The organism is Vibrio splendidus (assembly GCF_001557875.1).
Taxonomy (GTDB): Bacteria; Pseudomonadota; Gammaproteobacteria; order Enterobacterales; family Vibrionaceae; genus Vibrio; species Vibrio splendidus_F.
Genome location: NZ_LNRF01000012.1, coordinates 1 through 57,671, shown reverse-complemented (window position 1 = coordinate 57,671; position 57,671 = coordinate 1). Strand labels below are relative to the sequence as shown.

Here is a 57,671-nt window from a genome sequence, read left to right as displayed (position 1 = left end):
GAAGTGGGAAACATCGGCGGCGCCATGCCTGTTGCAAACTCTGCCGTTAGGTAGCCCACTAGAGGTAAATGAGAAACAAATAAAATGGTCTCTAGTTTTTCTACTTCAGCCATTGCTAAGGTCAAATCAAACACATCGTCGGACATTCCATAAGGCGTAATATCATCACAGGTTTCTACTTTCTTTCCAGAAAATGCCTGAGAGATCTCTAACCACGTTTCTTGTGCCCTTAAATATGGGCTCACCAGCACTTTATCGAATTGACTAATCCCCTGCTCATTTGCAGCTTGTGCCACTGTAAGAGAAGCCATTTTCCCGCGCTTGGTCAACGCTCGTTCTGCATCCGAGTTCGCAAAATGTTCTGCTTCACCGTGGCGCATAATGAATATTTTCATGTTCAATCCTGTCTTCGTAACATGTCGAAAGTCGATATATCCCATATATCAGCGAAACGCTACTTAGGTTTGGCTCTCAATCCAGAGAAACCGCAGTCAATATAAATAATTATATCAAGTCACTTGCCAAAGAGTTCGACTTTCTTAACAACCTTGTTAAAAGAAAATAAATTACTGATAAAAATCGATAAAAGTGATTTAGAAATCGCCAAAAAGCACTTCATATCCCAAAATATGATCACAAGGTTTGCACGCCGAATCATCGGGTACATAATTTAAAAACCACCTTCTTTGGAGATGCTCCTGTGCACTTAAGCCCAAATGATGAACATCAATATCGCTACATAACCTTAAATAACGGGTTACGTGTACTGTTAGTTCAGGACCAAAATGCTCAAAAAGCAGCAGCCGCATTAGCCGTCAATGTGGGGCATTTTGATGACCCTACAGACCGAGAGGGTTTAGCTCACTACTTAGAGCATATGCTATTTTTAGGAACTGAAAAGTATCCAAAGGTCGGAGAGTTCCAAAGTTTTATCAGCCAGCATGGCGGCAGCAACAATGCTTGGACAGGAACGGAGCACACCTGCTTCTTTTTTGATGTTGAATTGAATGCGTTTGAAACCGCACTCGATCGCTTCAGCCAATTTTTTACCGCTCCGCTGTTCAACGAAGAGGCATTAGATAAAGAACGTCAAGCCGTTGATTCCGAATACAAGATGAAACTCAACGACGATTCGCGACGCTTGTACCAAGTTACCAAAGAACTGGTGAATCACAATCACCCATTTTCGAAGTTTTCTGTCGGTAATATCGATACGTTGGGCGACAGAAGCGGCGAGACGATTCGACAAGAGATTTTAGCTTTCCACCAGCAACAATACTCTGCTGACTTAATGACGCTGACATTGTCTGGCAATCAGTCATTAGATGAAATGCAAAGCTGGGTTGAGGATCGCTTTAGTTTTATTACCAATCACAACCTACAAGGCAAGAAGGTTGAAGTACCGATTGTCGGCGAGTTAAGCACGGGCGTTCAAGTCCATGTTGAGCCGATTAAAGAAGTGCGAAAACTTATCTTAACCTTCCCAATGCCAAGCATGGACGAACACTACGGTGTTAAACCACTGTCATTCTTCGCACACCTATTGGGTTACGAAGGAGAAGGTAGCTTGATGATGCAACTCAAAGAGAAAGGCTGGATAACGTCACTCTCTGCAGGGGGCGGCGCAAACGGCAGTAACTACCGCGATTTCACAGTCAGTTGCTCATTAACCATTGAAGGCTTAACCAAAACCGATAACATCGTCCAAGCGGTATTTCAGTACATCAAACTCATTGAACAACAAGGTATCGAAGAGTGGCGCTACCTTGAAAAACGTGCCGTTTTAGAGTCCGCTTTCCGCTTTCAAGAACCAGCAAGGCCACTTGATGTCGTCAGCCACCTTGTGATCAACATGCAGCACTATCAAGAGCAAGATGTAGTGTATGGCGATTATAAAATGTCACATTTTGATGACGAATTACAGCGTTCTTTGCTACCTTACTTAACCGTCGACAACATGCGTGCGACCATTGTTGCTCAGGGGTTCGAGTATGACAGAGAAGCGAAGTGGTATTTTACGCCTTACTCGGTCACACCTTTTAGCGCTGAACAAATTCAATGCTTTACATGCATCAACCCCGGCTGGCAGTTTGAACTCCCAAGCAAAAACCCATTTATTTGCTATGATCTAGACCCGACTGAACTCGAAGGTGACGCTAAGTTCCCACAACTGTTAGAAGAGCTCGATGGCTTTAAGCTGTGGCACCTGCAAGACCATCAATTTAGAGTGCCAAAAGGTGTAGTGTATGTTGCGATTGACAGCCCGCACTCAGTCGCTAGCCCAAGAAATATCGTTAAAACACGCTTGTGTGTAGAGATGTTCTTAGATTCGCTGGAAAAAGATACCTATCAGGCTGAAATCGCCGGTATGGGCTACAACATGTACACCCATCAGGGCGGTGTAACGCTTACTCTGTCTGGATTTAGTGAGAAGCAACCACAACTGCTCAATATGATTCTTGAACGTTTCCAAGCACGCGACTTTAGTCCAACACGCTTCGAGACAATTAAGCACCAATTACTCAGAAACTGGAACAATGCGTCGCAAGATCGTCCTATTTCGCAGCTGTTTAATGCAATGACCGGGATACTTCAGCCAAATAACCCTCCCTATTCCGTGTTAATTGAAGCGCTGGAAACGATAGAGGTCGATGAGCTCTCTTCTTTTGTTCAAGCAATCTTGGCGGAACTTCATGTTGAGATGTTTGTGTATGGCGACTGGAAAAAAGCCGATGCACACAAGATGGCTGAAACGCTAAAAGACGCACTGCGTGTCCAAGATCAGGCTTACGAAGAGTCGCTACGGCCACTGATCATGTTGGGTGAAAACGGCAGCTTCCAGCGTGAAGTAGTCTGCAATCAAGATGATTCGGCGATCGTGGTTTATTATCAATGCCCTGATATTTCACCTAAGAATATTGCGCTGTATTCCTTAGCCAACCATTTGATGTCGGCTACGTTCTTCCATGAAATACGCACCAAACAACAGCTAGGTTACATGGTCGGCACAGGCAACATGCCGCTCAACCGACACCCAGGTATTGTGTTGTATGTACAATCACCTAATGCTGCTCCAGCAGACTTATTAACCTCGATAGACGAGTTCCTCAACGCCTTTTATATGGTGTTGTTAGAGCTTAACAACTACCAATGGCACAGCAGTAAACGTGGCCTCTGGAATCAGATTTCGACACCCGATACGACTTTGCGAGGACGTGCTCAACGCTTATGGGTTGCGATAGGCAATAAGGACCTGGAATTCAATCAGAGAGAGCGTGTGTTGGAAGATCTTAAAGGTCTAACCCGCTCTGACATGATGCGCTTTGTGGTGAGTCAATTAAAACCACGCACCGCAAATCGTCTGATTATGCATGCGCACGGTAATGCCCATGATGAGGAAGAGAAGTTGTCGGCAGGTGTGGAAATTGGCTCTATTGATGAGTTTCAGTTACGCCCGAAAGATACCGAGCTTGGCTAATAAGCGTGTTAGAAAATTAAAAGGTTGGTGTGAAGGCATCAACCTTTTTTATTGGGCAAAGTCAAAAGCAGATCTCCTATTACGCTCCTTCGTCGCTTTAGGAGATGACGTTAGTTTTGATTGAGATACGTTTGACTACCTGTCTTATCAACGCAATAGCTTACTTTCTATCTCTCTATCGTCATTCTCGAGAAAGAGAAACAACTGAATCGAGAATCTCCCACACCGACCAACACTACCTACAGAACACATCACTACCCCCGTCATTCCCGAGAGGGAGGAACGACCGAGCCGGGAATCTTCCACACCAAGCCAACGCTACCAAACAAAACGCATCACTCTCCCACGTCATTCCCGAAAAGGAAGAACGACTGAGTCGGGAATCTCATGCCTTTCACACTTGTTCATAAAGCAAAAAAGCCCGCATCAATTGCTTGATACGGGCTCAATAATTAGCGTACTAGGAGTTACTTGTAGAAAGACTCATCCAAACCAGCGCGTGTCAGTAGGCCATCACATGGCGCAAAACGATCGCCGTACTTCTTAGCGAAGTCGTTCATCATCTCAACCAATGACTTAATGCCGATTTGATCCATATAACGGAACGGACCTCCTAGGAATGGAGGGAAACCGATACCGAAAATCGCACCAATGTCGCCATCACGAGGGCTGCGGATAATGCCGTCATCTAGACAACGAACCGCTTCGTTCAACATAGGCAATACACAACGCATCGCAATGTCATTATCACTTAGCTTAGGCTCAGGTTGTAGCTTAAGCAGCTTATAAACTGACTTATCGACTTCTTTCTTCTTACCTTTGTATGTGTAGAAACCTTTACCGCTCTTACGGCCTTTACGGTTGTCATTCAACAGAATATCGAACACATCAGGACCTTGGAAACGATCGCCAAGCTCATTCACTAAAATCGGAATGATCTTCGCACCGATATCCACACCCACTTCATCTAGTAAGGTGATAGGACCAACCGGGAAACCGAAGTCCAGTAACGTGCTGTCGAGCTTTTCAATCGGCTCATTAGCTAGTAGCAGATGTGCCGCTTCATTCATGTACGGAGCAAGAATGCGGTTCACATAGAAACCTGCCGTGTCTTTAACAACAATCGGTGTTTTGCCTTGTTTCTTCGCTAATGCCACTACCGTCGAGATAGTTTCTTCTGAAGTCGTTTCATGAGGAATCACCTCAACCAGCGGCATTTTCTCTGCAGGGCTAAAGTAGTGTAGACCCACTACGTTTTCTGGTCGCTGCGCCTTCTCTGCAATCTTATGAATTGGTAATGAAGACGTGTTTGTCGCGAAGATAGTATCTGGCTTGGCATTGGCTTCGATGTCCGCAACCATTGATTGCTTAAGGTCGAGATCTTCAAATACCGCTTCAATCACCACATCGGTATGGTTGAAACTGGTAAAGTCGATGCCACCAGACAGTTGAAGCATCTTACTTTCAAGGCCCGCTCGGCTCAGAATGCGACGCTTACGCTGCTTATCGAACAACTTGTAGTTGTAGTTCAACGCGTTCAGCACACCTTCATTTGATACGTCTTTAATGCGCACCGGCACTTTCGCCTTAGCAACGCTGACATGACTGATACCTGCGCCCATAAGACCACCGCCTAGCACACCAACACGCTTAACCGCTTTTGGTTCTGCGTCTGCGCCGTGCTCTTTTTTCATTTCCGTAGTTGCAAAGAAAATCGAACGAAGGGCTTTAGATTCTGAAGTCATAACCAGTTCTGAGAACCGCTTCGCTTCATACTGAAGGCCTTTATCAAAGCCGTTCTCTAGGCCATAACGAATGACGTCTAGAATCGCATCTGCTGCTGGATAATTTCCGCGTGTTTTCTGATTCGTCTTCTTGGAAGCCTGCTCAAAAATCACCTTGCGACCAAGACCCGTGCGTGAAATAAGTTTCTCTTTGGTAGAAGCTTGGCTTTTAGACGCAAGACGCTTACCTTTTTTGCTACCCGTATTCTTTTCAACAAAGCTCTTAGCGACTTCAAGCAGGATAGTTTCCGGCACACAAGCATCGACAACGCCAAGCGATTTCGCTTTTTTAGCGCGCAGTTGTTTCCCCGTAAGAATAAGGTCGAGAGATGGCAATAAACCGATAAGGCGAGGTAGACGCTGCGTACCGCCAGAGCCTGGCAATAAGCCTAACTGTACTTCTGGCAGACCAAGGCGAGTCTTATCTGAATCGGTACATACGCGGTAATCACATGCCAGTGCGAGCTCTAATCCACCACCTAAACATGGGCCGTGAATCGCTGCGACCACTGGGCACGGTAATTCAGACAAAGTTTGGAACATCTCCTGCCCTTGGCGAGCCAGGGACTGTGCTTCGTCAGCCGTTTTACACGCATCAAGCATTCTTACATCAGCACCAGCGATAAAGTTATCTGGCTTAAGAGAATGAACGATTAGGCCCTTAACTCGGCTCTGCTTTTCTTTGAGTTGCTCGAAGATGGCTTTCATTTCTTCAGCAAAAGCCGCTTGCAGCGTGTTCATTTTTTCGTTTGGCACATCGATCGCTAACCAAGCAATATCTTGCTCGTCGATATTAAGAGAAAATGCTGTCGCTTTCTTTTTGGTTGATTCAGTCGCAGGCGTTGCATCTGGTTGAGCGACTGTTTCTTTTTCTGTTGTTGCATCAAGAGTCGTAGACATTATTCTACCTCCAAGATCATTGCTGCACCTAAACCACCAGCCGCACAAGCTGTGTTCAGTGCCAAGCCGCCACCGCGACGTTTCAGTTCACGTAATGTTTGAGTCATCATGCGCGCGCCAGTTGCTGCAAACGGGTGTCCGTATGCAATTGAGCTACCCAGCACGTTGAACTTCTCCATATCAATCTCACCAATCGCTTTATCACGGCCAAGATTCTTCTGAGCAAACTCATCGCTCGCAAACATTTTCACGTTAGCCAACACCTGGGCAGCGAACGCTTCGTGCATTTCGATCAGTGTTAGGTCTGACAACTCTAAACCGGTATTCTTCAATACTTGCGAGGTCGCGTAAGTCGGGCCCATCAGCATATCTGTTTCAACACCAATCGCTGAGAACGCGTAGCCACGAATATAGCCAAGCACTTCTAAGCCTAGCTCTTTCGCTTTACCTTCGCGCATCAACATAACCGCAGCACCGCCATCAGTAAGAGGTGTTGCATTGGCTGCCGTTACACTGCCGTACTTTCTGTCGAATGCAGGACGCAGCTTCGCGTAGCCTTCAACCGTTGAGTCGTGACGAATGTTGTTGTCTTCCGCTAGGTACTTTTTGTAAGGCGCCGGGAATGCCGTCATTACTTCGTCTTTAATCTTGCCTTCTTTCCATGCTTGAGAAGCCAAAGAGTGAGAACGGTGAGCAAGTGCGTCTTGAGCCTCGCGAGTAATCCCGTGTGTCTTCGCCATCTGTTCAGCAGTTTGTCCCATGGATAAACCGGTCGAGTATTCAGCAACAGCTGGCGGTACTGGCATAAGGTCTTTCACTGAAAGCGTTTTAAGAATCTTCAGCTTTTGGCCCATAGTTTTGGTTTTACTCAGCGCTAACAGATTTGCCGCTAACTTTTTCGAAACACCGATAGGCAATACAGAAGAAGAATCCGCACCACCCGCAATACCGACATCAATCGTGCCAGCCATAATACTTTCCGTCACGTTGACTGCGGCTTGAAAGCTGGTCGCACATGCTCGGGTGACACTGTAGGCATCGGTATTGATGTCCATACCGGTGCCTAACACGATTTCACGCGCAATGTTCGGCGCTTCTGGCATTTGCACTACTTGGCCGAACACGACTTGTTCGATAAGCGCAGGATCAACATCAGTTCTTGCAAGCATTTCGCTCACAACCATTTTGCCTAGGTCAACAGCAGGCACTTGACTAAATTCTGTGCTCTGACGAGCGAATGGGGTTCGTAACCCAGCGACAACGGCAACACGTTCTCCAGAACGCGTTTTGACTTCCTGTTTGCCCATGGTTTCTCCTTAAAGTTAAGAGGTCTGACCTGAAGCATTGTAAAGAAGTTGTTAATTAAATCAAACGAGCGTTTAAATAAACGTGATACGAGTATCTCGCCGTTTGAAAATATAACTGCAAATTCAGGCGAACCTTTTAGGGTGAAAGGTTGTCCTAAGAGACTAAACTATTGTCAGCAAAGACTGTTATCGCTTTGTAGGGAATGATTTTCTTTAGGTAAAAAAAAACCACACAAGACTGTGTGGTCGGAATGTATATAAAGCAATTAACTTAACGCCAATTGAAATAATCAGTTTCCTGATTAGGAGAAAGTAAAGTCAGCCTTCAAAAGGAAGTGTCGTCTTGCTCAACATGCTAGCCACGAATGACTAACTAGACGACAAGGTGTACTATAACTTGTTCGAAGTCTTAGATTTTGAAGTAGATCAATTTTAATGTGATTTTACGATTTCCAGCCGATCGTTAGCTCTAAAAGCGAAACAGAATATAAAAACAAAGCACAACGTATAGAGGACAGCTATACGCAGAGCAATTATGGAGGCTCGTGTGTCAATAATAAAAATGTTTGGAAAGAAAACAGCCAAGCGTCCGGTCAACTCTGATATGGACAAACAAAGAAAATACGAAGCACTCGTACGTGCCTATCATCGTGACCTCTTTCGCTACGCCTATTGGTTATGCAAAGACAAAAGCATTGCCGAAGACTTAGTTCAAGAAACTTGCCTTCGCGCATGGAAGTCACTCGATAGTCTACAAGATGAAAAAGCCGCGAAGTCTTGGCTGATTACCATCTTGCGCCGCGAGAATGCTCGACGTTTTGAACGCAAACAGTTTGATCTGGTTGATATCGACGACCATGGTAATGATGCTAGTGTCAGTGATGACCCACACCATCAACACCAGTGGTTGCAAACGCAGATCATGAAACTTGAAATCGATTACCGTGAGCCCCTCTTCTTGCAAGTGATAGGTGGTTTTAGTGGTGATGAGATTGCCGATATTCTCGATCTCAACAAAAACACGGTGATGACACGTTTATTCAGAGCTCGAAATCAGTTGAAAGAGCTATTGGATACAGAAGAGGCAGAGAGGGGGCAACATAATGGATGATTTGGAATTTCGTCGTCGTGTATTGTCGGAACCTAAACAACGTACACAAGATATTGTTGATGCGACCGCGAACAGCGAAGCCAATAGTAACTTTCTTGACGATGTACTAGCGCTTGATAAACAGATCCATTCAGCAATGAATGTGGATGTGCCAGACGATCTTGCAGATCGTATTCTGTTCAATCAGACCTCAAGCGCAGAAAGCAAAGTAGTAAGACCGACTTTTGCTAGACGTGCAATGGCAATGGCTGCTTCGGTAGCGTTTATTGCTGGTTTACTGGTTGGCCAAGTTAACTGGGGCAATGCATTTGTTTCACCCGCGCAAGCAAGCTTGGTTGATACGGCAATGAAACACGTTGTTGATGAAAAAAGCTTTGTTAGTACCATAGATGAACAAGTCACATCGCAGCAGATCAACGCAAAAATGAACCCATTTGCTTTTCAGTTTGATGATGCTTTCCCTTACCACGTCTATTACCTAAACCACTGTGGCTTTGGTAAATCCAACGCGGTACATATGGTCTTCCAGGGCGCAAAAGGCAAAGTAACACTGTTTTTAACCGGTATTCCGACAGACAAACCTATCGACTTTGATGAAAAAGGCATGTCCGGTTCGGTAACACCCGTAGATGGCAGCAGCTTAATCCTTGTTGGTGAAAATGGTGAGGATGTTTCTAAAATCGCCGAAAAGCTGACAAAAATGATCAAACCGATGAGCTAATTCGCCTCTTAAAGCCCCGTCATAAAAGGCCCAGCAAGTATATCACTGATATTGCTGGGCTTTATTTATAAATAACCTGCCAAACCATTCACAAAACCAATAACTCTAGAGTTAAAACTCTAAAAATCAGCATTTAGCACCATTTTCGTGCCAGATAGACGTCATTTCCATAATTTTCCACTCAAAATTTCCAATGGTCGGATTTGTATATCGTATACTTGCGAATAGGATCAGCCACCATTGAGCAATTGCTCAAATTAATCGCCCTGTAGAGGCGGAAATATAAAGGAATAAATGAATGACTACCAACAACACGCGTCTGTTTAAAAAGTCTCTTTTAGCAGTAACAATTACACTGGCGTCTTCGCAAGCGATGGCAGCAGGTTTCCAACTTAACGCACAATCAGCAACCGGCCTTGGCCGTGCTTTCGCTGGTGATGCAGTAATCGCAGATAACGCGTCAGTTATGGCACGTAACCCTGCAGCAATGGCACTGTTTGATAAAACTGAGCTATCTCTTGGTTTTGAAACAATTACTTCAATGATTGATGTCAAAGATGCTTCATACTTTGGCCAACCAGTTGCTGACACTGATGATGTAGGTGATACATCTGTCGCACCTAATATTCATCTAATCGTTCCAGTAAACGACAAATTTGCTTGGGGTGTGAACGCTTACACTAACTTTGGTACGAAAACAGAGTTTGCAGATGACTATGCAGCAGAAGTTTATGGCGGTCTAACCGATGTTAAGAGTATTAACTTTGGACTAGCAGGTTCATACCGCTTAAACGAGCAATGGAGCTTTGGTGCAGGTCTTGACCTGATTTACGGTGAAGGCACAATGAAGCGCTCAGCACCTCAGTCACAAGGCTCTGTATACTTATTAAACGTAGACAAAGCTGATGGCTGGGCAGTGGGCTTTAACGTAGGTACTGTATACGAATTAGATGAAAATAATCGCTTCGGCTTAGCATATACATACAGCCCAGAATTCACTGCAGAGGATAGTAAAGGTCAAGAGATTACGCTTCCTCTACCTGATATGCTTGAGTTCTCTGGATTTCATAAAATCGAAGACACCAAGTTCGCTGTTCACTATTCTGTACAGTGGATCGGTTGGGGTGACTTTGACCAAATTGAATTTAGAAACTTAGATCTAGCTACATCACCAATTGGTGGACTGAATGGCAGCTATGACAAAGAATATGCTTGGCAAGATGGTTGGCACTATGCAATTGGTGGTACATACTACCTAAACAATGCTTGGACACTGCGTGCTGGTTACATGTATGACACAAGCGCTCAAGATGATGTTACTTCAATCTCGGTTCCGGACTCTGATCGTCAGTGGTTCTCTGCTGGTTTCACATACCACATCGATACTGCATCGAACGTTGACTTTGGTTTCACCTACCTACTAGGTGATGACGTAAAAGTTGAAGAAAACTCAGCAGGTCCTTTGACTGCAACTACCCACGCAGATGCTATTCTGTTTGGTCTACAATACAGCCGTAGCTTCTAATATAATCGAAGTTATAAAACACCCAAAGGGTCGCATTATGCGACCCTTTTTTATTGCCTAAACCACTGACCCGCATCAATTTAAGCTTACAACTGTAGCCTGCAAGGCCAATATATGACTACAAGTGTACGCTCAAACTTCGCAACACAGCCGAAACATTTAGATTATTTCTCTAATAATTAAACACATTTACTCATTTAATCCCTAAAACACTGTTTTATTCGAATTTCGTTTTTAAAGTAATAACTCTAAAAGTAGAATCACGCCACTAACTACTTATGATTCAGCGAACATAATAATGAAAATGAATAAGACTCTTCTATCTGCTGCAGTGGCAGTTGGACTACTTTCGACTTCTACCGTAACTCATGCGGCAGGCTTCCAACTAGCAGAATACTCAGCAACAGGCCTTGGTCGTGCATACGCAGGTGAAGCTGCAATGGCAGACGGTGCAGACGCACAATGGCGTAACCCTGCCATGCTGACTTACCTAGAAGGCACTCAGGTTTCTGTTGGTGCTATCTATGTTGATCCAAATATTGATATCGATGGAACTTCGACTTCAGTTGGTGGTGCTTCAACGACTCCATCAAATTCAAGTGATTTCGCTCACAGCGCAGTGATCCCAAACTTCTATGTTTCTCATAAGTACAACGACAAGTTCGCATTAGGCTTTGCTGCGGGTACTAACTACGGTATGGAAACAGACCTAGGTAAAGACTTTGGTGGCGCTAACCATGGTAACGAAGCAAGTGTTACTACGATGGAGCTGAACCTAAACGCAGCTTACCAAGTACTTGATAGCGTATCTATTGGTGGTGGTGTTCGCTATATCATGGCTGAAGGTAGCTTTGGTGCTGTTGCTAGCCCTCAATCTCCATTAGCTGGTACCACTCTAAAGTACATGGAAGGTGACGATACTGCATGGGGATGGCAAGTCGGTACAGCTTGGCAGATCAATGAAAATAACCGCCTAGGCTTTACCTACAAATCGGAAGTAGACCTGACTTTAGAAGGCTATGCTAAAGGCATCGGTTTTAACTCGACAAATCCTACGGCTCACAAGAGCGGATCAATGGATCTTGCTCTTCCAGCAACAGCAGAACTTGCTAGTTTCCACCAACTTACTGATAAAGTTGCTGTGCATGCGAGCATTAACTGGACAAACTGGAGCAGCTTCAAAGAACTTGTTGCAGACTTTCCGGGAGAAAAAAGCGTAGGTATTAAGGAAGAAAACTGGGAAGATAACTACCGTTTTGCACTTGGTACCACTTACCAAATGACACCTAAACTGGCTCTACGTTCTGGTATCGCTTACGACACCTCAGCAGTAAGTGAAAAGCATCGCACGGCAACTATTCCTGAGACTGACCGCACTTGGTTAAGCATTGGTGCTGGTTACCAGTGGTCTGAGCAACTTACACTAGATGCAGGCTTCACCTACATTCTAGCAAAAGACGCGAGAATGCAAGAGTCAGACCTTGGTACACTACAGCCATTTGAGCCAGGTGCTGACTACTTTGGTGGCAGCTTCGAAGGTGAAGTAACAGGTAGCATCTGGCTAGTCGGTATCCAAGCTAATTACCGCTTCTAATCTACCGCCCTAAAAGTAGAAACCATTAAAAAGGCTCGATGTTGTATCAACATCGAGCCTTTCTTTTATCGGTTCTCTAAATCGTGTTTCTAGTAATCTTCTAGATAGCCATCGATGAAATCTTCCTCTTCAAGGTCGACCTCTTCTGGTTCAATCTCCGCTTTAAAATCACGACGTTGAATATAAACATCACGCGTTAATGCATATGGATCAGGGGAATTATCCAACAGCGCTTCTTGCGAAACCAACTGAGCACGTGTTTCCATACCTTCGAAAGCCCACTTGCCTAAGCTTGCCCAAAAGTTTAAGAACGATAGAGGCACATACAAACCATCGACGGTTTCAGTCACTTCACGCGTCGTTACCGGGCCGTAACCTGGCACCATAAAGTACGGTCCATTCCCTACTCCGTAATGACCAATCGCATCAGAGAACGACTTGTCGTCGTACTTGGTGATCCCTGCTTCGCTGGCAATATCGATTAAGCCTAACAGACCAAAAGTTGAGTTAATCCAAAAACGATTGAAATGATCGAGTGCTTTTTCACCATTGCCCATAAGGAGGTTGTTTACCATGCTTGATGGTTCGTCTAAGTTGGCTAGAAAATTGGAAATACCAGAGCGCACTGGTACAGGAGTGTAGTCAACATAAGCGAGAGAAACAGGGCGAACCAAATAAGGATCTAGATATTCGTAGTTAATATCCCACATCGCTCGGTTGAAGCCTTCAAAAGGATCATTCGGGTGGGACTCTTCGACGTATTCAGAGGTTTCGAGGTTATCATCGTTAACGCTTTCATCCGGCGCACTTGAACACCCAACCGTTAAGCTTGCGATAAAAAGTAAACTCGAGAGTCTTAAAACACTGGCAGACATATCACCTTTTCCATAAGGAATAATAAAAAAGGCCAGCAATCGCTGGCCTCAATTGGTTGCGTAAGTCTATACCGTTTATCGCAAGATCGGAATAGCTTACGCCTATGCAAAATGATGATTAATATTGCTTATTGATATCAATAGTGACTGGAGCACCCAGCTCAACCACTTCACTTTCACCGTACCAATCACCTTCGCGAGTTGAAACGTTGCCATCTGTATCAAGCCTAGCTCTAACCATCAGAGTTTCAAGACTCGACAGCTTCTGTCCTTCCATCATGCTGTTACCATCATCAAGCACAACTGTACGAGGAAAAGTCCCTAGTAGGTAACGAGCGGCTGCGATAGGCATTGGCGAACCATCAGCTCTGTGTACAGACACGATCAACACTGAGTTAGGATCAGCATTAACATCACCAGACAGCTCAAGTGTTACTGCAACACTCTTACCTTGGTCAACACCCATAACGTCGCCCATTTTTTTCTGAGCGCTTTCAATGCTGCGAGAAAGCATTTCGTAACGGCTATCTTGTGGACCAATCATCTGTTGCATGATGCTCCAGTACTTCACAGCACCTGGGTAGTCTTGACGCTCAAACGCATCGAACGCTAACAGTGAGAACACACGAAGGTCAACGTAATCGTTTTGAATCAAACGGCTCAAAATCAAGCGTGCTTGGTTCTGATCAGCTTCATCAGGTGAAAGCATCAATGCTTGTGCAAAGCCTAACTGGACATCTTCGTTTTTAGGTTCAAGCTTGTAAGCTCTTTCCATTGAATCTTTTGCTGTTTCAGCATCACGGTTAGCTAGCGCAATACGACCTAATAGCAACCAGCCTGTAGAGTCTTCTGGTTGGTAGTGCAGACGAGTACGAAGCGCCAGAGTCAAATCTTCTAGCTCATCATCAGTTAATGCACCGCCTTCCGATGACATTAGCTTTTTAGACAACTCAGGAAGGTTTGAACTCACCTCTTGCCAGTGCTGAACTTTTTCCAACGCACCAAACTTAAAGTACATACCGTATGTCACAACTACGACAAGGATAATCGATGGAACTACAACACCCAACGTTGAGATTTGAGTCTTCTTCATCTCTTGCTGCGCAGGTACATCATCAAGTAGAGACTGTTTCAAATCAGCGATCAGTTCTTGTTGGTTATCAACAAGGCCTTCTTCTGCTTCTACTTCTAGCTCAACTAGACGGTCCTTATAGAATGCTTTATTCAACTCGTCGCGAAGCATTTCGTCATTGTTCGCCTTCTTATTAATGAAGGGCAGAACAATTAAGAAAATTGCCGCTAGCGAAAGGATAATGGTAGAAATCCAAAATAGAGTCATTACTTCTTATCTCCGTCGTTCTCTTCATCGAGTAACGCTTTTAAGCGAGCTTCTTTGTCTGCATCCCAGTCTTTATCTGACTCTACTGCTTTCGACTTTGACTTTCTGCTTCGTAAAATGATCAAACCGAAACCAAACACGACTACCGCAAATGGACCAACCCAAAGGATCGACGTTGCTAGTGTTAGTGGTGGATTGTAAGTAACAAAGTTACCGTAACGAGCAATCATGTAATCAATAATGTCTTGCTTCGACTTACCGTCTTTTGTCATCTCGTACACTTTTTGACGTAAATCGACCGCCAGTTCTGCGTTCGAATCACCAATCGTGTTGTTCTGACATTTAGGACAGCGCAGCGTATTGCTCAGCTCTTTAAACTGCTGTTCTTGATCTACGGTATCAAATTCATGAAACTCAATAGGCGCAGCAGAAACAGTTGCCGAGATTGCGAAAGTGGCAAATAGAGTAATCAGTGCCTTTTTAATCATTTCGATTCCTCCAACAACTCTTGATACATCGGCTCAAGCGTCGATGCCCAGTTGGTTGGATTCACGTCACCAACATGGCGGTAACGAACCACACCGTTAGCATCAATTAAGAAAGTCTCAGGAGCGCCATACACGCCAAGATCTAGGCCTAGCATGCCATCACCGTCAAATAAGCTGATTAAGTACGGGTTACCTAGTTCTTTTAGCCAACCGACCGCTTTATTGCGATCATCTTTGTAGTTCATACCAATGATCTTAACGCCTTGAGCGGCCAATTTATTCAGGTAAGAGTGCTCGGCATAACAGGTAGGACACCAAGTAGCCCACACATTAAGCAGCAGAGGTTCGCCTTTGAAGATCGCTTGATCATGAAACTTACCTGGTTGTTCTAAGTCTTCTAGACCGAACTCAGGTACAGGCTTACCAATCAATACCGATTCAAGTTTAGTCGGGTCATCACCCGACTGATTACGAACCAATTGAGTTGCAAAGACTCCAGCTAGAATCATAAAAGCAATCAATGGAATGAATAAAATCTTCTTGTTCATTCGAATTAAGCCTCCTGCTCTTCAGCCGACTTTTTTGTTGGCTTACGGAAACGGTAACGACGGTCACTGATTGCAATTACGCCACCAATAGACATGATCAAAGAACCTGCCCAGATCCAACGTACAAATGGTTTGTAGTAGATACGTACAGCCCAAGACTTATTGTCGTCTAAACGTTCACCCATTGCGATGTAAAGGTCGCGCGTTACGCCACGGTCAATCGCTGCTTCTGTCATCATAGACTTAGCTGTGGTATAGAAACGTTTTTCAGCGTGAAGCGTGTTGATGTATTTGCCTTCTTTTGTGATTTCAAAGTCAGCAATGTAACCATCGTAATTAGGGCCATCCTTGTCACGAACACCTGTGAATAGGAAGTTATATTCTTCAAGTTGGTAATGCTCACCTGGAGCTAAACGTACATCACGCTCAATGCTGTAGTTTTGTACCATCGCAATACCAATCACAGTCACGGCTAAACCAATGTGACCACACACCATAGCCCAGTGACTACGAGGCAGTTTAGTTAAACCTGTCAAGAATGTGTGACGGTGAGTCGCACGCTCATGAAGCTCAAAGCCGTGCATGAAGATGATCCAGAACGCCATTACCCAACCAGTAAACGCAGTACCACTGAAGCGGTCAGCCAGTAGAGCAACCATAAGCACACTCAAACCAAGTGACAATGCACCCGAAATCAGCATAGGTTTAACTAGTTTAGATAGGTTGTCACGTTTCCAGCGGATCAGAGGACCGATACCCAATAGGAACGAGAACGGGATCATCAACCAGAAGAACAACATATCAAAGAATGGTGCACCGATTGACACAGAGCCCAGACCTAACTGCTTATGAACTAACGGTAACAATGTACCCACTAATACAACCACTAATGCAGCAATCAATAGGATATTATTGCCTAATAGCGCGTTTTCACGGGAAACTAAATCAAAGTTACCACGGACACGAACCGATGCGCCTTTAACAGCGAACAACAGCAGTGAACCACCGATAACGAAGACTAGGAAACCTAGAATAAACATACCACGAGCTGGATCTGACGCGAACGCGTGAACCGATACCAATATGCCCGAACGAACTAAGAACGTACCTAGTAAGCTTAGCGAGAATGCCGAGATAGCCAGCAATACTGTCCAAGCTTTAAATGTGCCACGCTTTTCTGTCACCGCAAGTGAATGCATCAATGCAGTACCTGCCAACCAAGGCATGAATGAAGCGTTTTCTACAGGATCCCAGAACCACCAGCCACCCCAGCCAAGTTCATAGTAAGCCCACCATGAACCTAGTGCGATACCTACGGTTAGGAATAGCCAAGCTGCGATTGTCCAAGGACGCGACCAACGAGCCCATGCCGTATCTAAACGACCACTCATTAGAGAAGCTATTGCGAAAGAGAACGCAACAGAGAAACCTACATAACCCATGTAAAGCATTGGCGGGTGAATAATCAAACCCGGGTCTTGCAGTAGTGGGTTCAAGTCACGGCCATCAACAGGGAAGAAAGGCAATGTACGTAAGAACGGGTTAGACGTTACGATTATGAACAGCAAGAAGCCGACAGTAATCAACCCCATGATAGCCAATACGCGAGCCACAGACTCTTGAGGCATACCACGGCTGAACGTCGCTACTGCAACCGTCCAACCTGCTTGGATAAGAACCCAAAGCAGTAATGAACCTTCGTGAGCGCCCCAAACCGCCGTAATTCGGTAGTACCAAGGCAGTTGGCTATTCGAATTGCTTGCTACGTATTGAATCGTAAAATCATTGGTGTAGAACGCGTAACACAGGATAAAAAATGAAATCGCTAGGAATCCGAACATGCCCCACGACAACGGTCGTGCACTGTTCATCAATAATGTGTTATTTCGAGCGGCTCCGTACAATGGGAGCACGCTTAGCAGCAATGCAAGTCCCAAAGACAGGATCATCGCAAAATGGCCGATCTCGGCTATCATTGAGCATTTCCTTCTTTTTGTTCAGTTGTGTATTGCAAAGGCTCATGAGTCTTCTTCATTGCTTCTGCAACTTCAGAAGGCATGTACTCTTCATCGTGCTTTGCCAACACCTCGAACGCTTCAATTGTCGTCGCATCTTTAAGGACACCCTGAGCAACAATACCTTGGCCTTCACGGAAAAGATCAGGAAGGATGCCATCGTATAAAATCGTTACTTTAGGGCCTACATCCGCCAAATCGAAGCTTACACGTAGTGATTCGCTGTCACGGCTTACAGAGCCGACTACAACCATGCCACCAATGCGTAGGCGTTGACCAACTTCAGGTTTTTTACCATCTTTGCCGTTGACCAGCTCAGTTGGTGTGTAGAACAGATCCATGTTCTGGTTAAGTGCATAAACCATCAATCCAATAGTCGCACTGATACCAAAAAAGATTGCTAAGACAATGCCCAGCCTCTTTTTACGTCTTGGGTTCATAGAGTGTTCTCCATATTTTTTGCTGCATCGATACGAGCTTGACGATCAACCTTAGCTTGTACTTCATTTAGTAATTGCTTACCACGACGAACACTTACCACCAGTAAAATGATCATCGCGAGGAATGTGATTCCAAATGCACTCCAAACATAAGAGGCGTAGCCTCCCATGGCAAAGAAATCACTCAAAGATTCAAAATACATAATTACCTACCCTACTACGCTTTTTCAGCCGCAAGCTTGCGAACCCATGGACGGTGACTCTCTTTACTGATGATTTCGTTTCTAAAGCGAACCATAGTCACAGCACCAAAGAAAAAGGCGAAGCCGAAAATGTTAAGAAGAAGCGGCCATAACATGTCACTTGAAATAGAAGGCTTATCGAACTTAGTGATCGTCGCGCCCTGGTGAAGTGTGTTCCACCACTCTACTGAAAAGTGAATGATAGGTAGGTTGATGACACCAACGATAGCCAAAATGCCTGCCGCTTTGGCTGCAGTTTTTTGATCGTCAAACGCGTGGTGTAGTGCAATCACACCTAAATATAGGAATAGAAGAATCAGCTCTGAGGTCAAACGCGCATCCCAAACCCACCAAGCGCCCCACATTGGTTTACCCCAAACAGCACCGGTTAGCAGCGCGATGAAGGTAAATACCGCACCGATAGGTGCCATAGCCAACGCGGCCATATCTGATAGTCTTACCTGCCATACCAAGCCGATAAACGCTGCAATCGCCATCGACATGTACACGCCCATAGACCAAATCGCAGAAGGTACGTGGATGTAAATGATTCGGAAGCTATCACCTTGTTGGTAATCAGAAGGTGCAAATGCTAACCCCCACACAGTACCGGCAGATAGACACAATAGCGCTAGGATAGAGAACCATGGCAGAAGTTTACCAGCAAGCTGATAGGAAGTTTCTGCTTTGGCATAGGGATGGAGCCATTTCCACATGTTGTAATCTCACTCTTACTTCATATTGCTTACAGCTATCACAGCTATAATTATTATAATTTATTTGGCTTACTGCCTCTTCCAGTGACTCTATGAGTTTGAAAGTTCCAATTAGTTCACTCTGAACAATCAAAGTGTTGGTGAGTGCTTAGTTAATACTCTAATAGCTAGTTAACACTCACTCTTAGTGCTGCACTGATAGCAAATGGGGTGAGCGTCATTGCGCCCATTAGCATTGCCCCTAACACGGCTAGTTGTCCGTTATACGCAACACCTAGTGCTGCCGCATCAATCGCTGATGTAGCAAATATAAGAATTGGGATATACAGCGGCAAAATAAGCAGACTCAACAGCACGCCACCTTTTTGTAATCCAACCGTCAAAGCCACACCAATAGCACCAATAAAACTTAATGCAGGCGTACCAACCAACAAGGTTAAGACCACCGATAACCAAGTATCGAAATTCAAGGACAGCAGCACCGCTAACAACGGACTGATCAATATTAATGGTAACCCTGTCAATAACCAGTGCGCTATGACCTTGGACAATACTACCAACTGCAACGGGATGGGCATCAGCATCATCTGCTCAAGGGCACCATCTTGAAAATCATCTCGGAATAGTCGTTCCAAAGAGAGCAATGCAGAAAGTAAAGCAGCAACCCAAACAATACCCGCAGCGATGCGCGCAAGCAGGTTCGGCTCAGGGCCAATACTCAGTGGAAAAAGGGTGATGACAATAATAAAAAACCACAGAGGGTTAAAGATATCGGCTTGGCGACGAAATGCGATCAGCAGCTCACGTCGAATGATCGTTGTCATTGAAGAGATCATATTACTCACCCAACTTTATTTTTCTTAGTTTCGGGCTATCAGCAAACATATCTTGGTGTGTGGTTAGTAACACAATGCCACCGTTATCTGCATGCTCAGAAAAAAGAGATTCTAAAACTTTAACGCCCTGCTTATCGATTGCAGTCAACGGTTCATCTAGAATCCACAATATTTGTTTACTCAACCAAAGACGAGCCAACGCCACACGGCGCTGTTGACCAGCTGAAAGTTGCCCCGCGGGCACGTCTTCCCTACCAGCAAGGCCAACCTGGGCCAACGCATGGTAAAGCTCTTCCTTGCTCGTTCCACCACTGTGAATCGATTGATAGAAACTCAAGTTCTCATAGGCACTGAGCTCGCGCTTCACGCCAGTTTGATGACCAAGAAAAAGTAAATTTTGATGATACACATCTCGACTCGTTTCAATGGACTCACCATCCCAACAAATAGTACCTTCATCACGATCGCCTAGGCCGGTGATAATCCTAAGGAGTGTCGTTTTCCCAGTACCGTTACGACCTTCAACTTGAACCAGCTCGCCAGGTTTCAATTGAAAAGACAACGATTCAAACAGAACCCTGTCGTCACGAATAGCAGTTAAATTTGAGACTTCTAGCATAGGTAAATTTAGTCGAGTAATGAGAGGGCTATAGTAGCACACCAACATGGTGACAAAACAGGACTAGGCGTTTTCGATAAGACAAAGTCCGTAAGAAACTGTTACCACCGCATCACAATTTACACATTTTCATCAACAAACTAGATATTGCCGTAGATACAAGTACTTATAAACATCGTTCTATATAGATATAGCAAGCATAAAAAAAGAAGCCGAAGCTTCTTTTAAGAGGTGTACGTGATAAACATCAATTGCTCAATACGCAGTAAGCGCTCAATTTAACGACGTCGAGGCGGGTCTCTGCGATCGCGAGAGGCATCGGGTTGATCATCGTACGATGAAGGGTTACTTCTCAACGAAGGGATTTTTTCCTTACCCGCGAGCTTATTCTGTAGAGACATCATTAGCTCAGCTTCCGCTTTAGGTAATTCACACTCTTCGATCAGTTCGTTTATCCCGGCACCAAGCTGAACCATTTTTGTTGCACGCGTATATAAGCGTCCATCGGTGTCAGCATGTTCCAACTCAACAATACGTTCATTCAAGTGCTTTATCAGATCTTGCTGTTCAGTCACTTTCTGGCCAAGGCCAACCACAACAGAGCGGACCTCAAGTAATTGCTTACTCGATTTTTGAAGCTCTTTGTCCAAGTTACGAACTTGCAGACGTGATTGATCGAGCTGCTTTTGAATCGCACGTTTTACTTTGCAAATCAAAATCACGATGAATAACGTAAAAACCCCAACACCTGATATCAGAGCGACAGGGCTTAAAGGTAGCGCTTCAAACATTACAGGTGAGCCATCTCATCCCATTCGTCTTCGCTTAGTAGTTTGTTTAAATCTACTAGAATAAGCAGCTTGCCATCACGGTTACTTACACCTTGAATGAACTTAGCACTTTCATCAGTACCAACACTTGGCGTTGTGTCGATTTCAGAAGAACGCAGGTAAACCACTTCAGCAACGCTATCGACTAGAATGCCAATTACTTGACGCTCAGATTCAATAACGATAATACGAGTGTTATCTGTGATTTCACCTTGCATCAAGCCAAAGCGAGAACGAGTGTCGATAACAGTAACAACGTTACCACGTAGGTTAATAATACCTAGAACGTAATCTGGAGCACCCGGTACTGGAGCAATTTCGCTGTAACGCAGTACTTCACGCACTTGCATTACGTTGATACCGTAAGTTTCTTCTTCTAGCTGGAATGTCACCCATTGAAGTACTTCATCATTGGTTTGCTCTTTTCTTACTTCAACTTCACTCATATGAGACATAGATAATCCTCTTGTCGTCGTTACCGACCACTATTATTAACTTGATGCTTTTGTTGTACCAATCTTGGTACTAGCTTAATGCTTTTACATCTAGCCCTGCGTTTAGCATGGCGATTAATGCTTCAACATGAATCAAAGCACACATTTTTTCTTTTACCATACCAGCGAGCCATGGGCGTTTACCTGCCATTTCTCGCCAACGTACTTTATCTGTATTAAGTAGCTCGGTGCCTTTTAGCTCTGTGCCCGCAAGACCCCACAAGCTCTCTCCAAGCATCACTATATATTGATAGTTTTCTTTGTATTCGTCACCTGATAGTTTCTCAGACATCACCCATTTTGCGGTGTCGACCACATCTAGCTGACTATCACGGTTGGTTTGTAAACCTAAATACCAAGTTGGCTTACCAATGATATGACTTAACTCTTCAAGGCGATGGATCCCGCCAAGCTCATCAAGTGGTACCGCAAAGGTCACGCCGTTTACATCAAAATACAAAACTTGAAAGTCTTCTGTGCGAACCGTATTTTCCCAAGAGGTAAACTGGTCAGCACCTCCGGCTTGAGTTTCAAGTTCAATAACTGTCTCGACCTCAGGAGCATCAAGTTCAGACTCAACAGCCTTAACTTCTACTTGTTCCGTCTCCAGCGGTTCAGCTTGTAACTCTTCAATTTGCTGCGTTTCAAAAGGTGGCTCTGCAGCAATTGATAAATCGGGTTCTGGAAGATTCCAATCTTGAATCTCTGGCTCTTCAAACACTTGAACAGACTCAACCGCAGCATCAAACATTTGCATGTCTGCTTGCTGGGCGATTTTCTGGGTGTTCTGATCCATCAATTCATCAAGATTCAGCTCATCAACAACATTGGTCGCCTCTAAACGACTTAGTAGCTTCTGAACATCCTCAAGGTTAGGAACCTCAAACTCAGCCGCGCGTATTTCTGCGTAGCTTGAGTGGTGACTCGAAAATTGGCGCTCTGGCTCTGGCTCTGGCTCTGGCTCTGGCTCTGGCTCTGGCTCTGGCTCTGGCTCTGGCTCTGGCTCTGGCTCTGGCTCTGGCTCTTCAGATTGTGATTCGTCGCTAGACTCGTCAACAAAAAAATCGTCAGATTCAAAGCTTTCATCGCCTAACAGCGCAGTAAAGTAGTCATCCAGTGCTTGTTCACTCGAGAGACTTGGCTGCGCCAATGTTGATTCTTTATTCACGCTCATTTATCGCCAACCTCTCGAGATAAATAAGCAACTGTTTATAAGCAAATACACCACGGCTACCCGATGCAAAATGAGATGCAGGCAAGCGTTTTAGACTTGCATCTCGAAACTTAGTATCTATCGGCACAGCAGATGTCCAAACTTGGTTCGGATAATCATCTTTGAGCTGCGTTAATGTTTGCAGTGAGGCTTTGGTTCGCTTGTCGTACATGGTCGGGACAATCGTCACCTTAAACGGTGTTTTGCGAGACTTCTGCATGATGGTCAAAGTGCGAATCATGCGCTCTAAGCCCTTCATCGCCAAAAATTCCGTCTGTACCGGAATCAAAATACGATCACTGGCAGCCAATGCATTCACCATCATCACACCCAGAATTGGCGGACAATCGATCAACACATAGTCGTAGTCGTCTTTCAAAGCGGCCAAAGCGCGCTTCAAGATCAACCCCATGCCGCTTCGATTTCCCATTACACGGTCTAATGTCGCCAAAGACATGTGCGCAGGAATAATATCGATACCTTCAACTTCCGTTTGTAAAAGCAAAGGTCTTACTGTCTGCGCGTTAAACTCACGCAACTGAAACAGATCAAACAGGCTCGATTCCACCGTATCTGAGTCGTAACCCAGATAGGTGGTCAGTGATGCATGTGGGTCAGTATCAACCAACAGAACACGGTGCCCCTTCAACGCAAGTAAACCTGCTAGAGTCACGGTCGTGGTCGTTTTACCAACACCACCTTTTTGGTTTGCAACACTCCAAACAATCATCTCGATTTACCTAAGCTAACCCAACTTCAACCAAGATCCGTTCCGCGATGCGGTCCAGAGGTAGGTCTTCAGTAGAAATGCCAGCTTTTGCTACAGCTTGAGGCATACCATATACAACACAACTATCTTCGTCTTGTGCCCAAATCGTCGAGCCCGCAGTTTTCAACATGCGCGAACCTTCTCGACCATCTGCGCCCATACCGGTCAGTACCATAGACAACACTTTGTCGCCGTAGATCTTCGCTGCAGAGCCAAATGTGACATCCACACAAGGCTTGTAGTTCATTCGGTCGCCGCCATCGATAATTCTTAGACGTGCAGACCCGGCTCGGCCATCAACCATCATCTGTTTACCACCTGGAGCAAGATACGCCACTCCAGGCTTTAACACATCACCGTCTTGCGCTTCACGAACTTCAATCTTACACAAGGTGTTCAATCGACTAGCAAAAGCAGCGGTGAATGTTGCAGGCATATGCTGAACTAACACAATTGGGTGTGGATAGTTGGCAGGGATACGAGTCAAAATCTTCTGTAGCGCAACAGGCCCCCCAGTCGAAGTACCAATTGCTGTTAATTGATACTTCTTACCTGACGCTCTGAATTTTGCCGTTGATGCAACTGCTGGCTTCGCTGTCGAAGTCGCAGCTGATGTTGAAATCGGTTGGCGCAATGGCGTAGATGTTGAAGTCGTTGCTGTCGCTCTCGGCGCAATAGGAGCACGACGCATAAATGCACGCTTTGCAGCAATCTGAATCACACGCTGTTGAAGCAATGCAACTGCATCATCACGGTTACGAGCGATGTCTTCAAACTTCTTAGGTAAGAAGTCGAGAGCACCTGCATCTAACGCATCTAACGTTGCTCTCGCTCCATCATGCGTTAACGATGAAAACATCAAAATAGGCGTTGGAGACGCGGCCATGATCTCACGAACGGCAGTGATACCGTCCATGACAGGCATTTCAATGTCCATCGTGATTACGTCAGGTCTTAGCTGTTTCGCTTTCTCAACGGCTTCTTTACCGTTTACTGCAACATCAATGACTTCTAGGCGAGCCTCTGAGTTGATGATCTCGCTAACGCGACGACGAAAAAAACTCGAATCATCAACGACTAATACTTTAATCGCCATATTTATCCTTAAATTAAATTCTTGACGCAGCTGCGTACTGCTTCAACAAGTCCGGCACATCTAGAATCAATGCAATATGTCCGTCACTTGTAATTGTCGCGCCTGCCATTCCTGGCGTGCCTTGCAGAAGCTTATCAAGTGGCTTGATCACGACTTCTTCTTGACCGATAAGCGTATCGACAACAAAACCAACACGTTGGCTACCAAGTTGTACGATAACAACATGGCCATGCCCTTTACGCAGTTCAACAATACCCGCTTTAGGTGCAAGCCAGTTTTGCAAGTAGAACAACGGAATAGACTTATCGCGAACGATGATCGTCAGCTGACCATCAACCACGTTTGTGCGGCTTAAATCTAGGTGGAAGATCTCGTTAACCGATGCCAATGGCAACGCAAATGGGTGACCCGCAACACCAACCATTAAGGTTGGTAGAATCGCTAGGGTTAGTGGAACCTTGATGGTGATCTTGGTGCCCTGTCCCATTTCTGAATCAATATCAATAGAACCGTTCAGTGTGTTGATCGCTGTTTTCACAACGTCCATACCGACACCGCGACCAGAGATATCCGAGATCTGCTCTTTGCTTGAGAAGCCAGGAGCAAAAATCAGGTTGAAACACTCTTTATTTGATAAGCGAGACGCTGCATCTTCATCCATCAGGCCACGTTTAACCGCGATAGCACGAAGCTTATCAGGATCCATACCGCCACCGTCATCAACGATAGCCAGTTCAATGTGGTCACCTTCTTGAGAGGCAGACAGAATCACTTTACCCGTTTGTGATTTACCCGCAGCAACACGGTCGTTTGGCATTTCGATACCATGGTCGACAGAGTTTCTCACCAAGTGAATCAGGGGATCAGCAAGTGCTTCTACTAAGTTTTTATCAAGGTCCGTTTCTTCGCCACGCATTTCAAGAACGATGTCTTTCTTCAAGCTACGAGCAAGGTCGCGGACAACTCGTGGGAAGCGACCAAATACTTTCTTGATCGGCTGCATACGAGTCTTCATTACCGCACCTTGTAGGTCTGCAGTAACAACATCTAAGTTAGAGACAGCTTTCGACATTTCTTCGTCGTTGCTGTTGAGGCCAAGGCTGACAAGTCGGTTACGCACCAATACCAGCTCACCCACCATGTTCATGATGGTATCCAGTGTTGATGTATCAACACGAACTGTCGCTTCAGCTTGCTGCTTCTTAGCCGGCGCTTTAACTTCAGCTTTTGCTGGAGCGCTCGGTTTCGGCTCGGCTTTAACGGCTACTGGTGCTGCTGGTTGCGGTTTAGGCGTTGCTTGCGGTGCAACTGCCTTAACTTCTGCAGGCTTAGTCGCTGCATCCAGTTCTTCAATCGAAGGTCCATTACCTGATCCGTGTAACTGGTCCAGTAACTTCTCGAACTCTTCGTCAGTCATCAGATCATCGCCTTCAGACATCGCCGAAACAGGTGCTGCAGGAGGCGCTGGCGGTGGAGGAGGCGTTGAACTCGCAGCCGTCGGGCTGTTACCCGCACCATGCAGTTCATCTAGTAACTTTTCAAATTCATCGTCAGTAATATCACCGCTGTCAGCAACTGGCTGAGGTGTAACAGGTGCTGGCGGCGGTGTTGGTACAGAAGATGCTGTTGGCGAACCACCTTTACCGTGAAGTTCATCAAGCAGGCGCTCAAACTCATCTTCAGAGATATCATCCACTGAAGAGGCACTGATACTTGAACTTTCGACAACCGGTTCAGGGGCTACAACGATAGGCTCTGGGATAACAGGTGCTGACGCTTCTACTGGTGCAACTTCATCAGCTGATTCTGGCTTACAGAGGCGGTGAAGTTCATCCAATAAAGCTTGGTCTGCTGGCACTAAAGGTTCCTGATCTTGCACGGCTTGAAACTGTGTATTAACAGTATCTAACGCCTGCAGCATAGTATCCATCAAACCTGATGTTACGCTGCGTTGGCCGTTTCGTAGAATGTCGAACACATTCTCGGCACCATGACAAGTATCCACCAGCTCAGTTAATGCTAGGAAACCAGCACCACCTTTTACTGTATGGAAACCACGGAAAATAGCATTTAATAGGTCTTTGTCGTCAGGATTATTCTCAAGCTCTACCAGTTGCTCTGATAGAAGTTCAAGGATCTCTCCTGCTTCGACTAAAAAGTCCTGAAGAATATCTTCGTCTAAATCGTAGCTCATACGTTACCTTTAAAATCCAAGACTGGATAACAAATCGTCGACTTCATCCTGAGATGCAACAGCGTCTTCGCGCTCTTCTGGGTTCATAATTGGACCCTCAGGCGCAATCGATGCTTTCTTCTCTGACTCTGGAGTTGGCTCTATTTGATTCGCACCGAATACCGTGAGAATCTCGACCAAACGTCCTTCTACCTCATTCACCAAGGTAATAACTTTGCTAATTATCTGCCCAGTTAAATCTTGGAAATCCTGAGCCATCAAGATTTCAGTCAATTGTCCGCGTAGTTCAGTGCTGTCGCCTTCTACTTGGACAAGCAATCCATCAATGCGGTGACATAAAGCTTTAAATTGTGCCAGCTCAATGCGGCCATGCATCAGTTCATTCCATTGAGGCCTTACTTGAAGTAAACACTCGTGTAGGTTGTCTGCAATTGGCATACAGCGATCGACAGCGTCCATCGTCTTATTTGCCGCAACTTCCGTTTTATCAATGACATACTGAAGGCGATCCCTTGCGTCAGGGATTTCGTCATTTGCGATAACGCTGATGCGCTCATCGAAATTAAATTGAGTCAAAGAGTCATGGAGGTCGCGAGTCAGACTTCCTATTTCTTGAAGCATTGGGTTGTCTTGAAGACTAAAATTATCTTCATAAATGCTTCTAACAAGAGAATCAGCATTCTGCTGCTCATCGTTCTCAAGCAGCTCTACTAATTTTTTTGCTTGTTCTAATGAAATCATCCTGAATTCGGCCTTACTCCGCATACTTTGTGCGCTTAGGCTATCGAGATAAACAGAGAACTTATCAGCCAATGTCTACCTAGAAATGCCTAAATTTATTGATGCTTATAAGCGATCAAAAATCTTATCAAGTTTCTCTTTCAGCGTTGCAGCAGTGAAAGGCTTCACAATGTAACCATTAACACCCGCTTGCGCTGCTTCGATGATCTGCTCACGCTTCGCTTCTGCCGTGATCATAAGCACGGGAAGGTGCTTAAGTTCTGCGTCTGCGCGAATGTGTTTAAGCAAGTCAATCCCTTGCATACCTGGCATGTTCCAGTCAGTTACCACGAAATCAAATTCGCCTTTTTTCAGCATAGGTAACGCGGTCAAGCCATCATCTGCTTCTTGAGTGTTGTTGAAACCTAAGTCGCGAAGTAGGTTTTTAACAATTCGGCGCATCGTTGAAAAATCATCAACAATGAGAATTTTCATGTTTTTGTTCAAATTAGCCTCCACTGAATAGGATCAGTGTTGTTAGTCGTTCTGTGTCCAAGCACTTAACTTAGTGCGTAAACGCTGCATAGATTGGCTCAGTATTTGGCTGACACGAGATTCGCTGACACCTAACACTTCCCCAATCTCTTTTAAATTGAGTTCTTCGTCGTAATAAAGCGAAAGCACAAGGCCTTCCCTTTCCGGAAGTTGTTTTATCGAATCGATCAAAGCTTGGCGGAATGACTCATCAGCAACCCCTTGAAAAGGCGTATTATCTTGAGAGTCTTCATTCGGAGATATTACATCATCTGAGACGCCTAAATCTTCAATTCCAACCAGTCTTGAACAATTAATGTCAGTTAAAGCACTGTGATACTGCTCTAAACTGAGTCCCATGTGTTTTGCCACTTCGGCATCACTCGGGTCACGGTTGAGGATACCCTCTAACTCCGCGATTGCACTGCTGATTTCTCGATTGTTTTTATGAACCGATCTCGGTACCCAGTCCCCACGGCGAATGTCATCCAACATTGCCCCGCGAATTCGAATACCGGCATACGTCTCAAAGCTTGCGCCTTTGGTACCATCATAGTTTTGTTGCGCTTCAATCAAGCCGATCATGCCAGCTTGAATTAAGTCATCAACCAATACATTAGGCGGTAATCGCCCCAACAAGTGATGAGCGATACGTTTAACCAACACAGAATACTTCTCAAAAAAAGCCTGTTGGCTATTGTGATTAGCATGTTGGTCGTAAGTAAGCGCTTTATTCACCAAATGGTTCCTCTATAAATTCAGTACGATTCAGCAGCCTTTCAACAAAGAACTCCAAGTGCCCACTTGGTGTTTTTGGTATTGGCCAGGTCAATGCTTTATTAGCCAAAGAGCTGATTGCCAATGCCGCTGGAGAGCGAGGATAAGCATCGACTACGATTTTCTGTCTCTTGACTGATTGACGTACTTTATCATCTAAAGGAATACATGCTACGAGTTCGAGGCTCACATTCAAGAAGCGCTCTGTGACCAAAGTCAACTTTGCAAATAATTCTCGGCCTTCACGGTAGCTTCTGACCATATTTGCAACAACTTTGAACCGCTGAACTTGGTGTTCTCTGCTCAAAAGCTTAATCAAAGCATATGCATCCGTGATTGAGGTAGGTTCATCACATACCACAACAACCACGTCTTGCGCCGCTCTTGAAAAGCTGATCACCATGTCCGAAATACCGGCTGCGGTATCAACTAACAAGATGTCCATCTCGTCTTCAAGCGAACCAAAAGCTCGAATCAAACCTGCATGCTGTGCGTGTGAAAGTTCAGTCATGCTTTGTGTGCCCGATGTCGCAGGAATAATTTTAATTCCGTGCGGCCCTTCGACAATCGCATCCTTAAGTTCACATTCGCCTGCCAACACATGTCCAAGGTTTCGTTTAGAACGAATACCCAGCATGATATCGACGTTAGCGAGGCCTAAGTCGGCATCTAGCACCATAACTTTTTTGCCTTGGCGCGCCATGCAAATAGCCATACCTAACGTCACATTAGATTTACCAACGCCTCCCTTACCACCAGTTACAGCGATAACTTTTGTGAGTGAAGGCTTGGTTAAGCGACGGAGGCCGCTAGCTTGATCATGTATCATATTTTCATTCATATTTATCCGCCGCCTAGAGCCCTTCAGAATCGCTATTCCAGTAATGAGGTTCATTCTCTGTAGATTTTTCTAATAACTCATTGGCCTTAGCAATCATGTACTTTGGCTGAGCTATAACGATATCTTCAGGAACTCGTTGACCATTTGCAATGTAAGCAACTGGTAATGCATTTTGTATTACGACACTGATGAATTCACCTAGACTTAGGGATTCATCCAGCTTAGTCATGATGCATCCCGACAACGGGATTCTTCTAAAGTGTTCAATTGTTTCTTGCAGCACTTTGCGTTGCGCGGTTGCAGGCAACACAAGGTAGCTATTGATAACGGAACCACTCTCTTGCATCAATGTGTCTAACTGCTCAGATAGGCGAACATCTCGTTGTCCCATGCCTGCAGTATCGACCAGAATTAGGCGACGATTACGTAACTGATATATTACATCGGCCAATTCACTAGAATCTTTAGCAACTCTTACAGGACAACCCATAATTCGACCATAGATCGATAACTGCTCATGTGCACCTATACGATATGTGTCAGTTGTCACTAGTGCGACGTTATCTGCGCCATATTCCATGGCAGCACGTGCAGCTAGCTTTGCAACAGTCGTTGTTTTACCCACGCCAGTTGGGCCAAGTAGAGCCACAATACCGCCGCGTTTTAAAATATCTTTTTGTGTAACGGAGATTTGGTCAGCAACCAAGGCTAACAACGCCTTCCACGCACGTGCAGGTTTGGTATCTTCAGGAATGTAACACGCCATTTGATCGGCAAGCTCTGCAGATACACCCATACGTTCAAGGCGTTTGATAAGCATGGCTCTCAGCGGTTCACGACGCTCAACTTCTTGCCACATTAATCCAGATACTTGATGCTCTAACAGACGACGAATTGAGGTCATCTCTTCGCGCATCGTTTCCATTTCAGTATCTGAACCTTTGGAATGCGTATTCTCACGACCACGATCATAACGGGTAGGATCCAAACGAGGTGCTGGACGCTCTACTCTGCGGTCTTCGGCAATCAATTGGGATAAACCTGTTTCACGAGCAAATGCAGAATCTAGGTTACCGTGAGACTGTTGCTTACCGTGTGATTGCTGATGGACGTGAGACTGCAAATTACTTTGAGTCTGATGACTATGAGGCTTATGACCCGTGCTTGATTGGCGATTGAGCAATGCTGACAATGAATCTTCATTTTCAGCACGATGTTGTGGCTCATCATCGGCGCCATGACTGTATTGCTTTAGCATATTCGCAAAGCGCTTGGTCATTGAGCGACCACCTTCAGCGTTCGACTGCAGGCTAACCTTGTCATCGTCTAATTGACGACGCCCTGTAGGAACCGGGGGCGCGGCCATTTGTGTATATTGGCTTTGCGCAGGCTGCTGAGGTTTATTGAGTCTCTGGCTTGCTGTCGACGGGCTGGATTCACCATCAATAGCGGCAACAATTTCCACACCACCTGCGACCTTTTTGTTAGACATGATCACCGCTTCTGAGCCAAGTTCTTCTTTAACTTGGAGCAGCGCGGTTCGCATATCTTTTGCAAAAAATCGTTTAATTTTCAATTCGATCGTCCGTTCTAATTAGGCGGCTTAATTACCAACAGCTTGTACTATACGTATCTGCTTTTCGTCCGGTATCTCTTGGTAAGACAAAACTCTCAAGCTTGGAATCGTGTTTTTCACGAACTTAGCCAGAGTCGAACGTAACACACCAGAGGTCAGTAGCACCGCGGGCTCACCTTTCAGCTCTTGCTCTTGTGTCGCGTGGCTGAGGGAGGTCTGTAAACGTTCGGCTAAACCAGGTTCAATACCAGCAGATTCTCCGCCGGATGCCTGCATGGTTTGATGCAAGATTTGTTCCAGCTCAGGAATCAAGGTTATCACTGGCAATTCTGGCTCTATACCATTGATTTCCTGAACAATTAGCCGTTTCAATGAGATACGAACCGCCGCCGTAAGTATGTCAGGTTCTTGACTCTTACCAGAATACTCCGACAAAGTTTGGACTATGGTTCGAATATCACGAATTGGAATGGCTTCATTCAATAGGTTCTGTAGCACTTTTACGACCACACCCAACTGCAATTGATCCGGTACAAAACCTTCCACCAGCTTAGGTGTTGAGCGGCTGAGCATCTCAAGCAAATTCTGAACTTCTTCGTGACCAATAAGCTGTGATGCGTTATTGGTTAGCAGTTGGCTAAGGTGTGTCGCCAGTACTGTAGAAGAATCGACAACGGTATAACCTAGAGCTTGTGCATGTTCACGCTGCTCTTCACGTATCCATACAGCTTCAAGGCCAAAGGCAGGGTCAATCGTCGGCTCACCATCGATCATACCGTAGACTTGACCTGGGTTAATCGCGAGTTCCATGTCTGGTTTTATCTCAGCCTCACCTACCGCGACACCCATCAAGGTGATTCGATAGCTGTTTGGTGTCAGTTCTAGGTTATCGCGAATGTGCACCGCTGGGATCAAGAAACCAAAGTCTTGAGACAGCTTCTTACGCACACCTTTAACACGTTCAAGAAGTTCGCCCCCTTGGTCTCTATCCACCAAAGGAATTAAACGGTAACCTACTTCTAAGCCAATAATATCAACAGGTTGAACATCATCCCAAGAAAGCTCTTTCTGAGAACCTACTTCTCCATTCGCTTCAACGGTCGCCGGAAGGTTTGGTTCTTCCGCCTTCTTCTTGTTCTTTTTATCGATGTAATACGCACCCGCACCCGCAATAACTGCAAGGCTCAAGAACGAGAAATGTGGCATACCCGGAACAATACCCATGATGCCAAGGATTGCAGCGGTGATCATCAAGGCTTTTGGATTGTCGAACATCTGGAAGACGAGCTGCTGCCCCATGTCTTCATCAGTGTTTTGACGCGTTACCATCATCGCGGCTGCAATAGACAGTAATAGAGATGGAATTTGTGCAACCAGACCATCACCGATAGTCAGTAGTGTGTAGATTTCAATTGCTTCACCAAAACCAAGGTCAAACTGAGCCATACCAATGCTCAAGCCACCAATGATATTGATGAATAAGATTAAGATACCAGCGATCGCATCGCCTTTAACAAACTTAGACGCACCGTCCATCGAACCGTAGAAGTCGGCTTCTTTGGTTACTTCAAAACGTCTCAGACGAGCCTGATCTTGGTCGATCAAACCTGCGTTCAAGTCGGCATCGATTGCCATCTGTTTACCCGGTAAGGCGTCCAAAGTGAAACGCGCGCTTACTTCCGAGATACGGCCTGCACCTTTGGTTACAACCATGAAGTTAATGATCATCAGAATCAAGAACACCACTAGACCTACGGCATAGTTACCACCGATAACCACGTTACCAAAGGCTTCAATCACGTTACCAGCTGCGTCGCCACCTTCATGACCATGAAGCAAGACCACACGTGTTGAAGCAACGTTCAAGGCTAATCGAAGCAGAGTCGCAATCAGAAGTACGGTCGGGAATGCAGCAAAGTCTAAAGGTCTGCGGGTATAAACCGAAACCAATAGCACAACCATAGACAGCGCAATGTTAAAGGTGAAGAACATATCCAATAAGAAAGCTGGAATGGGCAACACCACCATAGCAAGCGTTGCAAGTACCATAACAGGTGCACCAACCGCAGGCATGGCACGGTTCGGGATTTTAGGTAGCTTGTCCGCAAAAGGCAGGGAGAATTTCATAAATCTAGACAGTTTCGCTATGTTGTAGCTCTCTGAACAAGTGGATTAGATCTTAGTCAGGGCTGTTTTGCTATGGGCTTATAATGTTCAGGCTTACTACAGCAAACACTGTACCAACATCTCACGTCAAATTATCGCCATCACCTCAATAAAAGGAAGATTGGCTAGCTCACTATTATCAGGGTTCATCACGCAGAGCTCAAGCAATTGATCTAATGACGTAAATCAGGTGGGATCGGCATATTAGAATCTTGCAGTTTTGGTCTCTCACCACCTCGTTTTCGGTACTGCTTAAGCTGGAAAACATATGCAAGCACCTGCGCAACAGCCGTAAACAGACCGTCAGGAATTTGTTGTTCTAGTTCAGTGGTGTGATAAAGCGCCCTCGCCAATGGCGGTGCCGGAACAATATAGATATCGTTTTCGCGTGCAATCTCTCGGATTTTCATCGCCATGTGGTCGACACCTTTGGCAACCACAATCGGCGCTTTATCTTGATTCTGCTTATAACGCAGTGCCACGGAAAAGTGCTCTGGGTTGGTCACAATCACATCCGCTTGAGGGACGTCTGCCATCATACGACGCTGAGCCGCTTCCCTTTGTAGCATACGAATTCGGCCTTTTACTTCCGGCTTACCTTCGGTATCTTTGAATTCGTCTTTGACTTCTTGTTTGGTCATTTTCAGCTGATCAGCGTGTTGCCAGATCTGGAACGGGATATCAATGGCAACCACGATCAGCAAAGAGCAACTGATTAAAAGAATGAAGTTAAGCAAGATATCCAAAGCATGAAAGATATTCTGCGGATACACATCCATACTCAGCTGCATTAAATCATGCTGAGAGGCCTGAATAAGATAAATAGCCATGCCTGATACAAGTGCCACTTTCAAAATAGATTTCAGCAGTTCAACCCAGCTTTGTAGGCCAAACATACGCTTGATACCACTGAGTGGATTGAGCTTAGACGCCTTTGGCATTGCAGCTTGCATCGAAAAGTTAATCCCGCCAACACCTGCCGCACCAATAACAGCCGCAACAAACAAAGTTATCAAAATTAAGAACAGTGGAAACAGTAAGTTCACCAGTGCGCCACCAGCGATTTCAAAGAGCTTGTTGGTGTCAAAGATCTCGTCGCGGCTCAGAGAAAACAGACGTTGCATAGCCTCGAACAAAGCCTTCGCCATCGATTCGCCAAACCACATTAATGCAATCGCACCAACTATCAGTACCGACGCTGAAGCTAGCTCTTTTGACCTTGCAACCTGCCCTTTCTCTTTGGCCTGTTGCAAGCGTTTGGGCGTGGCGTCTTCTGTGCGTTCTTGACCGTCTGACTCTGCCATTTCAGTCTCCTAGCAATCTAACCGGATTAGACGACATATCTGTTGTTCGCCTTGCATCCAGAATAGCTCATAGTGACTATACAAGCCGCCAAGGATGTACCAACAAAGTAACAGACCCACGAGTAGCGCAAATGCAAAACCCAAAGAAAAGATATTTAACTGAGGTGCAGCACGCGTCATTACACCAAAAGAAAGGTTAATCGTTAACAGTGCGATAATGCCCGACAAGGACATCGCCAATGCCGTTTTGAACATGATACCAAGCCACAACGCGAGCTCTCGAAAATCAACAGAAGTCAAAGAGCCACTGCCAATCGGCAAAGTCTTAAAACTGAACACCACCAGCTGCAGCATTTTCAAGTGACCATCGGTCGCCAAAAAAAACATGGTCGCAAGCAACATGAACAACTGACCAAGTACTGGCGTGTTTTGCCCGTTAGCAGGGTCAACCATTGAAGCGAAGCCCAAGCTAGATTGCATACCTAAGATCTGACCGAGCATAACGAAGGTCTGAATCATAAACTGAGTAACAAAGCCCATGGCAACACCAATCACGATCTGTTCAAAGACAGTCAGGAAGCCTTGAAAGGACAGAAGTTCGATCTCTTTGGGAACAGCAGGAATTGCGGGCATCACGGCAAAGGTGATAGCCAAACCTAAATACAGACGAATACGCGGCGACACAAAGCGCGCGCCCGTTACCGTCATCACCATCAGCATCGCTGAGATACGAGTATATGGCCAAAAATAATTGGCTAACCACTCTAGTACAAGGCTCGTCGGGTATTCCATATCGATTTAATACAGAACTTGCGGCAAGCGTTCGATGAGTTCAAAAAAGAACTCCATCATCATCTGAGTCATCCAGTGTGCAAATAGCATCAACGCCAACAAAGTCACAATCAAACGAGGCAAGAAGCTCAGTGTTTGTTCGTTGATAGAGGTCGCAGCTTGGAAAACAGCGACGACTAAACCGATCAGCAGGCTCGGGATGATAATGGCGCAAACCATGATGAGTACCATCCAAAGGGCATCTCGGAACAACTCTACGAATATTTCAGGATTCATTATTCCCCCGGCTACAAGGCAAAACTGCCCGCGAGAGTGGAGAGTATCAAGTTCCAACCATCAACAAGAACAAACAGCATCAACTTAAACGGCAGCGATACAATCATTGGTGACAACATCATCATACCCATAGCCATTAATACCGATGCCACTACCAAGTCGATGATTAGGAACGGCAAGAACAACATAAAGCCTATCTGGAAAGCCGTTTTCAATTCTGACGTGATAAATGCTGGAATCAGAACCGCCATTGAAACATCTTCAGGGTTGGTCACTTCCGCACCAGAGATCTCAACAAAGGTTTCTAGATCTTTGATTCGAGTCTGTTTAAGCATGAAGGACTTAATCGGTTCTTGGGCAACATCGAATGCCTGTCGTGCCGATATCTGTTCATTGAGATAAGGCTGAACTGCTTGTTCGTTAACTTGGTTAATCACTGGCGACATGATGAAGAAGGTCAAGAATATCGCGATACCAATAATCACTTGGTTAGACGGTGTTTGTTGTAGACCCATTGCCTGACGCAAGATAGACATCACCACCACAATACGGGTGAACGAGGTCATCAAAATCACCATCGCCGGCAAGAAGCCAAGCATGGTCATTAGAGCCAAGATCTGTAGGTTTATCGAGTAATCTTCACCACCATTAGCATTGGTTGTCATGGTAAAGGCAGGTATGCCACCACCATTGCCGGTTAAGCTACCCGTGGTCATGGTTTGCGATTTGGCTTGGTCTTGTTCCATCGTGCTGATGGTTACCGACTCTGAGCCAGCGGTATTCGCAGGAATGACGGTGCCATCTTCAGCCTGTGCAAATACCGACATACTGAATACGAGTGAGCAGAGGAGAGTGAGCTGAACCAACAACACTTTAACCATTCGGAAAGCTCCGTTTTGGCAAACGTAAGATGAGTTCAAAAGTCCGTTACTTGTTTGCATCTTTTTTTATTAGCTGGGAAAGCTGACTTGAAAATGTACTTTTTTCCAGCATCTCCTGAGTAAGAGGTTTATCGAGCTTAGAAATTAGCTGGATAGATTGCGTGGTAATCCCGACTAAGAACTGCTCATCACCAGCTTGAACAATAGCGATGCGTTCTTTAGTACCTACAGGAATTTGCCTAACAATCGCCAAGCCTTGCTGATTCGACATTGCAGGCACTTGCATGCGCTTGAGTAGCCAAGCAATAAATAAGATGAAGGCTATAACGAAAATTAGCGACCCAAAAGTGGTCGCTAAATCGAGAGATGGCGGCGTTGCAGCAAAGGCAATAGAAGGAGAAGATAACAAAGCTCCCCCTATAACTAGCCTAGCCAATCTTGGAGACAGAAAGCTCATTAACGCAGCTTCTTAATTCGTTCTGTCTGGCTAATAACGTCAGTCAAACGAATACCAAACTTGTCGTTCACCACAACCACTTCACCATGAGCAATCAAGGTACCGTTTACCATCACATCCAGTGACTCACCAGCAATTCTATCTAACTCAACAACCGAACCTTGGTTCAACTGAAGTAAATTACGGATACTGATCTGAGAGCGGCCAACTTCCATTGAGATAGTCACGGGGATATCCATGATGGTATCCAGTTTACGACGCTCATCTTCAGAAATCGGAGACGATGAATCGGTTAGCTCATCAAGTGGTGCCGCAAGCACGTCATCAACATCAATTGACGGTGCTGAAGGATCTTCACCAAGTGCCGCAGCCCACTCGTCTGCTAGCTTTTGATCTTCACTAGGTTCCATTACCAATTCCTATACTTTTATCTATTTTGCTATTCGTCATCGTCGCTATTTTCCAGCTCAGACATTAAGTCCTTGCCTAGAAAAGCGAGATCAGTTTTAACCACATGTGGTCTTTGAATTTTTTCAGAAATCTGTACTGCGAGCTTCTCACCGGAACGGCCCATTTTCACACGATACGTTGGCAGCTCTTCAACGAACATAGTCGCATGCTCAGGCATGTTCATTGGGATGACGTCACCGGGGCGCAGCTCCATCAAGTCACGCAGAGAAATATCTTGCTCTAGCAAGTTCACACGGAAGTTAACCGGCACATCCATAATTTCATCACGCAGCGCGGTACTCCAACGAACATCGGTTTCCATTTTGTCTGATTGAACACCGGCATCCAGCAGTTCACGAATCGGCTCTACCATGGAGTAAGGCATCACGACGTGGAAGTCACCACCACCGCCATCCACTTCAATGTGGAATGAGCTGACAACAATCACTTCTGTTGGGCTCACAATGTTCGCCATACTTGGGTTCACTTCAGAATCCAAGTATTCAAACTCAACCCCCATCACTGGAGACCAAGCTTCTTTGTAATCTTCAAAAACAATTTTCAGCAGTAACTGAATAATTCGTCTTTCGGTTGGCGTGAATTCACGACCTTCAATCTTGGCGTGGAAGCGTCCATCACCACCAAAAAAGTTCTCTACGAGAATAAAAACAAGACGAGCTTCCATGGTAATAAGCGCCGTGCCTTTCAACGGGCGGAAACGAACCATGTTTAAACTAGTGGGTACATACAATGTGTTTTGGTACTCACCAAACTTCATCATCTGCACGCCGTTGATCGACACTTCAGCTGTTTTACGTAACATATTAAACAAGCTAATCCGCATATGACGTGCGAAACGCTCGTTAATAAGTTCAAGGGTCGGCATTCGACCACGGACGATTCGATCTTGAGATGAGAAGTCGAAATTGACCGCACTATCATTGTCGGTTTCTAAGACATCTTCTACGTCTTCAACATCATCAACGCCATGTAATAACGCATCAATTTCGTCTTGGCTTAATAAATCGGTCACAAATTACCTATTGAATTACGAAGTCAGTGAATAACACTTTTTCAATCACAGGCTGGCCAACAGCTTGAGCCAGGCTTGCTTTAATATCTTCAGTCGCCTTATTTCGCAGTTCAACTCGCCCAGTTGGAGAGCGCAATTGATCAACCGTTGCTGAAGCGAACGTTGCTAATAACGTACTCTCTACAAGAGGAGAGTGGTAACGAGCCAAGTCTTCATTCTTGCTGCCACGCACCATCAGCTGTGCTTTTATCTGAACTAGGCGGTCTTTTTTATCACCTGTCACATTGAACAAGAAGGGCTGAGGGATATTAACATACATAACAGGCTCGGCTGCGACCACAGCAGTAGCAGGCTGAGACTGAGATTCTGAGGCGCTATCATCAGAGCCTAAGAAAAAGAACAGTGCACCACCTACGCCAAGCAGTAAAACGACTACCGCTATAATGATTATGAGGAGCTTACTCTTCCCTTTAGGTGCATCTTGTTCTTCTGCCATATTTTGCTCTAACTTCCTGTTCTTTCGATTAACTGACGGTAATTTCTATTAACTGGTTCTGTCTATTAACTAAGTGTGCTTAGCCTGATATTAGGCATAATAACTAATTCCATCACGCTTTGATGCGACATTCAATTCAAGATTGCTGCCACTATCAAGGTTTTCATCACCTTGGCCATCATTTGTTCGGTTAGCGCCGGATTGTTGCTCACCATTGTTGTATCTATCTTGACCCTGACCAGAGTTCTGTTGTTGAACTGACGAATCGGCAAGCTGCATCCCTTGTTGAGCCAGCATCTCTCTCAGACGAGGTAAGGTTTGCTCAATCACATCTCTCGCCTGCTGATTGCTCACTGTAAAGTGCACATTCGCCACGTCATTATTCATGGTCATTCGAATTTTCATCTGCCCCAGTTCTGGTGGATCGAGACGGATGTCCAAGTTCTTGAGATTCTTAGACATCATCATTTGAACTTTTTCCGCAACCTGCTCGTTCGCTAACTCCTTGGTAAGCTGTAAAGGTGCCTGTTGAGCAGCTTGAATTTCAGCTCGAGTGGGAGCCGAACCAACCGTTGCTGTACCTTGAACTCCAGCCGCAGCAGCGATCTGCTGAGCAAAGGCCGAATCTTTAGAATCTTCTTTAGCACCCGCTTTACCCAAACCAGATAATACAGCGGTACCGGCGCCCGCTTTAAGAAACGCATCAGTAGAGCCCGCTTTTGTAGCGACTGGCGTTGTGTTCATCGCTAGGCTTTGTGCTGTTAAAGCCGGATCCAACGTAGCTTGCTGCTGAGGCGAAGCAACATTAGCTTGTTGAGCTGCTGCCTGTTGAGCCGCATGCGCATTATTGGCGTGTAGCATTGCCGCTTTATCATTTGCAGCATGAGTGGCAGCAGCGTTACTTACCGATTGCGCCGAAGCTTGTGCTGTCGCTTGCTGAGCAGCAGTCGTAACCGCCGCTGTTGATGCCACCGTAGCTAAGGCTTTGGCTTCATTTGAATCACTATTATCCCAATCAATTGCGGTGGGTTCATCAGGCGTACTGTTCACGTTTGGGGCTTGGCTTAGTAAAGCCGTTGCTTGCTGTTGAACATTGGCTAGCTGTTGATTCAATACTTCTAAGTTAGAGGTTGCTTGAGCCAGTGCAGTTTGCTCATCGACCGTCAACTCAGCGCCACTTTGTTGCTTTTGAACCAGACCATCGACAACAGACTGTTCTGACTCGATTTGTCCATTCAATTGGTTGAGCGCTTGGGTATGGGCATCAACTTGTTTTGCAAGTTCCATATCCGCTGCTGAGAGTGCTTGACCCTGATCCGCAGCATTCTCACTGACCACGCTCTTTTGGCTCAGCTCTCGGCTCATACTTGCTTCAATTTGTTCTGGGGTAACGCCTTTATCCATCAGCTGTCGAATTTCATCATCTGTTAACTGAGACACTCCCTTACCTCCGGTAAGCACAGCGATTTCAGAATCGACCTCAAGGCTCTTCTCTTGATTTGCTGCACTAGCTTGTTGTGTCGCATTACCCGCAATTGAAGTTCCTGCAACAGAAGCGCCCGCGACATTACCTTGGGCTTGATCTATCTGACCTTGCTGAGGCAAGCCTTTGCCGTTTGGCGCTTGATTTAGAGCTTTATTTGCCTCATCCAACTGACCAAGCAATTTATTGCCTTCACTCATCGCTGCGTTGGCTTGCGACGCCTGCGTAGAACCATCTACAGCTGGTGAATCCTGAGCTTGAGATTGAGAAGCCTGTTCTTTAGAATCGTTAGTCGTAGCCTGCGCATCTTTACCATCCGCCTTATCTACAGCAGTGTTATCAACGATGGTGCTATCAGTACTTGAATTAGCTTTGAGCTGAGCCTCCGCTCCAGACACAGCCTCTGCAGATGTTATATCTGTGGCTTTGTCGCCCTCGATTTCTGAAGCCACTTGTTGACTTTGTGCTTCGCTCACTTCGTCAGTCGCCTTTGATTTCGCTGAATCACTTTTCTTCGCTTCAGCTGACGCTTCACCTTCAGTAGCGGCCTGCTTTTCGTCAGATTTCGACGCGTTTTCAGTGTCTTTTACTACGGCTTTACTGTCACTTTCTTCAAAGCCGAGCGCTTCTTTAAAAGATTCAAAGAAACCTTTAGCGTCGCCGGTTTCTTCTACCTTTGAAGAGGTAGAACCGGTGTCCAACAACGATGACGTTTTGTTGGTTGCTGAATTTGAGGAAAGACTAACATTCATATATACAAGCTCTATCTACTAGCTTTGCTGCGATGAATCATGCAACAAAAAGAAAGTCGGGTGCTTTTCATGCCTTTGGTGGGCACGATGCGCAATTTTATATAAAACGGAGCAAGAAACATGCCTATAAGTTCTGTTCTCTCAACCTAAAGAGCAGTGGCTACCTTATTCGTGGCTTAGGATCACATCTTCTTTCGGTTGTATAACAAAGTCGAGAACTCATCCATTTGCTTTTGTTCTCTTTGATCTTGCAGTTTTGCTTTCTCTTTCTGCTTTTTTTCCATCAACCACTCGTAGGATTTACGTTTTTTGCGTAACTCCATCCAGTAGTTTTGACAGTTATCGACTTGATTTTTAAAGTGGTGCTCCGCTTCTCTCTGTTTAGAAAGCGTTTCATCTAATTGAGTTAAGAAGCGGTTCAAGTGACCATATTGACTCGCCGTTAACCCTGCCTTGCCACGGTCAACAAGCTGCTGGCAGTAATCAAGTCGGTACTTTTCAATCTGCGCTACCTGCTCATAGTAACCTTGCAGCTCCGAGTTCGCTTTGTTGAGCGCGAGTACAGCTTGGTTCTCTTGATCTTTAGCTTGATCGAGCAAAAATTCTAATGCGTTATCCATGACTAACCTTATTCACCATTAGCCACCCAACACATGCTTCAACATGTTGACGCACATATCGTAAGGAACCGTTTCTTTCATCTTCTGCTGTAAGTACTCGTCCAGTTTCGGCTTCAAGGTAAAGGCACTATCAATCGCAGGATCAGTACCCGGTTTGTAAGCACCAATCGATACCAAGTCTTGGTTTTTACGACAAATAGACAGTACTTGCCTTACCGCTTTCGACATCAAGACATGTTCTTCAGTGGTAATTTGCGGCATAACACGACTGACGGACTTCTCTACATCGATCGCAGGGTAATGACCCGCATCCGCCATCTCACGCGACAACACTACGTGCCCATCAAGGATCGCTCGCGACGCATCAGCAATGGGGTCTTGTAAGTCATCGCCTTCGGTTAACACGGTAAAGAAGGCCGTAATCGAACCTTGTTCATCATTGCCGTTACCCGCACGTTCCACCAGCGCCGGAAGCTTGGCGAATACTGATGGCGGATAACCTTTAGTTGCTGGCGGCTCACCAACAGACAGAGCAATTTCACGCTGAGCCTGAGCAAAACGGGTCAATGAATCCATCAACAACAAAACATCTAAACCTTGGTCGCGGAAATACTCGGCTACGGCCAACGCAGTTTGACAGCCTTTCAGTCGCATCAATGGCGATGAGTCAGCAGGAGCCGCGACCACCACCGACCGCTTACGACCATCTTCACCAAGAATCTCTTCAATAAATTCTTTAACTTCTCGTCCACGCTCACCAATTAGACCTACAACCACTACTTGCGCGGTTGTGCCTCGAGTCATCATACCAAGCGTAACCGACTTACCGACACCAGAACCAGCGAACAGACCGATACGTTGTCCTTTACCTACGGTAAGTAGGCCATTAATCGCCTTTAAACCCACATCGAGTGGTTCAGAAATCGGTTTACGAGCTAAAGGGTTGATTGGCTCAGCATTAAATGAAGCGCGTTGCTCAGTATAGATTGGACCTAGCCCGTCGAGTGGATTGCCTACGCCGTCGATCACTCGACCAAGCAGTTCCATACCTACAGGGATGCCGCTTTCAGTGGTCATCGGTGTCACACGAGCGCCAGGTAAGATCCCAGTAATTTGCTCACTCGGCATCAAAAATAGGTTATCGCCTGAAAAGCCGACGACTTCGGCTTCCATCTGACCAGACATAGTTTCAACTAGACACAGGCTGCCGATCGGAGCTTTACAGCCAGTAGCTTCAAGCGTTAAGCCAACAACGCGGACTAACTTACCTGATGCAATTGGTCGCGATTTTAGCCCTTCGACTTTGTATTGGCTAAGACGGTTCGCTAACTCAAGCATTACTCATGACCCTGGTGACGGTTTGCACCGCAGAAGTTCTGAATGACGTTTTTCACGCGATCTTCCATGCGGTAGTTAACGCTTGATTCACCCGCTTCAATTTGTACATCACCACGATTAAGTGCAGGCTCCGCAACTAGCGTCCAATTACGGCAATCCAATTCTGTTTCGCCATATGCAGAGCGAATGATCGCCACATCTTCCGGGTTAAGCTTCAAGGTAATCGCATGACCAGAAATTGGCAGGGACTCTACCGACTCTTTCACGGTATCTAATATGATTTGTGGATTGGTTTGCACTTCAACATGAACCACTTCTTTGACCATGGTCAGTACCATGTCTACCAGCTGCTTCTCAACCTGAGCATTCATCAGCTCTAGTGGCTGAGCAAACTGGTTGGCAAGCCCCATAAAGATGGCAACTTGTTGCTGAATGTACTCTTGCCCAGCAGTCACGCCTTCAAGCTTACCGGCTTGATTGCCTTCTTCGTGGCCAGCGGCAAACCCTTCTTCTTTGCCTTTTTCGTAACCTTGTTTAAAACCAGCCTCTTGCCCTTGATGAAGACCTTCCTGATAAGCACCTTGTTTGATCAGTTCAATCTGCTCTTCAGTTAGAACCAACTCTTCATCTTCAATGGCTTCTTCAACTGTCGGCATCCAACCAGGATCGTAGTTAAACGCCGTTTCTTTGGCTTGTTTATTCACATCAGAGGTATAGTCAGGTAGCCCCCATTTCTGAGGTTGGGCAACCGTATTATCTTCTTCAGGGCGAAGGAAGCCGCGTTTTCTATCACCTGACATATCAGTACCTATCTATGAGTACGTCCAACTACATTGTCAATTCAAGCAGTTAAACAGAGTTAATCTGTGGTTCGAAATTGGATAAAGAAAAGCCCCAACAGTGTGGGGCTTTTGAGGTTTCTGTATTAAAGGAACTCGTCGGCGCCACCAGACAGCATAATCTCACCACTGTCTGCCATCTTCCTCGCAATACCCAATATCTCTTTCTGAGCCGCTTCCACGTCAGAGACTTTCACTGGCGGCATCGCCTCAATATCGTCTCTCATCATATCGGAAGCACGTTTAGACATGTTCTTGAAGATCTTCTCACGTAGACCATCATCAGCACCTTTAAGTGCTTTCTGTAGAATGTCTTGTGGAACATCACGCAGCAGTCGCTGAACACCTTGGTCATCCACTTCAATAAGGTTTTCAAAGACAAACATAAGATCTTGAATCTGAGTTGCCATGTCTTCGTCTTGATCTCGAATTTGATCCATCAAGACGCCTTCTACATTGTTGTCCATATAGTTCATGATCTCAGCCGCAGCTTTCAGGCCACCAATTTTGGCAGCTTGAGCACCCGCTTGACCTGCAAACTGTTTCTCCATAATCTCGTTCAACTCAGCAAGCGCCGAAGGTTGAACTTCTTCAAGGTTGGCAATACGCATCATTAAATCCAGACGAACACGCTCTGGGAATTGAGACAGAATCTCAGCCGATTGATCAGCATCGAGGTACGACAAAACAATAGTTTGAATTTGAGGGTGCTCATTGATGATGATGCTCGCCACTTGACGAGGATCCATCCACTTAAGCGAATCCAAACCTTTCGAGCCTGTGCCAAGAAGGATTTGGTCAACAAGGTTATTCGCCTTGTCTTCACCCAGAGCAGCCACCAACGCGTTACGCATGAAGTCTTCGCTACCCATACCAATGTTGGTGTACTTCTGAATATCATCTAAAAAAGCACGGTGCACTGCGCCTACTTTCTCTTGAGATAGATCCGTAGCTCGCGCCATCGCACTACCCACACGCTGAACCTGCTTTGGTTCTAGGTGACGAATAATACCAGCAGCGTCTTCTTCATTTAAACTGAGTAACAAGATCGCAGCGCGCTCATCGCCTGAGATAGAGTCGATATCCACGCTAGAGACATCAAGCACTTCACCGCCTTCAGTTTGTTGTGGAACTATTTCGTTAGCCATCTACCATCCAATTCTTAACTACTTGAGCTGCTAGCTCCGGTTCATTCGCTACAAGTGCACGTACTGCTTTCAGCACATCCTCGTCTTTATGAAGGTTTGGCAAGTCAATGCTTGAACCAAATTCAAACAGCTCACCACCTTCAATATCACCACCAATTAAGCTGGTTTCGCCGTCGACACCAATTGGCATGCCATCAGGGCCGTACATTTGATCATCATTATCAGCTGCTGGGTTAAGCAGTTTCTTCATTGCAGGGCGAACAAGTACCAATACCACCACAATAATAACTAAGGCACTCGCAAACCAACGAACCCAATCATTAAAGTTTGGATGCTCCCAGATAGGCACATCTGCCACAACATCTGTCACTTGTGGTGCGAACTGCATACTTAACACGTTGAGTAAATCACCACGGCTTTCATCAAAACCGACAGTACCAATCAATACCTGACGAATCGCATTGATTTCGCTCGCAGGGATTGGAGTATGAACTACTTCGCCCGTATCTGGGTTCAATGATTGACGGTCTTTGATCGCTACCGATACCGTCTGGCGGTTAACCGTGCCACTCTGTTTACGTTCATGGCTGATGGTTGTATCTAACTCAAAGTTTCGAGTTGCTTCTTTATGAACCGAGCCTTGCCCCGTCATCGAGCCGTCTTTCATCTGAGCAACATCTTGTGGGATTGAGGCATCAGCAGGTGGCTGATTACTCAAAGCACCTGGAATTCCCGCAACAGTATTACCGTTGTTGTAATCTTCTAAGGTGTATTCACTTCGAGTCGCAGGTGTATTCGGATCAAAACGTTTTCTGGTTTGTTCCACTGCACTAAAGTCGAGCTGAATATCAACCTGAGCGGTATAGTTACCAAACCCAAGAATAGGAATCAGAATAGAGTCAATTTTTTCACGCAATGCTTGTTCTTGGTTGCGCTCTAACTCATGTTCTTTACGACGCGCTGCAGACATAGGGTCTTGAGAGCCTGAGCTCAACAGTCGACCATGCTGATCAGTCACCGTAATACGTGAGGTTTTCATTCCCGGAACGGCACTAGCGACCATATCCACAACAGAATCAACTTCTTGTTGCTTAAGATTGTTGCCTGTTTTAAGGGTTAGGAATACGGAAGCTGAAGCTTCTTGATTGTGACGCACAAACACGCTCTGCTTCGGCAACGCCAGTAAAACCTGAGCTTTACGCACCTGTTTCATCTGTTCAATGGCTTTGGCAAGCTGTCTTTCGCGGCTTAATTTAAGGCGTTCTTGTTCTAAACGTTGTGATACACCAAAGCCCATGTCTTGCATGAGGATGTCATCACCCGCGTTTCGCTCTTGGTTCAAACCAGCTCGAACCATATTGAGCTTCAGAGAGTTGTACTCACTAGCCGGTACTGAGATGGTGTTGCCTTCAAGCGTGTACTCGATCTTTTGCAGATCCAAGTAGTCAAGAACGGGAATCAACTCTTCTGTTTCGTAAGCTCCTAGTGGACGCATTTCAGGCTCTTTCACCCAGAAAAACAGCATCACGATCAGCGCTACACAGATAGAGATAGAAAGGACTAAGACGACCTGACGAAGTAAATCGAGATCACCGACAGCCATATCGAATTTCGACGAACTGCGTTCACCTAGATCGGGATTTTGCCCTTCTCCGTCTAGCTCAGAGCCTGCAATAAGTGCGTGGTCGTTGCTATCGCTTACGGTTAAATCTGTTGTTTGACTATTATCTGCCACTATTTAACTACCCAACTTATACCGGCATATTCATCAGCTCTTTGTACGATTCGACCAATTTATTTCTAATTTGGATCGTCGCCTCAAAAGCCACACTAGATTTATTACGAGCAATCATCACGTCCGATAGGGATACGCTTTGGTCGCCGCTATCAAAACGAGCTTGAAGATCACCTGAGGTCTTTTGTAATGAGTTCACATTATTGATGGCACTAGTCAGCATGTTGCCAAAATCTGCACCGACCGCTTGCCCCGTTGCTGCGGGACGCGCGCTGGCAGCTTCAACCATCATTGCCTGCATTTCGCCTTGTAAACCATCTATTCTCATCTACTACCTCAGGAGTCAAAATTATGACCATCTATTTAGCTATATTATTGACAGAGCAATTAGCGTGCCACACATTAAATTGACTAGATATCGTATTACACTAGTCAGAAAGCTGACACTACTAATCTATCCTTAGTTTGGGATATCTATTCCAGCATCACGCATTTTCGCCAACTTGTAACGTAATGTGCGTGGGCTAATACCCAGTTTTTCAGCCATATCTTTACGTCGGCCATTACATGCGATCAGAGTTTCAAGAATGATCGCATACTCTTGATCTCTAAGCTCATTACCAAGCCCTTCACTGCTAGCAACTATTTTGTTAATTGGGTTTGCTTCAGCAACCGGCTTAATTTCTGGCGTTGCAACATCACTGCCTTCCACAATCTGCTGTAGGCCACTGGCGTCTTGCCAGTCAACCCCTTCCAGAAGAATGTGCTCACCAGAGATGTTCTCTTGCTCGCTCAATATTAACGCACGCTGTACCACATTGTCTAATTCGCGAACATTGCCCGGCCACGGATAGTTGACGAGTTTGCTGATTGCTTGTGCTGACATCACTGGTACTGGCATACCAAGTTTGGTGCAATGGCGCTCAACTAAGTGCTTGGCTAAAGGCTCAATATCACCTTTACGCTCGCAAAGCGGAGGCCAAGAAATTGGGAATACATTCAGACGATAGTATAAATCTTCACGGAAGTTCCCTTCAGAAACATACTGTTTTAGATCTCGGTTACTGGTCGCCAATACGCGGACGTCTAATTTGATACTCTTGCGACTACCCAAACGTTCAACTTCACGCTCTTGCAGCACACGCAGTAATTTAGCTTGTAAGCTAAGATCCATTTCGCTGATCTCATCCAACAAAATAGTGCCGCCCTGCGCTTGTTCGAATTTCCCCGGACAAGCTTGAATAGCGCCAGTAAACGCGCCTTTTTCATAGCCAAACAATGTCGCTTCCAACATATTGTCGGGAATTGCTGCACAGTTAATCGCGACAAACGGGCCATCTTTTCGGCTAGAAGCGTTGTGAATGTAACGGGACATCACTTCTTTACCAGAACCACTTGGGCCTAATACCATGACGTTGGCATCGGTTTTAGCCACCTTATCAGCCAACATCATTAACTTGATGCTTTTCTCATCGGCAACAATAGCGTCGCCATTGTCATCCGATTTTACAGGAGCATAACGGCTCACCATATTTAGCAAAACTTCAGGCGCAAATGGCTTTGCCATATAGTCTATAGCGCCCTCTTTCATTGCGGCAACAGCGTCTTCGATGTTGGCATACGCTGTCATTAACAATACAGGTAAGTTTGGCCAATGCTGCTTGATATTTCTTAGCAGTGCCAAACCACCCATGCCTGCCATCTGAACGTCTGATACGACAATATCAACGGAGTTCGATTTTAATTTGACCAAAGCATCTTCCGCACAATCCGCTTCCAGCCATTCATAGCCAGCAAGCGCGAGCGTGTCGACAAGGGCTTCGCGCAGACCTTCATCATCTTCGACGATTAACACTTTGCTTTGAGCCATAGAATTCTCCAGTGTAAATTCAGTTAAAACTTATAAGTCTTCAGAAGGAGCACTTCTTTCCAGCGGTAGGCACATGGTAAAGCATGCACCATCCCCTTCTTCTGATATCAATTCCAGTCGGCCTTCATGTGCTCGACATACCATTTGTACAACCGCTAAGCCTAGACCTGTACCTTGCGAACGAGTGGTAAAGAAGGGTTCCATAATTTTACCTTGAAGCTCTTTCGGTACGCCGGGACCACTGTCTTGCACTGATATCTTAAGCTCGCCGTTTACGGGCCTAAAAAAAACATCAATCTGCGATTCCTTGCCCGCAATTTGAACCGCGTTCAACACCAAGTTACTTAACGCTGAGGCGATAGCGTTGGCGTTACCAAACATTTGAGTCTGTTCGCCCTCAACTTCCTGGCAATAATCAATCTGGTTGGTTTTCAATGCCGCTTCCACCATAGGGTGAAATTCTGTGATCAATTCAGCCACAGTAAATGGCTTAACCACTTTGTTGTCACCACCTTTGGCAAACAACAGCATGTCGTTCACTTGTTTCTCTAAGTCATGCAATCTATCCATAAGCTTAGATTGAAAACGCGTTTTTGTTGCCGGCGGCAGGTTTGGCGCGGCAAGGTTTGATGCATACAGCATCGCACTTGAAAGTGGCGTACGAACCTGATGGGCAAGCGAGGCCACCATTCTGCCTAATGAAGACAAGCGCTGAAGGTCACTCACGCGAGACTGCAATAGACGAGTTTCAGTCAGGTCGGTGATCAAAATCAGCTGCCCCGTGGTTGACGCTGAAATCGCCAAACGCACTTTTCGCCCGTTCTTCAATGAGATCTCATGACCGTCATCGTCTTTTGGGTCAAAGGCACTTTGAATTACTGAAAACCACTTCTCACCAACCAACTCAACCCCAAGGATACGGTGCGCTTCAGGGTTAGCTTCTCTCACTTCGCCATGAGTATCTAACAAGATAACCCCTGCAGGCATCACATCGAGTACTTGCTTATAGCGTTCAACCTGCTGCTCAACAGAATCTAGGTGTGATTGATTTTCTGGTTCGTTAGCTACGTGCATGTCAATAATTTGCCTCAAATACTAAAACAGCCTGAGACGTACAACACGAGTCAGGCTATTTGCTATATTTATCACATAGTTAAGCAAGCAACAACTCGACTATGGTTTATCTGTTCAGTTAGCTAGAGTTACTAAATAGCTAAAAAGTGTGTGCTAGTTTTTCGTTTTCATCGAAAATTGGACACTATCGCTGCAAGTTATATTTACGCATTTTTTCAACCAGAGTGGTTCTACGCATTCCAAGCATATCAGCAGCACGAGCAACAATGCCGCCCTGTGCTTCCAAAGCTTGATTGATCATATTCACTTCCATATCTGCAAGTAGCTCTTTCAGGTTAACCCCTTCTGGCGGTAATTCTTGAGGAGCATTGGCGTTGTCGGCAAGTTCATCTTGCTGATCAAAGCTAAAATCTTCTGCGAACAAGTCGGAAAGTGCGTCACGTTCTTGCTCTTCTTCAGAGACAAAGCTATTAAACTCAGGCTGGAATTCAGGAATATCACTGTATCGATATTTAGTTGGTAGGTGATTCACATCAACCAAGCTATTTGGATACAGGATAACCATTCGCTCAACGAGATTCGCTAGTTCACGAACGTTACCTGGCCAGTAGTGCTCCATTAGAGAGTTAATCGCACGAGCGGTAAAGCAGATAGGCATACTGCCCTCCGCTTCCATTCGAGTCATCAATTCTTGAAGCAACAGTGGAATATCTTCTTTACGGTCTTGAAGCGCCGGCATTTCGATTGGGAATACATTCAAGCGGTAGTAAAGATCTTCACGGAACGAATCATCATCGATCATATCTTCAAGGTTACGGTGGGTTGCAGCAATTACACGAACATCAGCTTGTATGGTGCTGTTGCCACCTACGCGCTCAAAGCATCGCTCTTGCAGTACTCTTAGCAGCTTAACTTGCATCGCCATTGGCATGTCGCCAATTTCATCGAGAAACAGTGTGCCACCTTCAGCCAATTCAAAACGGCCTTTACGAGCGGTAATTGCACCAGTAAACGCGCCCTTCTCATGACCAAACAGTTCACTTTCGAGCAAATCAGGTGGAATCGCGCCACAGTTCACTGGTACGAAAGGCCCTGAACGACGTTTAGAGTGGTAATGAATGTTACGCGCCACAACTTCTTTGCCTGTGCCTGACTCACCAAGAATCAGTACGTTCGCTTCCGTAGAAGAGACTTGTTCAATTAAGTGACGTACTTCTTGAATGCCAGCACTTTGTCCTACTAGGCTGCGAAACAGTGTGTTCTTACGTGCCGAAGACACAACTTGAACACCTTTACGGCCTAAGAAGTCTTTACAGTGTCTTAATGCATCACTTAATTGCGGGTAGTTAAGAGGAAGTTCAAGCTCACCAACATAGTTAGTCAACTCGTCAACCGGGTGATTGTTTTTGCCAATCACCAGTAAAGGGATGTGATTAGCGTGAACAAGCTTCTCATTCAGTAATGCGTTGAAGCCTTTACCTTTAATGGTACCAATAATGCAGCCGGCCCACTGTAGTGACCAGTCAACTTTACGTGCTTGTTCAGAGCTGATTACTTCGCAGCTCTCTCCTACAAACTCTAATATTGTGCTTAAATTGTGACGATCTTGAGCGTTATCGTCGACGACAAGCAGTTTTGCCAAACCTTGCATAAGTAGGAATTATTGCCTTTATTTTGGTGCGATGCGGAAAAACGGTGAGCGACGTAGTCTATAAAACAGAGAAAAGTATCAATGATTATGGTCTACGTGGACAAATTTAGGAAATCAGCAACGAAAAAAGCCATTAGGCTATCTAATGGCTTCTATTTTATTTGATTAAAAAAATAAGGCAACCAACCAATTAAGGGATATGAGATTGGTTAAAACTGCAATTTTTCTTTAAATACCTACGTCAGCGGACGTCAAGTTGTGATATTCGTTCGGAATTTGGTCCCAAGCGCTCTTAATTTCGCGGATAATATCGATAACATCATCAATAGGCTGTGGGTCATTTTTGTGATTTGCCGCAGAAATTTGCGTGATCATGAACTCATAAAGTTGATCTAGGTTTTTCGCAATATCGCCACCATCGTCCATAGATAGGCAACTGCGTAGGCTAATAATGATATCTAGAGCCTTACCAAGTCGCTCACCTTTCACTGGGATGTTGCCTGCTTGCATTGCCGCTTTGCCTTGAATCAAACGCTCGATAGCACCGGCCATTAGCATTTGTACAATCTTATGCGGTGAGGCAGCCGTTAGCTGACTATCCACTGATACCTTTTTATATGCCTGTAAAGAACCGCGCATAGTAAACCTCTTCTATAAAAACTTTTTGTATTGTTGAACTGATTTAGCGCCGTGACGGTATTTGTGTAGGGTCTTACCTACTCGACTCGTCTCAGACTGCATCAATTCGACTAATTTTCTGGTTCTGGTAATGGCTTCAAACCATTCAGAACTTTGCTTAACGTCGGGATGTGAGTCGATTATTTGAAGCACGTTTTGCAATAACTGTTCTCTGTTATCGACAAGCTGCGTTATTTCTTCAGCATTAATTTCACTAAATTCCAGTTTAGAGATAATTAGTTGATCGAGTTCACAAAGCTCTTGTAGCTGGCTATTCATCTATTAGCCCAACGCATTCATCATACTGCCTAGCTGGGATTGCATCTTACTGGTCGCATCTTGCATGGCCGTGAACTTAGAGTGTGTACGGTTCTCAAGGCTATCCATACGGCGGTCAAGCGCGCTCTGGTCATCAACCAAACGGTAGTTTTGCTCGACTAAGCTCTTTTCTCGAGTACGAATTGAGCCCGTGATACCTGTGATACCTTGAATCGCATCTTCCACTTTTTTGGCGAAGCCGTTGTTACCGCCAAAGAACTCACCTAACTTATCAAAGTTATTGTTGAGTTGACGGTCAAGCATGTCGTAGTTGATTTCTAGCGAGCCTTGTCTTGTGGTCGTGATACCAAACTCGGTCAAAGATTTTAGGTTATCAGGTGCGCCTTCAATGCTTGATGAAAATACCCCTTTCAATCGAGAATCGGCGTTACGAACCGTACTGTCTCCAGAAAGCGGCCCTTTTTGACCGGTCGTTGGATCAACACCAGCCAAGCTCTTAGACACCTGGTAAAACTGATTGTAAGAGTTAACGAAGGCTTCAATGTCTTGACGTACACTATTGCGGTCGTACTCCACACCAATTTCTGCCGGTGGCTTATCTTTTGGCGTTTTTCCCTTCACCGTAATATCAATACCTTCAACGGCATCTTCAATCACATTATTATTACTAGAGAGTTGAGCAACGCCATCCAAGACAACCATTGAATCTTGTCCGGCTTGAACTTCCGTCATACCACTGTAGGTATCGAAAGATTCTTGAGCCTGTGCGAGGTCAGCTTGTGCTTTGTCGACCTTCTCCAAATGCTCACGCTCTTCAGGTTCTAATTTTGCACGCTCAATCTTTTTTGCTTGTTCTGCAGTGAGTTCGCCTTTTTGAACTTTCTCGGCCAGATCGGCTTTTTCTTGTGAGATTTTCTCTTCGATACGTGCTTGCTCAGCCTCAAGCTTTTGTTGAGCTTCTTTCGGTGTCACGTATGAATCGGTCAGAGTACCAGAGGCAGCATTTGACCACCCCGGTACATCAGGTGCCTTCTCTATCGCTTTTTCATCAAGCTCAGGTTCTGGTGTGTAATAAGAATCTAAAAGCGTACCTGACGCGGTTTCAGTCCAGCCAGGGATATTGTCTTCTGGCATCACCGACTTTGCCGCCTGAGCTGCGTCTAGGGCAGCTTGGCCGTCGGCTGCGGCTTGCTCACCGTAACTGAGACTTTTAGAGTCTCCGTCAACATCTGAAGTAGAATCGGTTTGGGCTGCTGGGATGATATTGCCATCTTCGTCGAGTGTTTCACTCACATTTGTTGGGTCATCGTTAGCGATCGCTTCATCGATGAATTCGACGGCTTTTCCAGCAGGGGTTAGAGCTAAAATATCTTGAGCAGCAACGCGCGCTTTCTCTAGCGCTTTAACTCGCTCTTCAAGCGTTTTGTATTCGAGTTTTTTTAGGGGATTAGCAGCATCTGACTCAACGTTGATGCTGATCTGCTGATCGGAACCAGACTGGTTCGAGGCTACGATAAGTCTTGGACCTTCGACATCGTTGATAATAGATGCACGAACGCCTGGGTTGCTATCAGCACCGTTTATACTGCGAACAACATCGATAAGTTTCGATCTGTCGCCAACTTGTACATCAAAGCTGTTATCACCAAGCGAAACCTGCAGCTTACCTGGGCCAAATTTCATGTCCTCTGACAGTACATCAGAAGCCACTTTATGGCTTTGGGCAAGCTGCAACACATCGATGGCATATTTGCCAGCGATCGCTTCGGTAGTCGCGGTTGCAGAGACAAGACCTTCATCGGTACTTTCAACTGTTCGCACAGCAAAAGCTTTTTCCTGACGAAAGTTTGTCATCAGGTTTTTCATCGAATCAAGAGATTCTCTGAGTCTTCCATAGGCACTAATGCTGGTATCGATTCGCGTTCGTTCATTGTCGATTCGTTGCTGTTTGGGTACACGCTCCGAATCAACAATTTTGCTGACCATGGAATTAATATCCATACCAGACGAAATCCCCATTGGGCCAAAACTCATTAAATCACCTCAATAATACGACTTAAACCTTCACCTCAAATATTCGACTATTCGAGTTTTGGGCTGCTAGGCGTCTTAGAATTTCAAGCATTTCTTCATCAGGGATCTGGCGAATAATATCACCGGTTGTGGTCTCATAAATGGTAACCACATCTCTTCCAGATTCTTCATCGACCTTAAAAGCCACACCTTTATTGAGAGAAGAGATAAACTCATTTACCTTCTCCACCATTTTGACTCGCTCTTCATCATTTAACTCTTGTCTATGTTGAGCTAATTGAATCGCCGCTTCGGTAGCTTCCTCTTTCGATTTCTCTACCTTGCCATAAGATGTTGCTTCTTTTAGTCGCGAAATACTCGACGCACTACTACCTTCATCGCTTGCAATTTTAATGCCATTAGGTGAGCCATAAGGCTGGATGTTCGATGCGTTGGATGATATTTCCATAACACTCTCCCTCCCTCCTTTATGAGCCAAACAGTAAAACTCTACCCAAAGTAGAGTTTACCGCTACTTACCGAGGTAAGTTTAGCCCAATAAGCTTAGAGCTGCTGATGGTGACTGTTTTGCTTGAGCTAGGATCGAAGTACTCGCCTGTTGTAGGATTTGAGACTTAGTCATAGCCGTTGTTTCTTTCGCGTAATCGGTATCTTTGATACGACTCTTAGACGCATTAACGTTTTCGTTGATGTTATCTAAGTTGCTGATTGCGTGGTCAAAACGGTTTTGGAAAGCACCAAGAGATGCACGGTTACTATCAACAGATTTTAGTGCGCCATCAATGATAGATACCGCTTCGTTTGCACCAGCAACCGAGGTCACGTCGATGTCGTTAACAGTAACGTCTTTGCCAGCACCGATACCAAGTTCACCCGCAAGGCTGCCGCCGAACTCAACATCACCATCAACTTTTTGGCTAGAAGCGAAAAGTTGCAGTTTGCCGCCTTCACCAACAGACGCTTTAACGTCTTGGCTTTGACCGTTGATATAAGTTGCTAGCTCTTCCATATCGTTGCCTTCTTTCGCAGAAATAGACAACTCTTGTGCTTCGCCAAACTTATCGTTGTATTTGATCGTTAAGTCAGCGCCAGCACCTACGCGCCAAGAAGCATCTTTGCCTTCTTCTACGCCGTAGCTCTTGCCACCCATGTCTTGAGTGTCGGTACGCATGTTATTCATAGTCAGCATTACTGCTTCACCAGAATCTGCACCGATTTGGAAAGATTGACTACCGTAAGTACCGTTAAGAAGCTTGTTACCACCAAAAGAGGTCGTTTCAGCAATACGGTTAAGTTCTGTGTTTAGAGCAGAGACTTCTTCTTGGATCGCAACACGTTCAGATTTGCTGTTTGAACCATTTGAAGATTGAAGAGAAAGGTCACGCATACGTTGCAGAATATTGGTTGACTCATTCATCGCACCTTCAGCCGTCTGTGCAATAGAGATACCATCATTCGCGTTTTTCACAGCCATATCTAGGCCACGGCTTTGCGACGTTAAGCGGTTAGAGATTTGTAGGCCTGCAGCATCATCTTTTGCGCTATTAATTTTATAGCCAGAAGACAAACGCTCCATTGATTTTTGAGTACCTTCAGCCGCGCTATTCAGGTAGCGCTGAGCCGTCATTGCAGACACATTAGTGCTTACATTAATCGCCATAGTTGATCTCCTTTAGGCATTTTTTAATGCACTTATGTGACTCTCACCTCACACAAATACATGTCAATTTGTTTATGCACCAGTGTCTCTCTCACCTTACATTGGTACATATCATTTCTCTCAATCCCTTTAACGGCCCCTTAATTAGAAGCTTTAATAAAAAATGCGATTTTTTTCGTATTCTTTTCAACAACAAGGAAAAATGTGATCGGCCTTCAATTAATCGACCGATATGCGCTAAAGTTTCCCATCCTCAGTCATTTATAAGTGTCACTTTGCACATCAAAAGCAAAGCAGATCCCTGATATCTCGTTCTACTCGATTTTGGGAAGATGAAAGATTGCTTCGATGTAGTAAGCGAGGAAACCATCATCGTCCCAATTCCCGTCATTCCCTACAGGGAAGGACGACCATGATAGGGAATCTAGCTTTTGCTCTATTAACAAACATTGCACTTTTCCAAATACACCTTCGCCAAATCGCAGGCAATAAAAAACCCAGCCGAAGCTGGGTCTGTTTAGCGCTCATCTCTCACCACGAGCTAATTTGTGGAAGCCTAACGTTAACGCTTATGAGCAACAACGCTTATAGTCAACGTGGCCTTTCAATCGATTAACCTAGTAGGCTAAGTGCCGAGTTCGGTGCTTGCTTCGCTTGAGCAAGAATCGAGCTTGAAGCTTGAGAAAGGATCTGAGACTTAGTCATCTGAGTCGTTTCTTTCGCGAAATCGGTATCTTTAATACGGCTCTTAGATGCGTTAACGTTCTCGTTAATATTATCTAAGTTGCTGATAGCGTGGTCGAAACGGTTTTGGAAAGCACCTAACTCAGCACGGTGGCTGTCTACATACTTAAGTGCCGCATCGATAACTGCCACAGACTCTTGTGCGCCGCCAACAGACGTTACGTCAATAGTATCAACGGTTACGTCTTTGCCAGGTTGCATGCCTAGTTCGCCAGCAAGGCTGCCAGAGAATGCCACTTCGCCTTCAACTTTGTTGTTACCAGTAAACATTTGTAGCTTACCATCTTCAGTTACAGACGCTTTCACAGAGTCTTGTTGACCGTTGATGT

The 57,671-nt window shown here is 45.4% G+C and carries 54 protein-coding genes (1 of these 54 running past the window's edge); 5 read left to right on the top strand and 49 right to left on the bottom strand.

Going from position 1 to position 57,671, the window contains the following annotated elements; genetic code table 11:
- Positions 1-395, bottom strand: partial view of a phosphohistidine phosphatase SixA gene (sixA, locus tag ATB74_RS20715; RefSeq protein WP_061019589.1) — the 5' portion only. The gene continues 70 nt to the left of window position 1, outside the view; 395 of the gene's 465 nt are visible here — the first part of the coding sequence; it begins with the start codon at positions 393-395; its stop codon lies beyond the left edge, outside the window.
- A 305-nt stretch (positions 396-700) separates the two neighbouring features.
- Here sixA and ATB74_RS20710 point away from each other — a divergent pair, with 305 nt between their 5' ends.
- A complete protein-coding gene (locus ATB74_RS20710) occupies positions 701-3,478 on the top strand; it encodes an insulinase family protein (protein ID WP_061019588.1) in 2,778 nt (925 codons plus the stop codon).
- A 467-nt stretch (positions 3,479-3,945) separates the two neighbouring features.
- Here the strand turns inward: ATB74_RS20710 and fadJ are convergent, their stop codons facing one another.
- Both fadJ and fadI read right to left on the bottom strand, forming a co-directional pair.
- Positions 3,946-6,162, bottom strand: coding sequence for a fatty acid oxidation complex subunit alpha FadJ (gene fadJ / locus ATB74_RS20705; RefSeq protein WP_061019587.1), 2,217 nt, complete (start codon positions 6,160-6,162; stop codon positions 3,946-3,948).
- Positions 6,162-7,469: an acetyl-CoA C-acyltransferase FadI gene (fadI, locus tag ATB74_RS20700; RefSeq protein WP_048607862.1), complete on the bottom strand. Its 1,308-nt coding sequence runs from the start codon at positions 7,467-7,469 to the stop codon at positions 6,162-6,164. The genes fadJ and fadI overlap by 1 nt, the downstream gene beginning before the upstream one ends.
- 562 nt (positions 7,470-8,031) lie before the next feature.
- On the opposite strand from fadI, the gene ATB74_RS20695 reads away from it, so the two are divergent.
- The 4 genes from ATB74_RS20695 to ATB74_RS20680 all read left to right on the top strand — a co-directional run bounded on the left by ATB74_RS20695 (position 8,032) and on the right by ATB74_RS20680 (position 12,420).
- Positions 8,032-8,580, top strand: a complete 549-nt coding sequence (locus tag ATB74_RS20695) for a sigma-70 family RNA polymerase sigma factor (RefSeq protein ID WP_061019586.1) — start codon at positions 8,032-8,034, stop codon at positions 8,578-8,580.
- Positions 8,573-9,301: a DUF3379 domain-containing protein gene (locus ATB74_RS20690; RefSeq protein WP_061019585.1), complete on the top strand. Its 729-nt coding sequence runs from the start codon at positions 8,573-8,575 to the stop codon at positions 9,299-9,301. The genes ATB74_RS20695 and ATB74_RS20690 overlap by 8 nt, the downstream gene beginning before the upstream one ends.
- 298 nt (positions 9,302-9,599) lie before the next feature.
- Entirely contained in the window at positions 9,600-10,826 is a 1,227-nt protein-coding gene (locus ATB74_RS20685; protein WP_061019584.1) for an outer membrane protein transport protein, read from the top strand.
- 298 nt (positions 10,827-11,124) lie between these two features.
- A complete protein-coding gene (locus ATB74_RS20680) occupies positions 11,125-12,420 on the top strand; it encodes an outer membrane protein transport protein (RefSeq protein ID WP_061019583.1) in 1,296 nt (431 codons plus the stop codon).
- Positions 12,421-12,509: 89 nt separating this feature from the next.
- Here ATB74_RS20680 and ATB74_RS20675 read toward each other — a convergent pair whose 3' ends face one another.
- From ATB74_RS20675 to ATB74_RS20445, 46 genes are all read right to left on the bottom strand, one after another.
- Complete coding sequence (locus ATB74_RS20675) at positions 12,510-13,295, bottom strand: MlaA family lipoprotein (RefSeq protein ID WP_061019582.1); 786 nt, start codon at positions 13,293-13,295, stop codon at positions 12,510-12,512.
- A 118-nt stretch (positions 13,296-13,413) separates the two neighbouring features.
- Positions 13,414-14,634: a c-type cytochrome biogenesis protein CcmI gene (gene ccmI / locus ATB74_RS20670; protein ID WP_061019581.1), complete on the bottom strand. Its 1,221-nt coding sequence runs from the start codon at positions 14,632-14,634 to the stop codon at positions 13,414-13,416.
- Positions 14,634-15,122: a cytochrome c-type biogenesis protein gene (locus tag ATB74_RS20665; protein WP_060983672.1), complete on the bottom strand. Its 489-nt coding sequence runs from the start codon at positions 15,120-15,122 to the stop codon at positions 14,634-14,636. The genes ccmI and ATB74_RS20665 overlap by 1 nt, the downstream gene beginning before the upstream one ends.
- Positions 15,119-15,670: a DsbE family thiol:disulfide interchange protein gene (locus tag ATB74_RS20660; RefSeq protein WP_061019580.1), complete on the bottom strand. Its 552-nt coding sequence runs from the start codon at positions 15,668-15,670 to the stop codon at positions 15,119-15,121. Before ATB74_RS20660 ends, ATB74_RS20665 begins: the two co-directional genes overlap by 4 nt.
- A 5-nt stretch (positions 15,671-15,675) precedes the next feature.
- Positions 15,676-17,646 (bottom strand): heme lyase CcmF/NrfE family subunit, encoded by a 1,971-nt coding sequence (locus ATB74_RS20655; RefSeq protein WP_061019579.1) that lies wholly within the window; start codon positions 17,644-17,646, stop codon positions 15,676-15,678.
- Positions 17,643-18,125: a cytochrome c maturation protein CcmE gene (ccmE, locus tag ATB74_RS20650; protein ID WP_061019578.1), complete on the bottom strand. Its 483-nt coding sequence runs from the start codon at positions 18,123-18,125 to the stop codon at positions 17,643-17,645. The genes ATB74_RS20655 and ccmE overlap by 4 nt, the downstream gene beginning before the upstream one ends.
- Positions 18,122-18,328 carry a heme exporter protein CcmD gene (gene ccmD / locus ATB74_RS20645; RefSeq protein WP_060983676.1) on the bottom strand — a complete coding sequence of 69 codons (207 nt, stop codon included), beginning with the start codon at positions 18,326-18,328 and terminating at the stop codon, positions 18,122-18,124. The genes ccmE and ccmD overlap by 4 nt, the downstream gene beginning before the upstream one ends.
- A gap of 14 nt (positions 18,329-18,342) precedes the next feature.
- Positions 18,343-19,083, bottom strand: coding sequence for a heme ABC transporter permease (locus tag ATB74_RS20640; protein ID WP_060983677.1), 741 nt, complete (start codon positions 19,081-19,083; stop codon positions 18,343-18,345).
- A 167-nt stretch (positions 19,084-19,250) separates the two neighbouring features.
- Entirely contained in the window at positions 19,251-19,919 is a 669-nt protein-coding gene (ccmB, locus tag ATB74_RS20635) for a heme exporter protein CcmB (RefSeq protein WP_060983678.1), read from the bottom strand.
- Between the two features lies 1 nt (position 19,920).
- Positions 19,921-20,538 carry a cytochrome c biogenesis heme-transporting ATPase CcmA gene (ccmA, locus tag ATB74_RS20630; RefSeq protein ID WP_061019620.1) on the bottom strand — a complete coding sequence of 206 codons (618 nt, stop codon included), beginning with the start codon at positions 20,536-20,538 and terminating at the stop codon, positions 19,921-19,923.
- A gap of 278 nt (positions 20,539-20,816) precedes the next feature.
- Positions 20,817-21,329, bottom strand: a complete 513-nt coding sequence (locus ATB74_RS20625; RefSeq protein WP_061019577.1) for a DUF2802 domain-containing protein — start codon at positions 21,327-21,329, stop codon at positions 20,817-20,819.
- Positions 21,329-21,823: a chemotaxis protein CheW gene (locus tag ATB74_RS20620; RefSeq protein WP_017064109.1), complete on the bottom strand. Its 495-nt coding sequence runs from the start codon at positions 21,821-21,823 to the stop codon at positions 21,329-21,331. The genes ATB74_RS20625 and ATB74_RS20620 overlap by 1 nt, the downstream gene beginning before the upstream one ends.
- Before the next feature lie 70 nt (positions 21,824-21,893).
- Positions 21,894-23,036: a chemotaxis protein CheW gene (locus ATB74_RS20615; RefSeq protein WP_061019576.1), complete on the bottom strand. Its 1,143-nt coding sequence runs from the start codon at positions 23,034-23,036 to the stop codon at positions 21,894-21,896.
- Positions 23,023-23,805, bottom strand: coding sequence for a ParA family protein (locus tag ATB74_RS20610; protein WP_017064111.1), 783 nt, complete (start codon positions 23,803-23,805; stop codon positions 23,023-23,025). The genes ATB74_RS20615 and ATB74_RS20610 overlap by 14 nt, the downstream gene beginning before the upstream one ends.
- 10 nt (positions 23,806-23,815) lie before the next feature.
- A complete protein-coding gene (locus ATB74_RS20605; RefSeq protein ID WP_061019575.1) occupies positions 23,816-24,940 on the bottom strand; it encodes a protein-glutamate methylesterase/protein-glutamine glutaminase in 1,125 nt (374 codons plus the stop codon).
- Between the two features lie 13 nt (positions 24,941-24,953).
- Positions 24,954-27,134 (bottom strand): chemotaxis protein CheA, encoded by a 2,181-nt coding sequence (locus tag ATB74_RS20600; RefSeq protein ID WP_061019574.1) that lies wholly within the window; start codon positions 27,132-27,134, stop codon positions 24,954-24,956.
- 9 nt (positions 27,135-27,143) lie between these two features.
- Positions 27,144-27,875 (bottom strand): protein phosphatase CheZ, encoded by a 732-nt coding sequence (locus ATB74_RS20595; protein ID WP_060983683.1) that lies wholly within the window; start codon positions 27,873-27,875, stop codon positions 27,144-27,146.
- Positions 27,876-27,980: 105 nt separating this feature from the next.
- Positions 27,981-28,349, bottom strand: a complete 369-nt coding sequence (gene cheY / locus ATB74_RS20590) for a chemotaxis response regulator CheY (protein WP_016767062.1) — start codon at positions 28,347-28,349, stop codon at positions 27,981-27,983.
- A gap of 42 nt (positions 28,350-28,391) precedes the next feature.
- On the bottom strand, positions 28,392-29,126 hold the full coding sequence (locus ATB74_RS20585) for an RNA polymerase sigma factor FliA (protein ID WP_017060667.1): 735 nt from the start codon (positions 29,124-29,126) through the stop codon (positions 28,392-28,394).
- Positions 29,119-30,006, bottom strand: coding sequence for a MinD/ParA family protein (locus ATB74_RS20580; RefSeq protein ID WP_048661509.1), 888 nt, complete (start codon positions 30,004-30,006; stop codon positions 29,119-29,121). The genes ATB74_RS20585 and ATB74_RS20580 overlap by 8 nt, the downstream gene beginning before the upstream one ends.
- Before the next feature lie 13 nt (positions 30,007-30,019).
- The gene (gene flhF / locus ATB74_RS20575) at positions 30,020-31,582 is read right to left on the bottom strand and encodes a flagellar biosynthesis protein FlhF (protein ID WP_061019573.1); all 1,563 of its coding nucleotides are present in this window, start codon (positions 31,580-31,582) and stop codon (positions 30,020-30,022) included.
- A 27-nt stretch (positions 31,583-31,609) separates the two neighbouring features.
- A complete protein-coding gene (flhA, locus tag ATB74_RS20570) occupies positions 31,610-33,709 on the bottom strand; it encodes a flagellar biosynthesis protein FlhA (protein WP_060983685.1) in 2,100 nt (699 codons plus the stop codon).
- 212 nt (positions 33,710-33,921) lie between these two features.
- Positions 33,922-35,052 (bottom strand): flagellar biosynthesis protein FlhB, encoded by a 1,131-nt coding sequence (gene flhB / locus ATB74_RS20565; protein WP_048661512.1) that lies wholly within the window; start codon positions 35,050-35,052, stop codon positions 33,922-33,924.
- A 9-nt stretch (positions 35,053-35,061) separates the two neighbouring features.
- Positions 35,062-35,844, bottom strand: coding sequence for a flagellar biosynthetic protein FliR (gene fliR / locus ATB74_RS20560; RefSeq protein WP_017060672.1), 783 nt, complete (start codon positions 35,842-35,844; stop codon positions 35,062-35,064).
- 6 nt (positions 35,845-35,850) lie between these two features.
- On the bottom strand, positions 35,851-36,120 hold the full coding sequence (gene fliQ, locus ATB74_RS20555; RefSeq protein ID WP_029235191.1) for a flagellar biosynthesis protein FliQ: 270 nt from the start codon (positions 36,118-36,120) through the stop codon (positions 35,851-35,853).
- Positions 36,121-36,131: 11 nt separating this feature from the next.
- The gene (fliP, locus tag ATB74_RS20550; protein WP_179946930.1) at positions 36,132-37,061 is read right to left on the bottom strand and encodes a flagellar type III secretion system pore protein FliP; all 930 of its coding nucleotides are present in this window, start codon (positions 37,059-37,061) and stop codon (positions 36,132-36,134) included.
- Positions 37,048-37,458 carry a flagellar biosynthetic protein FliO gene (gene fliO / locus ATB74_RS20545; RefSeq protein WP_061019572.1) on the bottom strand — a complete coding sequence of 137 codons (411 nt, stop codon included), beginning with the start codon at positions 37,456-37,458 and terminating at the stop codon, positions 37,048-37,050. Before fliO ends, fliP begins: the two co-directional genes overlap by 14 nt.
- Positions 37,458-37,868 carry a flagellar motor switch protein FliN gene (gene fliN, locus ATB74_RS20540; protein ID WP_004739851.1) on the bottom strand — a complete coding sequence of 137 codons (411 nt, stop codon included), beginning with the start codon at positions 37,866-37,868 and terminating at the stop codon, positions 37,458-37,460. The genes fliO and fliN overlap by 1 nt, the downstream gene beginning before the upstream one ends.
- Before the next feature lie 29 nt (positions 37,869-37,897).
- The gene (fliM, locus tag ATB74_RS20535) at positions 37,898-38,941 is read right to left on the bottom strand and encodes a flagellar motor switch protein FliM (protein ID WP_060983689.1); all 1,044 of its coding nucleotides are present in this window, start codon (positions 38,939-38,941) and stop codon (positions 37,898-37,900) included.
- A 7-nt stretch (positions 38,942-38,948) separates the two neighbouring features.
- On the bottom strand, positions 38,949-39,437 hold the full coding sequence (gene fliL, locus ATB74_RS20530; RefSeq protein ID WP_060983690.1) for a flagellar basal body-associated protein FliL: 489 nt from the start codon (positions 39,435-39,437) through the stop codon (positions 38,949-38,951).
- 90 nt (positions 39,438-39,527) lie between these two features.
- Positions 39,528-41,672: a flagellar hook-length control protein FliK gene (locus ATB74_RS20525; RefSeq protein WP_061019571.1), complete on the bottom strand. Its 2,145-nt coding sequence runs from the start codon at positions 41,670-41,672 to the stop codon at positions 39,528-39,530.
- Between the two features lie 182 nt (positions 41,673-41,854).
- On the bottom strand, positions 41,855-42,292 hold the full coding sequence (gene fliJ / locus ATB74_RS20520) for a flagellar export protein FliJ (RefSeq protein WP_061019570.1): 438 nt from the start codon (positions 42,290-42,292) through the stop codon (positions 41,855-41,857).
- A gap of 18 nt (positions 42,293-42,310) precedes the next feature.
- Entirely contained in the window at positions 42,311-43,630 is a 1,320-nt protein-coding gene (fliI, locus tag ATB74_RS20515) for a flagellar protein export ATPase FliI (RefSeq protein ID WP_017060680.1), read from the bottom strand.
- Entirely contained in the window at positions 43,630-44,430 is an 801-nt protein-coding gene (gene fliH / locus ATB74_RS20510) for a flagellar assembly protein FliH (protein WP_048661519.1), read from the bottom strand. Before fliH ends, fliI begins: the two co-directional genes overlap by 1 nt.
- A 125-nt stretch (positions 44,431-44,555) precedes the next feature.
- On the bottom strand, positions 44,556-45,617 hold the full coding sequence (gene fliG, locus ATB74_RS20505; RefSeq protein ID WP_060983693.1) for a flagellar motor switch protein FliG: 1,062 nt from the start codon (positions 45,615-45,617) through the stop codon (positions 44,556-44,558).
- A complete protein-coding gene (fliF, locus tag ATB74_RS20500) occupies positions 45,610-47,352 on the bottom strand; it encodes a flagellar basal-body MS-ring/collar protein FliF (RefSeq protein ID WP_060983694.1) in 1,743 nt (580 codons plus the stop codon). Before fliF ends, fliG begins: the two co-directional genes overlap by 8 nt.
- 16 nt (positions 47,353-47,368) lie before the next feature.
- The gene (gene fliE, locus ATB74_RS20495; protein ID WP_050644977.1) at positions 47,369-47,680 is read right to left on the bottom strand and encodes a flagellar hook-basal body complex protein FliE; all 312 of its coding nucleotides are present in this window, start codon (positions 47,678-47,680) and stop codon (positions 47,369-47,371) included.
- A gap of 132 nt (positions 47,681-47,812) precedes the next feature.
- Positions 47,813-49,222, bottom strand: coding sequence for a sigma-54-dependent transcriptional regulator (locus ATB74_RS20490; RefSeq protein ID WP_061019569.1), 1,410 nt, complete (start codon positions 49,220-49,222; stop codon positions 47,813-47,815).
- Between the two features lie 30 nt (positions 49,223-49,252).
- On the bottom strand, positions 49,253-50,296 hold the full coding sequence (locus ATB74_RS20485) for a sensor histidine kinase (RefSeq protein WP_060983696.1): 1,044 nt from the start codon (positions 50,294-50,296) through the stop codon (positions 49,253-49,255).
- Positions 50,297-50,480: 184 nt separating this feature from the next.
- Complete coding sequence (locus ATB74_RS20480) at positions 50,481-51,947, bottom strand: sigma-54 dependent transcriptional regulator (protein ID WP_060983697.1); 1,467 nt, start codon at positions 51,945-51,947, stop codon at positions 50,481-50,483.
- A gap of 228 nt (positions 51,948-52,175) precedes the next feature.
- Positions 52,176-52,586: a flagellar export chaperone FliS gene (gene fliS / locus ATB74_RS20475; protein ID WP_004736194.1), complete on the bottom strand. Its 411-nt coding sequence runs from the start codon at positions 52,584-52,586 to the stop codon at positions 52,176-52,178.
- A 12-nt stretch (positions 52,587-52,598) separates the two neighbouring features.
- A complete protein-coding gene (locus tag ATB74_RS20470) occupies positions 52,599-52,904 on the bottom strand; it encodes a flagellar protein FliT (RefSeq protein ID WP_017060688.1) in 306 nt (101 codons plus the stop codon).
- Positions 52,905-52,907: 3 nt separating this feature from the next.
- Positions 52,908-54,938, bottom strand: coding sequence for a flagellar filament capping protein FliD (gene fliD / locus ATB74_RS20465; protein WP_061019568.1), 2,031 nt, complete (start codon positions 54,936-54,938; stop codon positions 52,908-52,910).
- A gap of 22 nt (positions 54,939-54,960) precedes the next feature.
- On the bottom strand, positions 54,961-55,386 hold the full coding sequence (flaG, locus tag ATB74_RS20460) for a flagellar protein FlaG (RefSeq protein ID WP_048661526.1): 426 nt from the start codon (positions 55,384-55,386) through the stop codon (positions 54,961-54,963).
- Between the two features lie 81 nt (positions 55,387-55,467).
- Positions 55,468-56,598 carry a flagellin gene (locus ATB74_RS20455; RefSeq protein ID WP_019820748.1) on the bottom strand — a complete coding sequence of 377 codons (1,131 nt, stop codon included), beginning with the start codon at positions 56,596-56,598 and terminating at the stop codon, positions 55,468-55,470.
- Positions 56,599-57,210: 612 nt separating this feature from the next.
- A partial coding sequence (locus ATB74_RS20445) for a flagellin (RefSeq protein ID WP_279626309.1) occupies positions 57,211-57,671 on the bottom strand: 461 nt, incomplete at its 5' end.

What these genes read in the sequence shown, in the direction of transcription:
- ATB74_RS20470 (WP_017060688.1), bottom strand. Translation starts at nt 52,904, where the DNA reads ATGAATAGCCAGCTACAAGAGCTTTGTGAACTCGATCAACTAATTATC.
- ccmD (WP_060983676.1), bottom strand. Translation starts at nt 18,328, where the DNA reads ATGTATTTTGAATCTTTGAGTGATTTCTTTGCCATGGGAGGCTACGCC.
- fliO (WP_061019572.1), bottom strand. Translation starts at nt 37,458, where the DNA reads ATGAGCTTTCTGTCTCCAAGATTGGCTAGGCTAGTTATAGGGGGAGCT.
- ATB74_RS20615 (WP_061019576.1), bottom strand. Translation starts at nt 23,036, where the DNA reads ATGAGCGTGAATAAAGAATCAACATTGGCGCAGCCAAGTCTCTCGAGT.
- ATB74_RS20655 (WP_061019579.1), bottom strand. Translation starts at nt 17,646, where the DNA reads ATGATAGCCGAGATCGGCCATTTTGCGATGATCCTGTCTTTGGGACTT.
- ccmB (WP_060983678.1), bottom strand. Translation starts at nt 19,919, where the DNA reads ATGATCTCTTCAATGACAACGATCATTCGACGTGAGCTGCTGATCGCA.
- fliI (WP_017060680.1), bottom strand. Translation starts at nt 43,630, where the DNA reads ATGCTTGAGTTAGCGAACCGTCTTAGCCAATACAAAGTCGAAGGGCTA.
- ATB74_RS20695 (WP_061019586.1), top strand. Translation starts at nt 8,032, where the DNA reads ATGTTTGGAAAGAAAACAGCCAAGCGTCCGGTCAACTCTGATATGGAC.
- ccmI (WP_061019581.1), bottom strand. Translation starts at nt 14,634, where the DNA reads ATGACTCTATTTTGGATTTCTACCATTATCCTTTCGCTAGCGGCAATT.
- fliP (WP_179946930.1), bottom strand. Translation starts at nt 37,061, where the DNA reads ATGCAAACAAGTAACGGACTTTTGAACTCATCTTACGTTTGCCAAAAC.
- ATB74_RS20600 (WP_061019574.1), bottom strand. Translation starts at nt 27,134, where the DNA reads ATGAGCTACGATTTAGACGAAGATATTCTTCAGGACTTTTTAGTCGAA.
- fliD (WP_061019568.1), bottom strand. Translation starts at nt 54,938, where the DNA reads ATGAGTTTTGGCCCAATGGGGATTTCGTCTGGTATGGATATTAATTCC.
- ATB74_RS20480 (WP_060983697.1), bottom strand. Translation starts at nt 51,947, where the DNA reads ATGCAAGGTTTGGCAAAACTGCTTGTCGTCGACGATAACGCTCAAGAT.
- fliR (WP_017060672.1), bottom strand. Translation starts at nt 35,844, where the DNA reads ATGGAATACCCGACGAGCCTTGTACTAGAGTGGTTAGCCAATTATTTT.
- ATB74_RS20665 (WP_060983672.1), bottom strand. Translation starts at nt 15,122, where the DNA reads ATGATTAAAAAGGCACTGATTACTCTATTTGCCACTTTCGCAATCTCG.
- ATB74_RS20675 (WP_061019582.1), bottom strand. Translation starts at nt 13,295, where the DNA reads ATGTCTGCCAGTGTTTTAAGACTCTCGAGTTTACTTTTTATCGCAAGC.
- fliQ (WP_029235191.1), bottom strand. Translation starts at nt 36,120, where the DNA reads ATGAATCCTGAAATATTCGTAGAGTTGTTCCGAGATGCCCTTTGGATG.
- ccmA (WP_061019620.1), bottom strand. Translation starts at nt 20,538, where the DNA reads ATGCTAGAAGTCTCAAATTTAACTGCTATTCGTGACGACAGGGTTCTG.
- ATB74_RS20640 (WP_060983677.1), bottom strand. Translation starts at nt 19,083, where the DNA reads ATGTGGAAATGGCTCCATCCCTATGCCAAAGCAGAAACTTCCTATCAG.
- flhA (WP_060983685.1), bottom strand. Translation starts at nt 33,709, where the DNA reads ATGAAATTCTCCCTGCCTTTTGCGGACAAGCTACCTAAAATCCCGAAC.
- ATB74_RS20685 (WP_061019584.1), top strand. Translation starts at nt 9,600, where the DNA reads ATGACTACCAACAACACGCGTCTGTTTAAAAAGTCTCTTTTAGCAGTA.
- ATB74_RS20605 (WP_061019575.1), bottom strand. Translation starts at nt 24,940, where the DNA reads ATGGCGATTAAAGTATTAGTCGTTGATGATTCGAGTTTTTTTCGTCGT.
- ATB74_RS20595 (WP_060983683.1), bottom strand. Translation starts at nt 27,875, where the DNA reads ATGATTTCATTAGAACAAGCAAAAAAATTAGTAGAGCTGCTTGAGAAC.
- ATB74_RS20610 (WP_017064111.1), bottom strand. Translation starts at nt 23,805, where the DNA reads ATGATTGTTTGGAGTGTTGCAAACCAAAAAGGTGGTGTTGGTAAAACG.
- ATB74_RS20620 (WP_017064109.1), bottom strand. Translation starts at nt 21,823, where the DNA reads ATGTCTCATATGAGTGAAGTTGAAGTAAGAAAAGAGCAAACCAATGAT.
- ATB74_RS20485 (WP_060983696.1), bottom strand. Translation starts at nt 50,296, where the DNA reads ATGCACGTAGCTAACGAACCAGAAAATCAATCACACCTAGATTCTGTT.
- ATB74_RS20490 (WP_061019569.1), bottom strand. Translation starts at nt 49,222, where the DNA reads ATGGCTCAAAGCAAAGTGTTAATCGTCGAAGATGATGAAGGTCTGCGC.
- ATB74_RS20580 (WP_048661509.1), bottom strand. Translation starts at nt 30,006, where the DNA reads ATGAATGAAAATATGATACATGATCAAGCTAGCGGCCTCCGTCGCTTA.
- ATB74_RS20455 (WP_019820748.1), bottom strand. Translation starts at nt 56,598, where the DNA reads ATGGCGATTAATGTAAGCACTAATGTGTCTGCAATGACGGCTCAGCGC.
- fliN (WP_004739851.1), bottom strand. Translation starts at nt 37,868, where the DNA reads ATGGAACCTAGTGAAGATCAAAAGCTAGCAGACGAGTGGGCTGCGGCA.
- fliL (WP_060983690.1), bottom strand. Translation starts at nt 39,437, where the DNA reads ATGGCAGAAGAACAAGATGCACCTAAAGGGAAGAGTAAGCTCCTCATA.
- fadI (WP_048607862.1), bottom strand. Translation starts at nt 7,469, where the DNA reads ATGGGCAAACAGGAAGTCAAAACGCGTTCTGGAGAACGTGTTGCCGTT.
- fliH (WP_048661519.1), bottom strand. Translation starts at nt 44,430, where the DNA reads ATGTCAGGTGATAGAAAACGCGGCTTCCTTCGCCCTGAAGAAGATAAT.
- fliS (WP_004736194.1), bottom strand. Translation starts at nt 52,586, where the DNA reads ATGCGCGGTTCTTTACAGGCATATAAAAAGGTATCAGTGGATAGTCAG.
- fliE (WP_050644977.1), bottom strand. Translation starts at nt 47,680, where the DNA reads ATGAGAATAGATGGTTTACAAGGCGAAATGCAGGCAATGATGGTTGAA.
- flaG (WP_048661526.1), bottom strand. Translation starts at nt 55,386, where the DNA reads ATGGAAATATCATCCAACGCATCGAACATCCAGCCTTATGGCTCACCT.
- ATB74_RS20525 (WP_061019571.1), bottom strand. Translation starts at nt 41,672, where the DNA reads ATGAATGTTAGTCTTTCCTCAAATTCAGCAACCAACAAAACGTCATCG.
- ATB74_RS20680 (WP_061019583.1), top strand. Translation starts at nt 11,125, where the DNA reads ATGAAAATGAATAAGACTCTTCTATCTGCTGCAGTGGCAGTTGGACTA.
- flhB (WP_048661512.1), bottom strand. Translation starts at nt 35,052, where the DNA reads ATGGCAGAGTCAGACGGTCAAGAACGCACAGAAGACGCCACGCCCAAA.
- fliG (WP_060983693.1), bottom strand. Translation starts at nt 45,617, where the DNA reads ATGGCTAACGAAATAGTTCCACAACAAACTGAAGGCGGTGAAGTGCTT.
- cheY (WP_016767062.1), bottom strand. Translation starts at nt 28,349, where the DNA reads ATGAAAATTCTCATTGTTGATGATTTTTCAACGATGCGCCGAATTGTT.
- ccmE (WP_061019578.1), bottom strand. Translation starts at nt 18,125, where the DNA reads ATGAACCCAAGACGTAAAAAGAGGCTGGGCATTGTCTTAGCAATCTTT.
- ATB74_RS20690 (WP_061019585.1), top strand. Translation starts at nt 8,573, where the DNA reads ATGGATGATTTGGAATTTCGTCGTCGTGTATTGTCGGAACCTAAACAA.
- fadJ (WP_061019587.1), bottom strand. Translation starts at nt 6,162, where the DNA reads ATGTCTACGACTCTTGATGCAACAACAGAAAAAGAAACAGTCGCTCAA.
- ATB74_RS20660 (WP_061019580.1), bottom strand. Translation starts at nt 15,670, where the DNA reads ATGAACAAGAAGATTTTATTCATTCCATTGATTGCTTTTATGATTCTA.
- ATB74_RS20625 (WP_061019577.1), bottom strand. Translation starts at nt 21,329, where the DNA reads ATGTTTGAAGCGCTACCTTTAAGCCCTGTCGCTCTGATATCAGGTGTT.
- fliJ (WP_061019570.1), bottom strand. Translation starts at nt 42,292, where the DNA reads ATGGATAACGCATTAGAATTTTTGCTCGATCAAGCTAAAGATCAAGAG.